Annotated in this window: 57 protein-coding genes and 2 pseudogenes (1 of these 59 running past the window's edge); 37 read left to right on the forward strand and 22 right to left on the reverse strand. The window is 65.2% G+C overall.

Annotated features, from left to right (window positions below; all coding sequences use genetic code 11):
* The 5 genes and pseudogenes from WP12_RS10025 to WP12_RS10045 form a co-directional block, all read right to left on the reverse strand.
* Positions 1-211, reverse strand: a pseudogene (locus tag WP12_RS10025) (biotin synthase BioB); the annotation flags it as partial.
* Positions 212-219: 8 nt separating this feature from the next.
* Positions 220-2,373, reverse strand: a complete 2,154-nt coding sequence (gene scpA, locus WP12_RS10030) for a methylmalonyl-CoA mutase (RefSeq protein WP_046193577.1) — start codon at positions 2,371-2,373, stop codon at positions 220-222.
* A gap of 28 nt (positions 2,374-2,401) precedes the next feature.
* Entirely contained in the window at positions 2,402-2,821 is a 420-nt protein-coding gene (mce, locus tag WP12_RS10035) for a methylmalonyl-CoA epimerase (protein WP_046193578.1), read from the reverse strand.
* A 2-nt stretch (positions 2,822-2,823) separates the two neighbouring features.
* Positions 2,824-4,014 (reverse strand): beta-ketothiolase BktB, encoded by a 1,191-nt coding sequence (gene bktB / locus WP12_RS10040; RefSeq protein WP_046193579.1) that lies wholly within the window; start codon positions 4,012-4,014, stop codon positions 2,824-2,826.
* A gap of 26 nt (positions 4,015-4,040) precedes the next feature.
* Entirely contained in the window at positions 4,041-5,573 is a 1,533-nt protein-coding gene (locus WP12_RS10045; RefSeq protein WP_046193580.1) for an acyl-CoA carboxylase subunit beta, read from the reverse strand.
* 219 nt (positions 5,574-5,792) lie between these two features.
* On the opposite strand from WP12_RS10045, the gene WP12_RS10055 reads away from it, so the two are divergent.
* Positions 5,793-7,211, forward strand: coding sequence for a helix-turn-helix domain-containing protein (locus tag WP12_RS10055; protein WP_046193582.1), 1,419 nt, complete (start codon positions 5,793-5,795; stop codon positions 7,209-7,211).
* A gap of 79 nt (positions 7,212-7,290) precedes the next feature.
* Here the strand turns inward: WP12_RS10055 and WP12_RS10060 are convergent, their stop codons facing one another.
* The gene (locus WP12_RS10060) at positions 7,291-8,160 is read right to left on the reverse strand and encodes a 3-hydroxyacyl-CoA dehydrogenase family protein (protein WP_046193583.1); all 870 of its coding nucleotides are present in this window, start codon (positions 8,158-8,160) and stop codon (positions 7,291-7,293) included.
* Between the two features lie 32 nt (positions 8,161-8,192).
* Positions 8,193-9,341 (reverse strand): tRNA epoxyqueuosine(34) reductase QueG, encoded by a 1,149-nt coding sequence (gene queG / locus WP12_RS10065; RefSeq protein WP_084691075.1) that lies wholly within the window; start codon positions 9,339-9,341, stop codon positions 8,193-8,195.
* Positions 9,342-9,484: 143 nt separating this feature from the next.
* Between queG and msrB the strand changes: the two genes are divergently transcribed.
* Entirely contained in the window at positions 9,485-9,973 is a 489-nt protein-coding gene (gene msrB / locus WP12_RS10070; RefSeq protein ID WP_046193629.1) for a peptide-methionine (R)-S-oxide reductase MsrB, read from the forward strand.
* 41 nt (positions 9,974-10,014) lie between these two features.
* On the opposite strand, the gene WP12_RS10075 is transcribed toward msrB, so the two are convergent.
* The 3 genes and pseudogenes from WP12_RS10075 to WP12_RS10085 all read right to left on the reverse strand — a co-directional run bounded on the left by WP12_RS10075 (position 10,015) and on the right by WP12_RS10085 (position 11,458).
* The gene (locus WP12_RS10075; protein ID WP_046193585.1) at positions 10,015-10,701 is read right to left on the reverse strand and encodes a Crp/Fnr family transcriptional regulator; all 687 of its coding nucleotides are present in this window, start codon (positions 10,699-10,701) and stop codon (positions 10,015-10,017) included.
* 102 nt (positions 10,702-10,803) lie between these two features.
* A pseudogene (locus tag WP12_RS10080) lies at positions 10,804-11,237 on the reverse strand (cupin domain-containing protein).
* A complete protein-coding gene (locus tag WP12_RS10085; RefSeq protein WP_046193586.1) occupies positions 11,237-11,458 on the reverse strand; it encodes a hypothetical protein in 222 nt (73 codons plus the stop codon). Before WP12_RS10085 ends, WP12_RS10080 begins: the two are co-directional and overlap by 1 nt.
* Before the next feature lie 88 nt (positions 11,459-11,546).
* Here WP12_RS10085 and WP12_RS10090 point away from each other — a divergent pair, with 88 nt between their 5' ends.
* The 5 genes from WP12_RS10090 to WP12_RS10110 all read left to right on the forward strand — a co-directional run bounded on the left by WP12_RS10090 (position 11,547) and on the right by WP12_RS10110 (position 15,158).
* Positions 11,547-12,083: a hypothetical protein gene (locus WP12_RS10090; RefSeq protein WP_046193587.1), complete on the forward strand. Its 537-nt coding sequence runs from the start codon at positions 11,547-11,549 to the stop codon at positions 12,081-12,083.
* Positions 12,084-12,174: 91 nt separating this feature from the next.
* Positions 12,175-12,552: a fluoride efflux transporter CrcB gene (gene crcB / locus WP12_RS10095; protein WP_046193588.1), complete on the forward strand. Its 378-nt coding sequence runs from the start codon at positions 12,175-12,177 to the stop codon at positions 12,550-12,552.
* Positions 12,549-13,685: an RluA family pseudouridine synthase gene (locus WP12_RS10100; RefSeq protein WP_046193589.1), complete on the forward strand. Its 1,137-nt coding sequence runs from the start codon at positions 12,549-12,551 to the stop codon at positions 13,683-13,685. Before crcB ends, WP12_RS10100 begins: the two co-directional genes overlap by 4 nt.
* A complete protein-coding gene (locus WP12_RS10105) occupies positions 13,682-14,374 on the forward strand; it encodes an HAD hydrolase-like protein (protein ID WP_046193590.1) in 693 nt (230 codons plus the stop codon). The genes WP12_RS10100 and WP12_RS10105 overlap by 4 nt, the downstream gene beginning before the upstream one ends.
* 91 nt (positions 14,375-14,465) lie before the next feature.
* Positions 14,466-15,158: an ATP12 family chaperone protein gene (locus WP12_RS10110; RefSeq protein ID WP_046193591.1), complete on the forward strand. Its 693-nt coding sequence runs from the start codon at positions 14,466-14,468 to the stop codon at positions 15,156-15,158.
* A 43-nt stretch (positions 15,159-15,201) separates the two neighbouring features.
* On the opposite strand, the gene WP12_RS10115 is transcribed toward WP12_RS10110, so the two are convergent.
* Positions 15,202-15,765, reverse strand: a complete 564-nt coding sequence (locus WP12_RS10115) for a hypothetical protein (protein WP_046193592.1) — start codon at positions 15,763-15,765, stop codon at positions 15,202-15,204.
* Between the two features lie 306 nt (positions 15,766-16,071).
* A complete protein-coding gene (gene gmk, locus WP12_RS10120) occupies positions 16,072-16,713 on the reverse strand; it encodes a guanylate kinase (protein ID WP_046193593.1) in 642 nt (213 codons plus the stop codon).
* 47 nt (positions 16,714-16,760) lie between these two features.
* Between gmk and WP12_RS10125 the strand changes: the two genes are divergently transcribed.
* Positions 16,761-17,294, forward strand: a complete 534-nt coding sequence (locus WP12_RS10125; RefSeq protein ID WP_046193594.1) for a DUF1697 domain-containing protein — start codon at positions 16,761-16,763, stop codon at positions 17,292-17,294.
* On the opposite strand, the gene WP12_RS10130 is transcribed toward WP12_RS10125, so the two are convergent.
* The 3 genes from WP12_RS10130 to WP12_RS10140 all read right to left on the reverse strand — a co-directional run bounded on the left by WP12_RS10130 (position 17,291) and on the right by WP12_RS10140 (position 19,645).
* Complete coding sequence (locus WP12_RS10130; RefSeq protein ID WP_046193595.1) at positions 17,291-17,524, reverse strand: hypothetical protein; 234 nt, start codon at positions 17,522-17,524, stop codon at positions 17,291-17,293. The genes WP12_RS10125 and WP12_RS10130 overlap by 4 nt on opposite strands.
* Before the next feature lie 105 nt (positions 17,525-17,629).
* Entirely contained in the window at positions 17,630-19,024 is a 1,395-nt protein-coding gene (fumC, locus tag WP12_RS10135; RefSeq protein WP_046193596.1) for a class II fumarate hydratase, read from the reverse strand.
* Positions 19,025-19,153: 129 nt separating this feature from the next.
* On the reverse strand, positions 19,154-19,645 hold the full coding sequence (locus WP12_RS10140; RefSeq protein WP_046193630.1) for an SspB family protein: 492 nt from the start codon (positions 19,643-19,645) through the stop codon (positions 19,154-19,156).
* Positions 19,646-19,765: 120 nt separating this feature from the next.
* Between WP12_RS10140 and hisB the strand changes: the two genes are divergently transcribed.
* The 4 genes from hisB (at position 19,766) to hisF (ending at position 22,583) form a co-directional block, all read left to right on the forward strand.
* A complete protein-coding gene (hisB, locus tag WP12_RS10145) occupies positions 19,766-20,362 on the forward strand; it encodes an imidazoleglycerol-phosphate dehydratase HisB (protein ID WP_046193631.1) in 597 nt (198 codons plus the stop codon).
* Positions 20,355-20,969, forward strand: coding sequence for an imidazole glycerol phosphate synthase subunit HisH (gene hisH / locus WP12_RS10150; RefSeq protein WP_046193597.1), 615 nt, complete (start codon positions 20,355-20,357; stop codon positions 20,967-20,969). The genes hisB and hisH overlap by 8 nt, the downstream gene beginning before the upstream one ends.
* 124 nt (positions 20,970-21,093) lie before the next feature.
* Positions 21,094-21,825: a 1-(5-phosphoribosyl)-5-[(5-phosphoribosylamino)methylideneamino]imidazole-4-carboxamide isomerase gene (hisA, locus tag WP12_RS10155; RefSeq protein WP_046193598.1), complete on the forward strand. Its 732-nt coding sequence runs from the start codon at positions 21,094-21,096 to the stop codon at positions 21,823-21,825.
* Entirely contained in the window at positions 21,822-22,583 is a 762-nt protein-coding gene (hisF, locus tag WP12_RS10160; protein WP_046193599.1) for an imidazole glycerol phosphate synthase subunit HisF, read from the forward strand. The genes hisA and hisF overlap by 4 nt, the downstream gene beginning before the upstream one ends.
* 133 nt (positions 22,584-22,716) lie before the next feature.
* On the opposite strand, the gene gorA is transcribed toward hisF, so the two are convergent.
* Positions 22,717-24,063, reverse strand: coding sequence for a glutathione-disulfide reductase (gene gorA / locus WP12_RS10165; protein WP_046193632.1), 1,347 nt, complete (start codon positions 24,061-24,063; stop codon positions 22,717-22,719).
* A 156-nt stretch (positions 24,064-24,219) separates the two neighbouring features.
* Here gorA and WP12_RS10170 point away from each other — a divergent pair, with 156 nt between their 5' ends.
* The 7 genes from WP12_RS10170 to acnA all read left to right on the forward strand — a co-directional run bounded on the left by WP12_RS10170 (position 24,220) and on the right by acnA (position 32,776).
* Positions 24,220-24,864 carry a phosphoribosylanthranilate isomerase gene (locus WP12_RS10170; protein ID WP_046193600.1) on the forward strand — a complete coding sequence of 215 codons (645 nt, stop codon included), beginning with the start codon at positions 24,220-24,222 and terminating at the stop codon, positions 24,862-24,864.
* Positions 24,861-26,078, forward strand: a complete 1,218-nt coding sequence (gene trpB, locus WP12_RS10175) for a tryptophan synthase subunit beta (RefSeq protein WP_046193601.1) — start codon at positions 24,861-24,863, stop codon at positions 26,076-26,078. The genes WP12_RS10170 and trpB overlap by 4 nt, the downstream gene beginning before the upstream one ends.
* Positions 26,075-26,890 carry a tryptophan synthase subunit alpha gene (gene trpA, locus WP12_RS10180; protein WP_046193602.1) on the forward strand — a complete coding sequence of 272 codons (816 nt, stop codon included), beginning with the start codon at positions 26,075-26,077 and terminating at the stop codon, positions 26,888-26,890. Before trpB ends, trpA begins: the two co-directional genes overlap by 4 nt.
* Entirely contained in the window at positions 26,887-27,741 is an 855-nt protein-coding gene (gene accD, locus WP12_RS10185) for an acetyl-CoA carboxylase, carboxyltransferase subunit beta (protein ID WP_046193603.1), read from the forward strand. Before trpA ends, accD begins: the two co-directional genes overlap by 4 nt.
* 139 nt (positions 27,742-27,880) lie before the next feature.
* On the forward strand, positions 27,881-29,203 hold the full coding sequence (locus WP12_RS10190) for a bifunctional folylpolyglutamate synthase/dihydrofolate synthase (protein ID WP_046193604.1): 1,323 nt from the start codon (positions 27,881-27,883) through the stop codon (positions 29,201-29,203).
* Between the two features lie 289 nt (positions 29,204-29,492).
* On the forward strand, positions 29,493-29,927 hold the full coding sequence (locus WP12_RS10195) for a DUF6628 family protein (protein WP_046193605.1): 435 nt from the start codon (positions 29,493-29,495) through the stop codon (positions 29,925-29,927).
* A gap of 164 nt (positions 29,928-30,091) precedes the next feature.
* The gene (gene acnA, locus WP12_RS10200; RefSeq protein ID WP_046193606.1) at positions 30,092-32,776 is read left to right on the forward strand and encodes an aconitate hydratase AcnA; all 2,685 of its coding nucleotides are present in this window, start codon (positions 30,092-30,094) and stop codon (positions 32,774-32,776) included.
* A gap of 157 nt (positions 32,777-32,933) precedes the next feature.
* Here acnA and WP12_RS10205 read toward each other — a convergent pair whose 3' ends face one another.
* Complete coding sequence (locus WP12_RS10205; protein ID WP_046193607.1) at positions 32,934-35,699, reverse strand: bifunctional aconitate hydratase 2/2-methylisocitrate dehydratase; 2,766 nt, start codon at positions 35,697-35,699, stop codon at positions 32,934-32,936.
* A gap of 482 nt (positions 35,700-36,181) precedes the next feature.
* On the opposite strand from WP12_RS10205, the gene ffh reads away from it, so the two are divergent.
* The 13 genes from ffh (at position 36,182) to WP12_RS10270 (ending at position 46,876) form a co-directional block, all read left to right on the forward strand.
* Positions 36,182-37,660 (forward strand): signal recognition particle protein, encoded by a 1,479-nt coding sequence (ffh, locus tag WP12_RS10210; RefSeq protein WP_046193608.1) that lies wholly within the window; start codon positions 36,182-36,184, stop codon positions 37,658-37,660.
* A 49-nt stretch (positions 37,661-37,709) separates the two neighbouring features.
* Positions 37,710-38,297, forward strand: a complete 588-nt coding sequence (gene rpsP / locus WP12_RS10215) for a 30S ribosomal protein S16 (RefSeq protein WP_046193609.1) — start codon at positions 37,710-37,712, stop codon at positions 38,295-38,297.
* Positions 38,298-38,384: 87 nt separating this feature from the next.
* Positions 38,385-38,855, forward strand: coding sequence for a ribosome maturation factor RimM (gene rimM, locus WP12_RS10220; RefSeq protein ID WP_046193610.1), 471 nt, complete (start codon positions 38,385-38,387; stop codon positions 38,853-38,855).
* A complete protein-coding gene (locus tag WP12_RS10225) occupies positions 38,852-39,127 on the forward strand; it encodes a hypothetical protein (protein ID WP_046193611.1) in 276 nt (91 codons plus the stop codon). Before rimM ends, WP12_RS10225 begins: the two co-directional genes overlap by 4 nt.
* A 47-nt stretch (positions 39,128-39,174) precedes the next feature.
* Entirely contained in the window at positions 39,175-39,450 is a 276-nt protein-coding gene (locus WP12_RS10230; protein ID WP_046193612.1) for an AbrB/MazE/SpoVT family DNA-binding domain-containing protein, read from the forward strand.
* Positions 39,447-39,824 carry a type II toxin-antitoxin system VapC family toxin gene (locus WP12_RS10235; RefSeq protein ID WP_052730305.1) on the forward strand — a complete coding sequence of 126 codons (378 nt, stop codon included), beginning with the start codon at positions 39,447-39,449 and terminating at the stop codon, positions 39,822-39,824. The genes WP12_RS10230 and WP12_RS10235 overlap by 4 nt, the downstream gene beginning before the upstream one ends.
* A complete protein-coding gene (gene trmD, locus WP12_RS10240) occupies positions 39,821-40,561 on the forward strand; it encodes a tRNA (guanosine(37)-N1)-methyltransferase TrmD (RefSeq protein ID WP_046193613.1) in 741 nt (246 codons plus the stop codon). Before WP12_RS10235 ends, trmD begins: the two co-directional genes overlap by 4 nt.
* 3 nt (positions 40,562-40,564) lie before the next feature.
* Entirely contained in the window at positions 40,565-40,954 is a 390-nt protein-coding gene (gene rplS / locus WP12_RS10245; protein WP_046193614.1) for a 50S ribosomal protein L19, read from the forward strand.
* A gap of 167 nt (positions 40,955-41,121) precedes the next feature.
* Positions 41,122-42,147, forward strand: coding sequence for an aspartate-semialdehyde dehydrogenase (locus WP12_RS10250; protein ID WP_046193615.1), 1,026 nt, complete (start codon positions 41,122-41,124; stop codon positions 42,145-42,147).
* Positions 42,148-42,279: 132 nt separating this feature from the next.
* Positions 42,280-42,726: a GFA family protein gene (locus WP12_RS10255; protein WP_046193616.1), complete on the forward strand. Its 447-nt coding sequence runs from the start codon at positions 42,280-42,282 to the stop codon at positions 42,724-42,726.
* Positions 42,707-43,480: an alpha/beta hydrolase gene (locus WP12_RS10260; RefSeq protein ID WP_046193617.1), complete on the forward strand. Its 774-nt coding sequence runs from the start codon at positions 42,707-42,709 to the stop codon at positions 43,478-43,480. The genes WP12_RS10255 and WP12_RS10260 overlap by 20 nt, the downstream gene beginning before the upstream one ends.
* Positions 43,481-43,571: 91 nt before the next feature.
* Entirely contained in the window at positions 43,572-45,407 is a 1,836-nt protein-coding gene (locus WP12_RS10265) for a M2 family metallopeptidase (RefSeq protein WP_084691076.1), read from the forward strand.
* A 299-nt stretch (positions 45,408-45,706) separates the two neighbouring features.
* Positions 45,707-46,876: a GGDEF domain-containing protein gene (locus WP12_RS10270; protein WP_046193618.1), complete on the forward strand. Its 1,170-nt coding sequence runs from the start codon at positions 45,707-45,709 to the stop codon at positions 46,874-46,876.
* 3 nt (positions 46,877-46,879) lie between these two features.
* Here WP12_RS10270 and WP12_RS10275 read toward each other — a convergent pair whose 3' ends face one another.
* From WP12_RS10275 to WP12_RS10285, 3 genes are read right to left on the reverse strand one after another with little or no spacing between them, the layout of a single operon-like run.
* Complete coding sequence (locus WP12_RS10275) at positions 46,880-48,082, reverse strand: glycosyltransferase family 4 protein (protein ID WP_046193619.1); 1,203 nt, start codon at positions 48,080-48,082, stop codon at positions 46,880-46,882.
* Positions 48,079-48,990, reverse strand: coding sequence for a Gfo/Idh/MocA family protein (locus WP12_RS10280; protein ID WP_046193620.1), 912 nt, complete (start codon positions 48,988-48,990; stop codon positions 48,079-48,081). The genes WP12_RS10275 and WP12_RS10280 overlap by 4 nt, the downstream gene beginning before the upstream one ends.
* Positions 48,990-50,120 (reverse strand): Gfo/Idh/MocA family protein, encoded by a 1,131-nt coding sequence (locus WP12_RS10285; protein WP_046193621.1) that lies wholly within the window; start codon positions 50,118-50,120, stop codon positions 48,990-48,992. Before WP12_RS10285 ends, WP12_RS10280 begins: the two co-directional genes overlap by 1 nt.
* Positions 50,121-50,324: 204 nt before the next feature.
* Between WP12_RS10285 and WP12_RS10290 the strand changes: the two genes are divergently transcribed.
* The 5 genes from WP12_RS10290 (at position 50,325) to WP12_RS10310 (ending at position 52,625) form a co-directional block, all read left to right on the forward strand.
* Positions 50,325-50,867, forward strand: coding sequence for a helix-turn-helix domain-containing protein (locus WP12_RS10290; RefSeq protein ID WP_235399088.1), 543 nt, complete (start codon positions 50,325-50,327; stop codon positions 50,865-50,867).
* Positions 50,868-50,946: 79 nt separating this feature from the next.
* Positions 50,947-51,291, forward strand: coding sequence for a hypothetical protein (locus WP12_RS10295; protein ID WP_046193623.1), 345 nt, complete (start codon positions 50,947-50,949; stop codon positions 51,289-51,291).
* A 67-nt stretch (positions 51,292-51,358) separates the two neighbouring features.
* The gene (locus WP12_RS10300; RefSeq protein ID WP_046193624.1) at positions 51,359-51,805 is read left to right on the forward strand and encodes a hypothetical protein; all 447 of its coding nucleotides are present in this window, start codon (positions 51,359-51,361) and stop codon (positions 51,803-51,805) included.
* A 5-nt stretch (positions 51,806-51,810) separates the two neighbouring features.
* Positions 51,811-52,386, forward strand: coding sequence for a JAB domain-containing protein (locus WP12_RS10305; RefSeq protein WP_052730306.1), 576 nt, complete (start codon positions 51,811-51,813; stop codon positions 52,384-52,386).
* 50 nt (positions 52,387-52,436) lie between these two features.
* Complete coding sequence (locus WP12_RS10310) at positions 52,437-52,625, forward strand: DUF6961 family protein (protein ID WP_235399089.1); 189 nt, start codon at positions 52,437-52,439, stop codon at positions 52,623-52,625.
* A gap of 178 nt (positions 52,626-52,803) precedes the next feature.
* Here the strand turns inward: WP12_RS10310 and WP12_RS10315 are convergent, their stop codons facing one another.
* Positions 52,804-53,784 (reverse strand): glycosyl transferase family 90, encoded by a 981-nt coding sequence (locus tag WP12_RS10315; protein ID WP_046193627.1) that lies wholly within the window; start codon positions 53,782-53,784, stop codon positions 52,804-52,806.
* A gap of 16 nt (positions 53,785-53,800) precedes the next feature.
* A protein-coding gene (gene lepA, locus WP12_RS10320; protein ID WP_046193635.1) for a translation elongation factor 4 crosses the window boundary here: on the reverse strand, positions 53,801-55,433 show its 3' portion. It continues 191 nt past the right edge of the window; 1,633 of the gene's 1,824 nt are visible here — the last part of the coding sequence; the start codon falls outside the window, past its right edge — the gene reads right to left on this strand; it ends in the stop codon at positions 53,801-53,803.

The raw sequence follows: 55,433 nt of genomic DNA on the forward strand, positions 1-55,433 counted from the left end.
CCTTCAGGTCGGTCTCATTGCCCGCCGCCTGCGAACAATAGCCGCAATTCTCCGCGCAGCCGCCGGTCTTGATCGACAGCAGCGTCGACAGCTGCACCGCGTTCGGATCGTGCCACGCCCGGTGAACGCCCTGCGCCTGAAACAGCAGGTCGTTGAACGGCAGCTCGAACAGCGCCCCGATCTCGCCACGGGTCCAGTCGGTGCGTATCATCGCCCCACTCATTCCGCCGCTTCCTCCACGCCTTCCGGCGGCTGGTTATGGCCGAGCAGCCGCAGCACTTCGGTTGCCGCGCTGACGAGGTTGGTGCCGGGGCCGAAAATGCCCTGCACGCCTGCATCGCGAAGGAACTGATAGTCCTGCGCGGGGATGACACCGCCGGCGATCACCTTGATATCGCTGCGGCCCGCATCGCGCAGCAGCCCGATCAGTTCGGGGATCAGCGTCTTGTGGCCCGCCGCGAGGCTGGAGGCGCCGACGATATCGACATCGGCCTTGATCGCCAGCTCGGCGGCTTCCTTCGGCGTCTGGAACAGCGGCCCGGCGACCACCTCGAAGCCGAGATCGCCGAACGCCGAGGAGACGAGGTTCGCGCCGCGGTCATGCCCGTCCTGACCCATCTTCGCGACGAGCATCTTCGGCTTGCGGCCCTTGCGCCGCTCGATCGCCGAGACGCCCTCGATCAGGCCGGCCCACGCCCGGTCGTCGCCATAGGCGCCGCCATAAATGCCCTTCACCGGGGTCGGGTTCGTCCCATAGCGGCCGAACACCTCCTCCATCGCCGACGAGATTTCGCCGAGCGTAGCGCGGGCGCGGGCACATTCGACCGCGAGACCCAGCAGGTTCTCCTTGCCGCGCGCACCTTCGGTCAATGCGGCCAGCGCCGCCTGGCACTTCGCCTCGTCACGACCCGCCTTCACCTTCTGGATACGGGCGATCTGCGATTCACGCACCGCGACATTATCGACATCGAGGATGTCGATCGGGTCTTCCTGCGCGAGCTTATACTTGTTGACGCCGACGATGACCTCTTCGACGCGGTCGATCCGCGCCGCCTTGGCCGCCGAAGCCTCCTCGATCATCGCCTTGGGCCAGCCCGCCGCCACGGCCTTCGCCATGCCGCCGTCGGCCTCGACCTTCTCGATGATCGCCCAGGCCTTGTCGACCAGCTCCTGGGTCAGGCTTTCGACATAATAGGAGCCGCCGAGCGGATCGACGACCTTGGTCATCCCGGTCTCTTCCTGGATGACGATCTGGGTGTTGCGGGCGATGCGCGCCGAGAAGTCGGTCGGCAGCGCGATCGCCTCGTCGAGCGCGTTGGTGTGGAGCGACTGGGTGCCGCCCAGCATCGCCGCCATCGCCTCGATCGTGGTGCGCATGACGTTGTTGTACGGGTCCTGCTCGGTCAGCGAGACGCCCGACGTCTGGCAATGGGTGCGCAGCATCTTCGAGCGCTCGTCCTGTGCGCCGAGCCGGGTCATCACCCGGTGCCACAGCACGCGCGCGGCGCGCAGCTTCGCGATCTCCATGAAGAAGTTCATGCCGATCGCGAAAAAGAAACTCAGTCGCCCGGCGAACTTGTCGATATCGAGGCCGGAGGCGACGCCATATTTCACATATTCCATGCCGTCGGCGATGGTGAAGGCGAGCTCCTGAACCTGCGTCGCCCCGGCCTCCTGCATGTGATAGCCCGAAATCGAGATCGAATTGAACTTGGGCATGTTGGTCGAGGTGAAGGCGAAGATGTCCGAGATGATCCGCATGCTCGGCTCGGGCGGGTAGATATAGGTGTTGCGGACCATGAACTCCTTGAGGATGTCGTTCTGGATGGTCCCGTCGAGCTGGGCCTGGGGCACGCCCTGCTCCTCGCCCGCGACGATGAAGAAGGCGAGGATCGGGATCACCGCGCCGTTCATCGTCATGCTGACCGACATCTGATCGAGCGGGATGCCGTCGAACAGGATCTTCATGTCGTCGATCGTGTCGATCGCGACGCCCGCCTTGCCGACGTCGCCGGTGACGCGGGGATGATCGCTGTCATAGCCGCGATGCGTGGCGAGATCGAAGGCGACCGACAGGCCCTTCTGCCCGGCCTTCAGGTTGCGATGGTAGAAGGCGTTCGATGCCTCCGCGGTCGAGAAGCCGGCATATTGGCGGATCGTCCACGGACGCCCGGCATACATCGACGCGCGCACGCCCCGCGTGAACGGCGCATAGCCCGGCAGGCCCGGATCGATGTCGGCGACGTCCTCGGCGGTGTAGAGCGGCTTGACCGCGATCCCCTCGGGCGTGTTCCAGGTCAGGTCCTTGCCCTTGACCTCCTTGGCCGCCGCAGCTTCCCATTTGGCCAGATCGGGCTTGTTCTCGTCACTCATCGCACGTTCCTCGCAGAGTCCTTTGGCTTCAGTGACCCGCCTTGGGGGTTTCCATGATCTCGGTCAGCACCCCGCCCATATCCTTGGGGTGGACGAAGAAGATCGGGGTGCCGTGCGCGCCGATCCGCGGTTCACCGAGGACCTTCGCGCCCGTGCCTTCAAACCAGGCCTTCGCGGCGTGGATATCGGGCACCTCATAGCAAAGATGATGTTGCCCGCCCGCCGGATTCTTCGCGAGGAAGCCGTGGATCGGCGAGGCCTCGCCGAGCGGTTCGATCAGCTCGATCTGGCTGTTCGGCGTGTCGACGAAGCAGACCTTCACCCCCTGCGCGGGCAGATCGAAGGGTTCGCGGATCACCTCCGCACCCATCACGTCGCGATAAAAGGCGATGCTCTTTTCGATCGACGGAGTCGCGACGCCGACATGGTTCAAACGGCCAAGCTTCACGATCAGACCCTTTCGATGATCATGGCGATGCCCTGCCCGCCGCCGATGCACATCGTGATCAGCGCGTAACGGCCGCCGGTGCGCTGCAGCTCATAGGCGGCCTTGACGGTCAGGATCGTGCCGGTCGCGCCGACCGGGTGGCCGAGTGCGATGCCCGACCCGTTCGGGTTGAGCTTCGCGCGGTCGAAGCCGAGCGACTTGGCGACCGACAACGCCTGCGCCGCGAACGCTTCGTTCGCCTCGATAACGTCCATCTGGTCGAGGGTCAGGCCCGCCCGCTTGAGCGCGGCCGGCACCGCCTTGATCGGGCCTTCGCCCATATATTCGGGTTCGACGCCGGCATGGCCCCAGGCAACGATCTTCGCCAGCGGCTTCAGGCCGCGTTTCTCCACCTCGGCACCCGTGGCCAGGACCACCGCGGCCGCGCCATCGTTGATGCCCGACGAATTGGCGGCGGTTACGGTGCCGCCCTCCTTCTTGAAGGCGGGCTTCATCCCCGCCAGCGTCTCGACGCTGGTGTCCGCGCGCGGATGTTCGTCGGTGTCGAACACGGTCACACCCTTGCGGGTCTTGATCTCGATCGGAAGGATCTGCTCCTTGAAGCGTCCCTCGGCGATCGCGCGGGTCGCGCGCTGATGGCCCTCGGCGGCCAGCGCATCCTGCTCATCGCGGCTGATGCCGTGCCGCTCGGCGCAATTTTCGGCAGTGATACCCATATGATAGCCGCCCGAGGCGTCCTGAAGACCCTCGATCAGCGCATCGGTCAGGACATTATTGCCCATCTTCACGCCCCATCGCGTGCCATGATCGTGGAAGGGCACGTTTGACATCGTTTCCGCGCCGCCGGCGACGGTGATCGACGCCTCGCCGAGCTGCATCATCTGCGCCGCCGAGACGATCGACTGGATTCCCGAACCGCACAGCCGGTTTAGCGTCAGCGCGGGCACCTGATAGGGGATGCCGGCGTTGAGCGCGATCGTGCGCGACAGCATGCCATCCTTGGCGCTGGTCGGCATGACCTGCCCAATCACGACATGCTCGACGTCGGTGGGCGAAACGCCGGCGCGGCTGATCGCCTCCGCCACCACCTTGCCGCCCAGATCCGATGGGTAGAAGCCCTTGAGCGAGCCGCCAAAGTCGCCGATCGCGGTGCGCACGCCGCTGACGATATAGATGTCTTCAAACTGAGCCATGAAGGATTCCTGCTGTCGGCCGCCGGTCAGAGCGGGATGTTGTCGTGCTTCTTCCAGGGATTTTCGAGGCTCTTGTTCTTGAGCTTGCGCAATCCCAGCGCGATGCGGCGCCGCGTCGAATGCGGCATGATCACCTCGTCGATGAAGCCCTTCGACGCCGCCACGAACGGGTTGGCGAAGCGGTCCTCATATTCCTTGGTCCGCGCCGCAATCTTCTCCTTGTCGCCGATATCCTTGCGGAAGATGATCTCGACCGCGCCCTTCGCGCCCATCACCGCGATCTCCGCGGTCGGCCAGGCATAGTTGAGGTCGCCGCGCAGATGCTTCGACGCCATCACGTCATAGGCCCCGCCATAGGCCTTGCGGGTGATCACGGTGATCTTCGGCACGGTCGCCTCGCCATAGGCGAAGAGCAGCTTGGCGCCATGCTTGATGATACCATTATGCTCCTGCGCGGTGCCGGGCAAGAAGCCGGGCACATCGACGAAGGTGACGATCGGAATATCGAAGGCGTCGCAGAAGCGGACGAAGCGCGCCGCCTTCTTCGATGAATTGATGTCGAGGCAGCCCGCCAGCACCAGCGGCTGATTGGCGACGATGCCGACCGGTCGGCCCTCAATCCGGCCGAAGCCGATGATGATGTTGCCGGCATGGTTCGGCTGCACCTCGAAGAAATCGCCCTCATCGACGACCTTCGCGATCAGCTCCTTCATGTCATAGGGCCGGGTCGCGCTGTCGGGGATCAGGGTGTCGAGGCTCGGCTCGATCCGGTCCCACGCATCGTCGGTCGGCCGGGTCGGCAGCTCGTGCCGGTTCGACAGCGGCAGGAAGTCGACGAATTCGCGCACCGACAGCAGCGCTTCGATGTCGTTTTCGAAGGCATTGTCGGCGACCGAGGTCTTGGTGGTGTGGGTGACCGCGCCGCCCAGCTCCTCCTGCGTCACCACTTCGTTGGTGACGGTCTTCACCACGTCGGGGCCGGTGACGAACATGAAGGACGAATCCTTCACCATGAAGATGAAGTCGGTCATCGCCGGCGAATAGACCGCACCGCCCGCGCAGGGGCCCATGATCACGCTGATCTGCGGCACCACGCCCGATGCCAGGATGTTGCGCTGGAACACCTCGGCATAGCCGCCGAGCGAGGCGACGCCTTCCTGGATGCGCGCTCCGCCCGAATCGTTGAGGCCGATCACGGGCGCGCCGACCTTCATCGCCATGTCCATGACCTTGCAGATCTTCTGCGCGTGCCGCTCGCTCAGCGCGCCGCCGTAAACGGTGAAGTCCTGGCTGAAGAGGAAGACCAGCCGGCCGTTGATCGTGCCCGATCCGGTGACGACGCCGTCGCCCGGAATATGCTCCTGATCCATGCCGAAGTCGGTGCAATTATGCTCGACATACATGTCGAGCTCCTCGAACGAGCCTTCGTCGAGCAGCACCTCGACCCGCTCGCGCGCGGTGAGCTTGCCCTTCTTGTGCTGCGCCTCGATGCGCTTTTCGCCGCCGCCCAGCCGGGCCGCGGCGCGTTTTTCTTCGAGCTTCTGCAGGATCGCCAGCATCGGGACACTCTGCTCCTTTAGGTGGATTCGTAGGCGACCCCTTTCCAATCTTTGGCGGATAAGGCAAATGTGAATTTGCGGAATTGCGAAGTAGGGGTTTGCGGATTGCTTCCCGTCAGCCGGGCGAACGTCGGCATCTCCCCTGTTCTTCCGGCCGCAGCGCGGAGAAGGCAGAGAGACTCCAGCTTTCGCTGGATGACGTGAAGGGAGCTGGAGATCATGGCGCGTCGCACCGGCACCCGATTGTTCGCAGGCCACGAGCTTCGTGCCCTGCGCAATCGCGTCGGCCTCGGCCAGGCGGCGATGGCGGCGCGGGTCGGCCTGTCGGTTTCCTATTTGTCGCAGCTCGAGAATGACGACCGGCCCGTGACCCCGGCGGTCACGGAGGCATTCGCGCGCGCCTTTCCGATCGACTGGAACGCGGCGCAGGCCGACGATGCCGAGCGGCGGCTGGCGGCGCTGCGCGAGGCTTTCGCCAATCCGCTCTTCACATCGGAGGAGTTCGGTCCCCAGCAGCTCCACCGCGCGGTCGAGCAGCAGCCGCTGTTCGCCGATCAGTTCGTCCGCCTTCACGATGCCTATCGCCGCGCCGAGGAACGCCTGCAGATGGTCGACGACCGGATCGCAAGCGGTGTGCCGGGTGACGACCGGCTGCCGTGGGAGGAGGTCCGCGACTGGTTTCACGAGGCGGGCAATTATGTCGACAGCATCGATCGCGCCGCCGAGGCGCTGGCGCACGAACTCGATGCCGAGCCGCTGTCCGAAACGCTGGTCGCGCATGTGCTGAAAAGCCGCCATGGCGTCGACGTTGTCACCACCAGCGACGATGGCGGGATGCTGCGCCGGTTCGATCGGGCACGCGGGCTGCTCTCGATCGGCGCCGCCCAGCCGGCCGAGACCCGCCGCTTCATGCTGGCGCACCAGCTGGCCCAGCTCGAATTCCGCGACCAGATCGCCGCCGTCGCGGGGCAGGCGCGGCTGCGCGCGCCGGAAGGGCTTCCGCTGCTGTCGGTCGGCCTCGCCAACTATGCGGCGGGCGCGCTGCTCATGCCCTATGGCCGCTTCCGCGAGACCGCGCGGGCGATGCGGCACGACATCGACCGGCTGTGCCAGCGCTTCGGGGTGAGCTTCGAGCAGGCGTGCCACCGGCTGTCGACGCTGCAGCGCCCTGCCGAGCGCGGCGTGCCGCTATTCTTCTGTCGGGTCGACATGGCGGGCAATATCACCAAGCGCCATTCGGCGACCCGGCTGCAATTCGCCCGGTTCGGCGGCGCCTGCCCGCTATGGATCGTCCATGAGGCGGTGGCGATCGCCGACCGCATCCACGTCCAGCTCGCCGAAATGCCCGACGGTGTGCGCTATGTCTCGATGGCGAAGGGGCTGGTGAAACCATCAGGCAGCTTCACCCGCGCGCCGCGCCGCTTCGCGGTCGCGCTCGGCTGCGAAGTCGAACATGCCCGCGACTTCATCTATGCCGATGCCCTCGATATCGGCAATCTGGAGGCCGCGACCCCGATCGGCATCTCCTGCCGCCTTTGCCCGCGGCAGGCATGCGACCAGCGCGCCTTTCCCCCAGCCGGACGCGCGATCGCGGTGGATGCCGACCGGCGCGATGTGGTCCCCTATCGAGTGGCTTGAGCCGGATCGAGCAGGCGGGGCGGCCGGCACGCGGCGCGTCTTCGCCGGCCAATGAGTCGGCTGTTGCCGAGATTCTGCCCTAGAAGGACGGAACCGGCGTTTCGCCCGAATAATCGTAGAAACCCTTGCCGCTCTTGCGGCCGAGCCAGCCGGCTTCGACCATCTTGGAGAGGATCGGAGCGGGGCGATATTTGGGATCACCAAAGTCGGCTTGGAATATCTTCAAAATCTCCAGAATCGTGTCGAGCCCGATCATGTCCGACAGCGCCAGCGGCCCCATCGGGTGGCCGAGGCCGAGCTTCACCCCAGCGTCGATATCGGGGATCGATGCAAGGCGCTCGCCCGCCGCGAACGCCGCTTCGTTGAGCAGCGGCAGCAGGATGCGGTTGACCACGAAGCCCGGGCTGTCGGTGGCAAGGATCGTCGTCTTGCCAGTGCGCCGGCCGAATTCCTCGGCGACCGTCACCGCCGCATCGCCCGTCGCCAGGCCCTTGATCAGTTCGAGCAGCGGCATCAACGGCACGGGATTGAAAAAATGCATGCCGATGAAGCGGGCCGGATCGGGCGCCGCCTGCGCCAGCCGGGTGATCGAGATCGACGAGGTGTTGGTGGCGAGGATAGCATTCGGGGCGAGCACCTTGCCGATATTTTCAAAGATCACCCGCTTGACCGACTCACGCTCGGTCGCGGCTTCGATGATCAGGTCGGCGTCACGCATTGGCTCCAGGTCGGCGACGGGGACGAGCAAGTCGGCCGCCCGGTCGCGCTTCCCGGCTTCGAGCTTGCCGCGCTCGACCGCCTTGTCGAGCATCTTCAGGATCCCGGCCTTGCCCTTGGTGGCGACGTCGATCGACACGTCGGAAAGCAGCACCTTGATGCCCGCCTGCGCCGCGATCTGCGCGATACCCGCGCCCATCTGCCCCGCGCCGACGACTCCGATGATATCCATGATCGAGCTCCCAAACGAGTGTTTGGGGCCTGTTATCGGGCGACGGCGGCCTTCGCAACCGCGACATTCCACTCATTGACGACGGTGACGTCACCCTCGCCCGTCGCCCGACAGGCATGCTCCGCGGCGAAAGCGGACGGATCGAGCCGCGCCAACGCCCAGACAGCCGCGCCGCGCACCACCGCCGCCGGATCGTCGAGCAACGCGCGGACGGGCGGCAGCAGGCCGGCAAGCCCGCTATTGCCCGCCGCGATCAGAGCGTTGCGGATCATCCGGTCGCGGCCGATCCGCTTGATCGGCGACCCCGCGAACACCGCGCGAAAGGCCGCATCATCGAGGGCCAGCAGGTCGCCCAGCTCGGGCGCGGCCAGTTCCGCGCGCGCGGCGAAGGCGCGATTGGCGGCGGCATCCTCGGCGAACTTGTTCCAGGGGCAGACCGCGAGACAATCGTCGCAACCATAGATGCGGTTGCCGATCGGCTCGCGGAATTCCTCCGGAATCGGCCCCTGATGCTCAATCGTTAGATAGGAAATGCAGCGCCGCGCATCGACGACATAGGGACGCGGAAAGGCGTCGGTCGGACAGGCCGCCTGGCAGGCGTTGCAACTGCCGCAGCGGTCGTCATGCGCATCGTCGGGCGGCAGATCGAGCGAGGTCATGATCGCCCCGAGGAACAGCCAACTCCCATGGTCGCGCGAGACGAGATTGCTGTGCTTGCCCTGCCAGCCGAGCCCCGCCGCCGCCGACAGCGGCTTTTCCATCACCGGCGCGGTATCGACGAAGACCTTCAGCTCGCCCCCGGCGCGGTCGATCATCCAGCGCGCCAGCGCCTTGAGCGCCTTCTTGACGATATCGTGATAGTCGGCGCCCTGCGCGTAGACCGAGATCCGCCCGATCCCCGCCTCGCCGGCCAGCCGCAGCGGATCTTCAGGCGGGGCATAGCTCATCCCCAGCATGATCAGGCTGCGCGATTCGGGCCACAGCCCCTGCGGCCGGCCGCGATGGGTTTTGCGCGCCTCCATCCATTCCATCGATCCATGCGCGCCCGATTCGAGCCATTCGTCGAGCCGCGCCGCGCTTTCGGGCGTGGCATCCGCGCGCGCAAAACCGCAGGCGGCAAAGCCCAGCGCCAGCGCCTCAGCCCGGATGGCCTCGCGTAATGCGATCGGATCGTCGGTCACGGACCTCATCTAATGGCTGTTCCACCGTCGTGGAACCCGCACTGGCCTGTTTGGGCAAAGGTCGAAGACGCCAGGGCGTAACCTTCGCCAAGGTTGATGCGTATCTTCTTCGTCCCCAGATAGAGGGAGAGGAGCGCATGGACATGATCGACCGGAGAACATTGCTGGGTGCGGGGATGACCACCGCAGTCGCCGCGATCATCGGCGGCCGGGCCATGTCAGCCGCGTCCCCCAGGGAAAGCTTCGCCATCACGCTCAGCGATGCCGAATGGCGCAGGAAGCTGAGCCCGCTGGCCTATGAGGTGCTGCGCAAAGAGGCGACCGAGCGCGCCTTCACCAGCCCGCTGAACAAGGAGCACCGCGTCGGCACCTTCACCTGCGCGGGCTGCGCGCTGCCGCTTTTCGCGTGGCGCACAAAATTCGAAAGCGGCACCGGCTGGCCGAGCTTCTATCAGCCGCTGCCCCGCGCAGTTCGCACCCGCACCGACCGTACCCTGGGCATGGCGCGCACCGAGGTGCATTGCAGCCGCTGCGGCGGCCATCTCGGCCATGTGTTCGAGGACGGGCCGCAGCCGACCGGGCTGCGCTATTGCATGAACGGGGTGTCGCTGGCGTTCGTGGCGAAGGCCTGATTCGCCTACAGGACGAGCCGACTGGCCCGCCCCGCGGAAACCTACTCCGCCGCTTCGGCTATCTGCGTCAGATAATCGGGATCGATGATCCGGATCTTGCCCTGGGTCAGCTCGATCACGCCGTCGGTCGCCCAGGCGGCGAGCTGGCGGTTGATATTCTCGCGGCTGATGCCAACGAAGCTGCCCAGCTCGGACTGGCTGAGATCGCGGGTCAGCCGGGTGCCGTGGACCTTCTGGTCGGTCAGGCGCTTGAGATAACGGGCAAGGCGCGGCGCGGTGGTGAAGGCGCGGTCGCTCTCGATCGTGCTGTCGGTCTCGCGCAGGCGACGCGCCATTTCGCGCAGCAGGCGGATCGCGACCTTGGGATGGCGTTCGATGAAGCCCTCGAAGCCGGCCCGCGACAGGCGCAGCAACCGGCCCGGCCACATCGCGATCGCCGAGGCGGTACGCGGCTGGCCGTCGAGCACTGCGATCTCGCCGAGTACCGCACCGGCCTCGGCATAGTCGAGGATGATCTCGCGACCGTTGGGCGTCACCATCGAGATTCGCACGACGCCGTCGAGGATGATGACCAGCGACGTGCCCTCGTCGCCCTGCCGCAGCAGCTCGTCATTGGTCCGCGTCGTCTGCAAGGTGCCGACGCCGAGCAGATCGGCGAGCTGAGCCGCGCCACAATCGGCAAAGACGCTGCCCTTGGGCAGCAGCGCGGCAAGCTCATCTGGCGTCATGGGAGCCCCTATATGGGCGATCCCCATCGCCCTGTCGGGAACGGTGCCGATTCGCCCGTGATTCTGCAAGCAATCCGTCGCTGTGAGACCGTATCAGGTCCGTTACGAAGCCGGACCCCAGCCGGGTGGCGCAAGCTCGAACCCGGCGAAATCGAAGCCCGGCGCGACGACGCAGCTGACCAGCGCCCAGCCATCGCGCGCCTCCGCCGCCTGCCACCAGCCTGCTGGCACGAGCGCCTGCGGCCGATCACCCGCCAGCACGTCCGCGCCCACCGTCACCCACTCGACCGGCCCTGCCGCGTCCGGGGCGATGCCGAGGCGCAGCGGCGCGCCCGCGTGGAACAGCCACATCTCGGCCGCGTCGACCGGTGCCAGTGCGATCGCTGGCCGGCTTCGAGCAGGAAATAGATTGCGGTGGCGTGGCCGCGCGGGCCGCTACCCTCGCCTTCACCCGGCGCCCGCCATGTCTCGCGATACCAGCCGCCTTCGGGGTGGGGCTGGAGGCCGAGCCGATCGATCAGCGCGGCGGGCGTCATCAGAACAGGCCGCCACCGATGATCAGCCGGAAGATGCCGACGACCAGCACGAAGATGTTGAGCCGCCGCCCGCTGTCGGCCTTCGACACTATGCCGAAACCCGCTCCCATCAGCGCGAGCGGCACGATCGCCCAGTTCATCCAGCCGAGGAAGGGAAAGAAGGCGAGGATCGCACCGCATAGCGCGAAGCCGCCGATGACGAGGGAAAGGAGGTTGAACATAAGGGCCAGCTTCCATCAAGCTGCACGGGATTGCAACTACTGTAGTGCCAATATAATACACCAATGGAGATTTGTAAGGAGGCAGGTGATGCGCGCGACCCTGATCGGACTGGCGATACCATTGGTGCTGCTTGCGGGCTGCGAGCTCGAGGTCGGGAAGGACAAGGAGGCGCAGGACGCCGCCTCGGTGAAGACCGGCGAGGACGGCAATGTCGCGATCACCGCCGAGGAAAACGGCGACGGCGTCTCGATCTCGGTCCCCGGCTTCGCGGCCAAGATCGACGTTCCCGGCATCGAGCTGGGCGGCGAGCATATGGATATCGACGGGATCAAGCTCTATCCCGGCAGCACTCTGCACGGCATCAACGTCGCCGACCGCAAGGGGCCTGGCAACGACGTGGTCGACATGCGCTTCACCAGCCCCGGCGCGCCCGACAAGGTCGCCGCTTATTATGCCGCAGCCGCGCGCGACAATGATTTCACCGCGATCAACGTCGCCAGTGCGGGCGGCACAGCGACGCTGACCGCGAAGAATCCGGATGGCAATCCGATGACGATCACGATGGCGCCCGACAAGGCCGGCACCAAGGGCCGCATCCTGATCCGAGCCAATAGCGGGGCGTAGCAATGCTTAGCGCTGGCGGAGGCCGGAGCGACGACTAAGGGGTTTCGGCCCGGCACTGGCCCTTTGGCCCTCATGCCGCTAAAGGGCCGCCATGCCCCCGCTTTTCCTCGTCATGCTCGGCGGCGCCATCGGCGCAGGCTTCCGCCACCATATCGGCATGGTCGCGCTGCGCAATCTCGGCCCCGGCTTCCCGTTCGGGACGTGGATCGTCAACCTGCTTGGCGGGTTGCTGATGGGCGTGCTTGCCGGGGTCGTCATCAAGGCGCCGGCCGACAGCGAGCCCCTGCGGCTGTTCCTCGGCGTCGGCGTGCTCGGCGGCTTCACCACCTTTTCGGCCTTCAGTCTCGAAAGTTTCAACATGCTGTCCCGCGGAGAATATATGATGACCGGCGCCTATGCGGTGTCTTCGGTCGCGGGATCGGTCCTGTTCCTGTTCCTCGGCCTCCTGCTCGCACGGGGGATCGCATGAGCGACGACATCCCCACCGGTGGCGCTACCCAGGCCGAGATGCGCCAGTTCGTCGTCGCCGACGATGACGACGGCATAAGACTCGACCGCTGGTTCAAGCGGCACATGCCCGACACGAGCTTCAACATCGTCTCGCGCTGGGCACGCACCGGCCAGCTGCGCGTCAATGGCAAGCGCGCCGCGCCGGGCGATCGGCTGGAAGCGGGGCAGATGATCCGCCTGCCTCCGCCCGAGGTGGCCGCCGCCGCGACCACCGCCGCCAAGCTGCCAAAGCCCCGCGCACCGCGCGATCCGCTTTCGGCCGAGGAGACCGAGCTGATCCGCAACCTGGTGATCCATCAGGACCGACAGGCGATCGTGATCAACAAGCCGCCCGGTCTGGCCACGCAGGGCGGCACCAAGACCGATCACCATGTCGACAGGCTGCTCGACGGTATCCAGTTCGAAGCCGACAACCGGCCCAAGCTGGTCCACCGGCTCGACAAGGACACGTCTGGCGTCCTGCTGCTCGCGCGCACCTCGCGCGCCGCCGCGCATTTCGCCAAGGCGTTTTCCAGCCGCACCGCGCGCAAGGTCTATTGGGCGATCGTCACCGGCGTGCCCGATATCCGCGACGGCCTGATCGAATTGCCGATCGGGAAGCAGCCCGGCAGTGGCGGCGAGAAGATGCATGTCGATGAAAAGGAAGGCAGCCCCGCGCGCACCCGTTATCGGGTGATCGAACGCGCCGGCAACAGCGCCGCCTGGGTCGAGCTGCAACCCTATACCGGCCGCACCCATCAGTTGCGCGTCCATATGGCGGCGATTGGCCATCCGATCGTCGGCGACGGCAAATATGGCGGTATCGCCGCGTTTCTGTCGGGCACGATCAGCCGCAAGATGCACCTCCACGCCCGCCGGTTGAAGGTCGATCACCCCGATGCCGGCGTGGTCGATGTGACCGCCGATCTGCCCGATCATTTCGCCGAGACGATGCGCATCCTGGGCTTCGAGCAGGCGAAGGGTGACGCGCTGCCGGTCGACGAGGTCAAGTTCAGCGAGACCCCGGAGGGCAAGCGCCGCGCCATCGCCCATCAGGCGAAGGACGCGCGCAAGGCGCGTCGCGGCGAACGGCGGGGCCGGAGCAAGCCGTGACCGGCGTCAGTGCCGGGCCAAATCGTCTGGCGATCTTCGACTGCGACGGCACCCTGGTCGACAGCCAGGCGAACATCTGCCGCGCGATGGCCGAGGCCTTCATCGCCGAGAAGCTGCTCCCGCCCGCCGATCCGGCGATTCGCCGCGTCGTCGGCCTCAGCCTGACCGAGGCGATGGGGGCGCTGCTGCCCGACGCCGATCGCGATCTCCACGTCCGGCTCGGCGAAAGCTACAAGGACGCCTTCCGGACATTGCGGGCGCAGGGGCAGGTCGAGGAGCCGCTATTCCCCGGCATCGCCGAGACGCTCGCAATGCTCGAGGCTGAAGGGTGGATGCTCGCGGTGGCGACCGGAAAATCCGATCGCGGCCTCGCCCATTGCCTCGAATTTCATGGACTGGAGAAGATGTTCGTCTCGCTTCAGACCGCCGACCGTCACCCGTCCAAGCCGCATCCGTCGATGATCATCGAGGCGATGGCCGACGCCGGCGCTTTGCCCGAGACGAGCGCGATGATCGGCGACACCAGCTTCGACATCGGCATGGGGGTCAATGCCGGCTGCACCACCATCGGCGTCGCCTGGGGCTATCATCCGCCCGAGGAACTGTTCGACGAGGGGGCGCATTTCGTCGCCGACCGGCCCGATCAGTTGCCTGAGATACTCCGCCTCGCGATCGAGGTCCGGGCATAACGTCACGTCCGTCACGCCGAATTGTCGAGTGACTGGGTGGCCCGAAACAAGTTCGGGGTGACGATCTCTGAATTACTGAGCGAGCAGATCTATGAAGCGTTTCTACAAGACAGTCTCGGTCGAGCAACTGGACGGCGGCCATGCCATCCGGCTCGATGGCCGTGCGATCAGGACGCCCGCGCGCGCCGAACTGGTGCTGCCGACTTCCGCGCTCGGCCTGTCCGTCGCCGCCGAATGGGATGCGCAGGAGGAGAATATCGATCCCCGGTCGATGCCGCTGACCGGCCTCGCCAACGCCGCGATCGACCGGGTCGCGCCCGACCCGGCGGCCTTCGCCGCCACGCTCGCCGCCTATGGCGAGACCGACCTGGTCTGCTACCGCGCCGATCACCCCGCCGAACTGGTCGGCCACCAGGCCGAAGTCTGGGACCCCTTGATCGATTGGGCGCAGCAGCGCTACGATATCGAGTTCGAGATCATCCACGGCGTGATGCACCAGCCCCAGCCGCCCGAGACCATCGCCCGGCTCGCCGCCGCCGTGCACGGCTATGACAGCTTCCAGCTTGCCGCGCTTCAGCCGCTCGTCACCATTTCCGGCTCGCTGGTCATCACGCTCGCGCTGGCCGAGGGCGAGATAGACGGTCGCGCCGCCTTCGACGCCGCGCATCTCGATGAGCTGTGGCAGGTCGAACAATGGGGCGAGGACGAGCTCGCCACCCAGGCGCGGCTATATCGATCGGACGATTTCCGCTCGGCGGCACGGCTCCTGGCGTTGCTCGTCTAGAGTTTGCGCCCTTGCGTGGAAGCGGTACCGGCCCGCTTCCCTGTCAGCTCTGGATGCCGCCCCTGGGCAGGAACCAGCGTGCGACGATCAGTCCCGCCACGCTGAGTCCGATGAAGTCGCTCAGGAAAAGATAGACCCAATAGCCGAAGCCGAAGTGGTTGAAGATCGGCTGGCCGATCTCGATGTAAAAGGTGATCGCCAGCGCGAACAAAATCGCAAGTCGCGCCCGGCTGAAGAAATCCGTGACACGGCTGCCGATCGTGCCCAACGCGAAGGCGATCAGCAGGCCGGTGATCAGCGCGACGACAAAGCCGCTGCCGAGAGCGCCCGAATCCATCGCCGCGAAACCAGAACTGTTGAAGTGGACCGTGGCCACCGGTCCTTTTCCGTACAGCACCGAACCCTGGGCGCTATCCGGCGTGGGAATCAAATAGGTGCCCGTGCCGGTCGGCGTCAGCGTCTGGGCAAGCGCCTGATGCGCGACCGCGGTGGGTGCATCGCCCAGCTTGTTGAAGGCAAGCTGACTGAGCGGTGTTCCCCAGAAGAAGAAGCCCACCAGATATAGCGCGACGCCAGCGATGACGCCGCCGAGCAAGGTCTTGGCCATTCAGGGCCCCTCCGGGTAACAAATGTTACGGACAGGCTAGACCGAAATGGATTGCACGCAAGCAATAGTGCGGTGGGGCGTTGTTGGTTTGGCCTCAAGCGCCAGCGGTCGCATCCGCTCCCTTGGCTATCCTCACAATAAGCTCGGGCGCGCGTTCGCGCTTGCGGAACTCTGGCGCGTTCCGATGCTGAAAGTCAGCGTTGGGGCCGATTAAGGCTCCGCAAGGCCGAACGGCCGCCGCGCCTTATTGGCGCGAAGCCAAGCCGGGCGGATGCCCGGCGCCCGACGTTTGAGGGCTAAAACAAATCAGTGCCCGGGAGTCGTCAGCTTGCGGATGAAGCCGATCAGCCCCGTCTGGCGGCTGCGCTTGAGGCGTTCGGCCTCCAATATGTGGCGGACGTCGATGAAGCAGCGTTCGATATCGTCATTGATCAGGACATAGTCATAACCGTCCCAATGGCTGACCTCGGCGGCAGCGCGCTGCATCCGGCCGGTGATGACCTCCTCGGTGTCGGTGGCGCGCTTGCGCAGCCGATCCTCCAGCTCCTCCATTGAGGGTGGCAGGATGAAGACGCGGACGACGTCGCCGCCGCAGGTCTGGTAGAGCTGCTGCGCGCCCTGCCAGTCGATGTCGAACAATACGTCGAGCCCGCCGTCGAGCATCTGGTCGATCGGCTGCTTGGGGCTGCCATAGCGATGGTTGAAGACATGCGCCCATTCGAGGAAGTCGTGGTTCGAGACCATGACGCGGAAATGCTCGAGATCGACGAAATGATAGTCGACGCCTTCGACTTCGCCCGGTCGGGGGGGGCGGGTGGTGGCGGACACCGACATGCGCAGATTGTCGTCGGAGGCGAGCAGCCGGCGGGCGATGGTGGATTTACCCGCGCCCGAGGGCGAGGACAGCACGAACAGAACGCCGCGGCGCTTGAGCGAAATATGGGCCATGGCGGCACTTGCATCGGACAGGCCTCTCGCGTCAATCTTCGATCGGCATGGAAAAGATCATCGTCCTGTTGCGCGGGATAAATGTCGGCGGCCACCGCAGGCTGCCAATGGCCGAATTGCGCGCCGCCGCCCAGGAGGCGAGGATCGGGGATTTCGAGACCTACATCCAAAGCGGCAACCTGATTTTCTCCGCGGAGAACGCCGCCGCCGCCGAGGATATCGTCGAAGCCCTCGTCGAGAAGCGATTCGGCCTCAAGGTCGAGGCGATCGCGCGAACGGCCAGCCAATGGGCGGTCTATGCCAAGGGCTCGCCTTTTCCCGACGCCGACGAGCGCGGCAACCTGGTCCATCTCGGATTGTCGAAGCAGAAGCCCAACCATGCCATCGCGGACATACTGATGGCGCGCGCCGCGCATGGCGAAACGGTGGTGGTCGCGGGCGACGCGCTCTGGATCGATTTTAAGGATGGCGTCGCCAACACGAGGCTGAGCCCGGCCTTCCTCGACAAGGCGTTGGGATCGACCGTGACGATGCGCAACTGGCGCACCGTGCTGAAGCTGGCGGAGCTGGCGGAAGCCTAGACCACCGGCGGATAATCGGCGGCGCGGGCATCAGTGCGGAGACGGTCGGCCTTGCGCTTGTCGAACGCCTTCTTGGCGATCCATGCGCCGCCAGCGAGCAGGCCTAACGGCCCCGCGCGGCGAATGATGCTCGCGGCCGCAGCGCCCATCACCGCGCCCTTCACGCCACCTTCACCATCCCGGCGATCGATCTGACGGCCCACCAGGGCTCCGATAAGCTTGCCGATCATGTCACTCTCCTGTCCGGATATGTCAGCGAAGCGCGCAAAAGCGGCGGAAGTTCCGCACAGTAGTGCACCCTTCCGCCAGTTGGCATGACCGAAAAGGATGACGGATCAGGACCGCCCCACCATCGCCTCGGGCCGCACCACCCGGTCGAAGGTCGCCTCGTCGATCAGGCCGAGCGCAAGGCCGGCCTCCTTGAGCGTCAGCCCTTCATGATGCGCGTGCTTCGCGATCTTCGCGGCATTGTCATAGCCGATCTCAGGTGCGAGCGCGGTGACGAGCATCAGCGAACGGCCGACCAGATCGGCGATTCGCTGCCGGTCAGGCTCCATCCCTTTCAGCGCGCGTGCGGTAAAGCTCTCCATCCCGACGCTCAGCAGCGCGATCGAGCGGAGCACCGCCGCGCCGATCAGCGGCTTGAACACGTTGAGCTCGAGATGGCCCTGCAGCCCGCCGATCGTCACCGCCTGATGATTGCCGATCACCTGCGCCGCGACCATCGTCAGCATCTCGGCCTGGGTCGGGTTGACCTTGCCCGGCATGATCGAGCTTCCGGGCTCGTTTTCAGGCAGGATCAGCTCGCCCAACCCCGAGCGCGGGCCCGATCCCAGCAGGCGGATATCGTTGGCGATCTTGGTCAGCGCCACCGCTACGGTCGACAGCGTGCCCGACAGGTGGACGAGCGGATCGTTGCTCGCCAGTGCCTCGAACTTGTTCGGCGCGGTGATGAAGGGCAGGCCGGTGAGCTTCGCGATCCGCGCCGCGACATCCTCATCGAAGCCGGGCGCGGCGTTGAGCCCGGTGCCCACGGCGGTGCCGCCCTGGGCCAATTTCATCATCCCGCCGTTGACCGCACCTTCGAGCCGCTTGCGGCAGGCGATAAGCTGCGCCGCATAGCCCGAAAATTCCTGCCCGAGGGTGAGTGGCGTCGCATCCTGAAGATGGGTGCGGCCGATCTTGACGATATCGTCCCAGCCCTGCGCCTTGGCGAGCAGCTCCTCGAGCATGGCGTCGAGCGCCGGATAGAGGCGCTGGTGGACGGCAAGCGCGGCGGCGACATGGAGCGCGGTCGGGAAGCTGTCGTTCGACGACTGGCCCATATTGACGTGATCGTTCGGGTGGACCGGGCTCTTGCCGCCGCGTGTGCCGGCCAGCATCTCGTTGGCGCGGCCGGCGATCACCTCGTTGACGTTCATGTTCGATTGAGTGCCCGACCCGGTCTGCCAGATAACGAGCGGGAAATGATCGTCGAGCCTGCCCGCAACGACCTCCCCCGCTGCCGCCTCGATAGCATCGGCGAGTTTCGCGTCGAGGCCATGCGCCCGGTTCACTTGCGCCGCCGCCCGCTTCACGATCGCCAGCGCACGGACGATGCCGATCGGCATCCGCTCCTCGGGCCCGAAGGGAAAATTCTCGATCGACCGTTGGGTCTGCGCCCCCCAATAGCTGCTGGCGGGGACCTCGATGGGGCCGAAACTGTCGGTTTCGGTGCGCGTGTCGGGCATGGTGCGGTACCTCCTGTCCGTCATGCCGGCGAAGGCTGGCATCTCGGGAGATGGGAGACGAGGTTACCGCAAGAGCCGCCTGAGATTCCAGCTTTCGCGGGAATGAGGAAACGGGGGAAGGCCGAAGCCTTACTTCTTCCGCGTGAAATCGACCGAGACGACGTTCGATCCGTCCTCGGCCGATGCAATCACCGCCGGCGGCGCGTCGTTGCCGGCCGAGCTGTGGCCGGTATCCTCGCCGTCGTCGTCGATCTGAGCCTGGAACTGGAGCGCGAAATTGACCGCCGGATCAACGAAGCCGGTCACCGCCGCGAAGGGGATGATCAGCTTGGCCGGAACCTGATTAAACGACAGGCCGACCTCGAAACCATCGGGCTTCACCTTCAGATCCCAGAAGCGATTCTGGATGACGATCGTCATCTCGTCGGGGAATCGCTCAACCAGCTGGCGTGGGATGTCGACTCCCTGGGCCTGCGTCTTGAACGTGATGTAAAAATGATGCTCACCGGGCAAGCCGCCCGCTTTTTCTACCTCGCCCAGCACGCGGCCGACCACGGCGCGAAGCGCCTCCTGGACGATCTCGTCATAGGGAATCAGGCTGTCGGGCGTCTGCTCGCTCATTCGGTGGGGATGAACGCAGTCCCCCTTCGGGTCAAGTCGTCCGTTGCAGCGCGGCGCAACCTCGCTATAGCGACGCCGTCCCGGTGTGGGGAATCTGTCACACGGCATGAAGGGTGGACCATGCGGACCGCAGCGATCACGCGCAAGACGAGCGAGACCGACATTTCGGTCGAGATGAATCTGGACGGCAGCGGCGCTTATGCGGTGTCGACCGGAATCGGCTTCCTCGACCATATGCTCGAGCAGCTGTCGCGCCATTCGCTGATCGACCTCAGGGTGAAGATCGCCGGCGACCTGCATATCGACCAGCACCACACCACCGAGGATTCGGGGATCGCGATCGGCGAGGCGCTGGCCAAGGCGCTGGCCGACAAGCGCGGCATCACCCGCTACGGCCATGCCTATGCGCCGATGGACGAGACGCTGACCCGCGTCGCGCTCGACATCTCCGGGCGGCCCTATCTGGTGTGGAAGGTCGCGCTGTCCGGCCCCAAGCTCGGCGAATGGGATACCGAGCTGATCGAACACTGGTTCCACAGCTTCGCTCAGGCGGCGGGGATCACCCTGCATGTCGAGAACCTCTATGGCGCGAACATGCACCATATCGTCGAAAGCTGCTTCAAGGGCCTCGCCCGCGCACTGCGCGTCGCGACCGAGATAGATCCGCGCAAGGCGGACGCGATTCCCTCGACCAAGGGAACGCTCGGCGGTGCCTGAGACCATCGCGCTCATCGATTATGGCGCGGGGAATCTGAGGTCGGTCGAAAACGCGCTGAAGGCAGCGGGCGGCAATCCCACCGTCACCGCCGACCCTGATCTCGTCGCCCGCGCCGACCGCATCGTCCTGCCCGGCGTCGGCGCCTTTGCCGCCTGCATGGCCGGGCTGTCGGCGATCGAGGGCATGGTGGAGGCGATGAACGGCGCGGTGCATGGGCGCGGCGCGCCTTTCCTCGGCGTCTGCGTCGGCATGCAACTGCTCGCCGATGCCGGGCTCGAACATGGCCGCACGGCGGGGCTCGGCTGGATCGGCGGCGACGTCCGGCTGATGACCCCCGGTCCAGATTTCAAGGTACCGCACATGGGCTGGAACGATGTCGTTCCGACCCGCGATCATGCGCTGATTGTGCCGGGCGAGGCCTATTATCTGCACAGCTATATCTTCGATGTCGCCGACCCAGCCGACCGGCTCGCCACCACGGACCATGGCGGCGCGATCACCGCCGCCGTCGGGCGCGGCAACATCGTCGGCGCGCAATTCCATCCTGAGAAAAGCCAGGCCTATGGGCTGGCGTTTCTGGCGCGGTTCCTGACATGGAAGCCGTGATGATCCCGTTACACGGCATCCCAGCGAAGGCTGGGATCTCACGCGGCTCCTGCCGTGACCTGAACTCCGTCCCCGTCTCCCGAGACCCCAGCCTCCACTGGGATGACGAACAAGGTTTGATAAAGTGACCATCACCGTCTTCCCCGCGATCGACCTCAAGGGCGGCCAGGTCGTCCGCCTCGCCGAGGGCGATATGGACCGCGCCACCGTCTATGGCGACGATCCGGCCGATCAGGCGCGCAAGTTTGCCGATGCCGGGGCCGACTGGCTCCATGTCGTCGATCTCGACGGGGCTTTCGCCGGCAAGGCGGTCAATGCCGACGCGGTCGAATCGATCCTCAAGGCCTTTCCCGGCCGGGTCCAGCTCGGCGGCGGCATCCGCGACCGCGCCGGGATCGACCGCTGGCTGTCGCTCGGCGTCGAGCGGGTGATCATCGGCACCGCCGCGCTCAAGGACCCCGAACTGGTCAAGGCTGCGGCCAAGGATCTGCCCGGCCGTATCGTCGTCGGCGTCGATGCGCGTGACGGCTTCGTCGCGACGGACGGCTGGGCCGACGTCTCGACGGTCAGCATCACCGACCTCGCCGATCGCTTCGCCGATGCAGGCGTCGCCGCGCTGCTGTTCACCGATGTCGGGCGGGACGGCCTGCTCAAGGGCTGCAATGTCGAAGCGACCGTCGCGCTGGCCCGCCACGCGAGCATTCCGGTGATCGCCAGCGGCGGAGTCGCCGATATCGGCGATATCCACGCGCTGGTGAAACATGCCGGTGACGGCATCGAAGGCGTGATCACCGGGCGCGCGCTCTATGACGGGCGGCTCGATCTGGCCGAGGCGTTGCGGGTGGCGCGCGCGTGACGGTCCGCGTCCGCGTCATCCCCTGTCTCGACGTCGCGGGCGGACGCGTGGTGAAGGGCGTCAACTTCGTCGACCTCGCCGATGCGGGCGACCCGGTCGAGCAGGCGAAAATCTATGACGCGGCGGGCGCGGACGAACTTTGCTTTCTGGATATCACCGCGAGCCATGAGGGGCGTGGTACGATCCTCGACGTCGTCGCGCGGACCGCATCGGTCTGCTTCATGCCGCTGACCGTGGGCGGCGGCGTGCGCACCGCCGACGATGCGCGCGCGCTGCTGCTCGCTGGGGCGGACAAGGTCGCGGTCAATTCGGCGGCGGTCGCGCGGCCCGAGCTATGCGCCGACATGGCGAACCGTTTCGGCGCGCAATGCGTGGTCGGGGCGGTCGACGCGCGCAATGTTGGCCCCGGCAAATGGGAAATCTACACCCATGGCGGCCGCAAGCCGACCGGGATCGACGCGATCGAGCATGCAAAACGCCTCGCTTCGCTGGGCGCGGGCGAAATCCTGCTGACCTCGATGGACCGCGACGGCACCCGCGACGGCTATGACCTCGCGCTGACCCGCGCGGTGGCGGATGCGGTGCCGGTGCCGGTGATCGCGAGCGGCGGAGTCGGCAATCTCGGCCATCTCGTCGACGGTGTGACGAAGGGCGGGGCCAGCGCCGTGCTGGCGGCGTCGATCTTCCACTTCGGACAGCATAGCGTGGCCGAGGCGCACGCGGCGCTGCGCGCGGCGGGGCTGCCGGTACGCAGCTAGTTCCTCCCCGGAACGGGGAGGGGGACCGCGCAGCGGTGGAGGGGGGTCGCCACAGGTGGTGCACCCAGCGTCCAGCCCCCTCCACCATCCTGCGGATGGTCCCCCTCCCCGTTCCGGGGAGGATCATCAGCGCCTATTTCATCAGCACCAGTTCTTCGGCCATCGACGGATGCAGCGCCACCGTATCGTCGAATTGCGCCTTGGTGAGCCCCGCCTTTACCGCGATCGCCGCGGCCTGGAGGATTTCGGGGGCGTCGGGGCTGATCATGTGGATGCCGAGGACGACGTCGGTGTCGGGGTGGACGACCAGCTTGTAGAGCGACCGTTCGGCCTTGCCCGCCAGCACGTTGCGCATCGGGCGGAAGTCCGAGGTGAAGATCTTCGGCGCACCGAACTGCTCGCGCGCCTGCTTTTCGGTCAGGCCGACGCCCGCCATCGGCGGGTTGCTGAAAACGGCGCTCGGGATATTGGCATAGTCGACGCGGTGCGGTTTGTTGCCGAACACGCTGTCGGCAAAGGCCTGCCCCTCGCGGATTGCCACCGGGGTCAGCTGGACCCGATTGGTGACGTCGCCGACCGCATAGATCGACGGCACGTTGGTGCGATTGTCTTCGTCGACGATGATCGCGCCCTTCTCGTCGATATCAACGGCGGCATGATCGAGGCCAAGCCCCTCGATCTTCGGAGAGCGGCCGATTGCATAGAGCAGCAGATCGGCTCCGATCGGATCATGCCCCTCGAGATGGATCGAGAGCGAATCGTCAGCCTGCTTCTCGACCTTCTCGAAGGCGGCGTTAAAGACGAACTCGATGCCCTTCTGGGTCGATATCTGGAACAGCCGGTCGCGGATCTGCTCGTCATAGCCACGCAATATCTGGTCCGACCGGTTGACCACGGTCACCTTGCTACCGAGCGCATGAAAGATGCCCGCGAACTCGTTGGCGATATAGCCCGCGCCCGCGATCACCACCCGCTTGGGCAGGTCGTCGATGTAGAAAACCTCATTAGAGGTGATCCCGAACTCCGCGCCGGGCACCTTGGGCACCACCGGCCAGGCCCCGGTCGCGATCAGGATGAACTTGGCCGTGACCTTGCGGCCGCTCGCCAGGGTGACTTCGTTCGCGCCCGTGATCGTCGCGCGCTCCTTGAAGATCTCGACCTTATTGTTGTCGAGCGTGTTCGTATAAAGTCCCTCGATCCGGTCGACATCGGCGTTCACATTGTCGCGCAGAACCTTCCAGTCGAAGCTCGTCTCGCCCAGCGTCCAGCCGTAGCGCGCGGCATCGTGCAGGTCCTCGGCGAAGTGCGAGCCATAAACGAGCATCTTCTTGGGCACGCAGCCGCGGATCACGCAGGTGCCGCCGATACGATGCTCCTCGGCCACCGCTACCTTCGCACCATAGGCCGCCGCCACCCGCGAGGCGCGCACCCCGCCCGATCCCGCACCGATTACGAACAGGTCAAAATCATAGTCGGCCATCGGTGATCGTTCCTTGTACATCCGTTGGCGCTGATATGGCGAGCCGCGGGCGATCACGCAAACCGATCATGCTGATCAGAGTGATCGATTGCTTATATGTTCATAAGAAGCGCTGCCGCTTGACCTTCGCGCCTCGCGAGCCGACATGCGGCCCCCATGAACCGGGTCAATGCCAAGATATGCGGGCTGTCCACGCCGGAGGCGGTGGGCGCTGCCGTTCGCCATGGCGCGAGTCATGTCGGCTTCGTCTTCTTCCCGAAGAGCCCCCGCAATGTCGATGCCGCGCAGGCCGCTGCTCTCACCGCCATGACGCCGCCGCATGTCGGCAAGGTCGGGGTGTTCGTCGATCCCGACGATGCGCTGATCGACGCGGCGGTCCGGGTCGGCGGCGTCGATACGCTCCAGCTTCACGGCAAGGAAGCGCCGGAGCGCCTCGCCGCGATCCGTGCACGCCATCCCGGCGTCGCGCTGTGGAAGGCGATCCCCGTCCGCACCCGCGCCGATCTCACCGCCGCAAAGGCGCATGGCGGCATCGCCGACCTGATCCTCTACGACGCCAAGACCCCCGAAGGCACGCTGCCCGGCGGCATGGGGCTGCGCTTTGACTGGACGCTGCTTGACGGCTTCCGGCATCCGCAGCGCTGGGCGCTGTCGGGGGGCATTGACATCGGCAATGTCGCCGACGCGGCGGGACGTACGGGGGCGCGACTGATCGACATATCGTCGGGGGTCGAGACGAGCCCGGGCATCAAGGCGGTGGACAAGATCGCCGCCTTCCTTCAACGGATCGCCTCATTATGACCGGATCCATCCCCAACACGCTGCGCAGCGGCCCCGACGAGAACGGCCATTTCGGCGAATATGGCGGCCGCTATGTCAGCGAGACGCTGATGCCGCTGATCCTCGACCTCGAGCGCGAATATCGCGCGGCGAAGACCGATCCTGCCTTCAAGGCCGAATTCGACGGCCTGATGACGCATTATGTCGGCCGGCCCAGCCCGCTTTATTATGCCGAGCGGCTGACCGAGCATCTCGGCGGCGCGAAGATCTATCTGAAGCGCGAGGAGCTGAATCACACCGGCGCGCACAAGATCAACAATTGCATCGGCCAGATCCTTCTGGCCAGGCGGATGGGCAAGACCCGCATCATCGCCGAAACCGGCGCGGGATCGCACGGCGTCGCCACCGCCACCGTCGCGGCGCGCTTCGGCCTGCCCTGCACGATCTTCATGGGCGCGGTCGATGTCGAGCGGCAGCAGCCGAACGTCTTCCGGATGAAGCTGCTGGGAGCCGAGGTCGTTCCCGTCACCTCGGGCGCGCAGACGCTGAAGGACGCGCTCAACGAGGCGCTGCGCGACTGGGTCGCAAACGTCCACGACACCTTCTACATCATCGGCACCGTCGCCGGTCCGCACCCCTATCCCGAGCTTGTCCGCGACTTCCAGTCGATCATAGGCCATGAGGCGCGCGAGCAGATCCTCGCCGCCGAGGGCCGCCTGCCCGATCTTCTGGTCGCAGCGGTCGGTGGCGGATCGAACGCGATCGGGCTGTTCCATCCCTTCCTCGACGATGCATCGGTCAAGATGATCGGCGCCGAGGCTGCGGGCCACGGCATCGACAGCGGCAAGCATGCGTCGAGCCTCGCCGGCGGCACCCCCGGGGTGCTCCACGGCAACCGCACCTATCTGCTCCAGGACGAGGACGGCCAGATCACCGAGGCGCATTCGATCTCGGCCGGGCTCGACTATCCGGGGATTGGACCCGAGCATAGCTGGCTCCACGATATCGGCCGGGTCGAGTATACGCCGGTCACCGACGACGAGGCGGTCGCCAGCTTCCAGCTGCTCGCCAAGCTCGAAGGCATCATCCCCGCGCTAGAGACCGCGCACGCGCTGGCGGCGGTCGAGAAGATCGCGCCCGGCATGGCGCGCGACCAGATCATCATCGTCAACCTGTCGGGTCGGGGCGACAAGGACATCCCGACCATCGCCCAGGCGCAAGGGGTGACGATATGAGCCGCCTGGCCGCCACCTTCGCGCGCACCCGCGCCGAGGGCCGCGCCGCGCTGATTGCCTTCGTCACCGGCGGCGACCCCACACCCGCGGATGCCGGCGCGATCCTCGATGCGCTGGTCGAGGGCGGCGCCGACGTGATCGAGCTGGGCATGCCGTTCACCGATCCGATGGCCGACGGCCCCGCGATCCAGCGCGCCAATCTGCGCGCACTGGCGGCGGGCACCACCACCCCCGACCTGCTTACCATCGCCACAGCCTTCCGCGAGCGCCATCCCGAAACCCCGCTGGTGCTGATGGGCTATGCCAATCCGATGGTCCGGCGCGGGCCCGACTGGTTCGCCGCCGCCGCGCGCAAGGCGGGCGTCGACGGCGTGATCTGCGTCGATATCCCGCCCGAGGCCGATGCCGCGCTCGGCCCTGCGCTGCGCGCCGCAGGGGTCGACCTGATCCGTCTCGCCACCCCGACCACCGACGCGGCGCGGCTGCCAGCCGTCTTGTCCGGAGCGTCGGGCTTTCTCTATTATGTCTCGGTGGCAGGCATCACCGGCATGCAGCAGGCCGGACAGGCAAGCATCGAGGCGGCGGTCGCGCGGTTCAAGGCGGCGACCGACCTTCCGGTCGCGGTCGGCTTCGGCGTGCGCGGCCCCGAGCAGGCCGAGGCGATCGGCCGGGTCGCCGATGGCGTCGTCGTCGGTTCGGCGATCGTCGACCTGATCGGCGAGCATGGCGCGCAAGCGCCGCCACTGGTCCGCGATTTCATTTCCACCCTGAGCGCCGCCCTCCACAAGGCGGCCAAGGAGAAGGCCGCATGAGCTGGCTCGATAGCGTCCGCAAGAAGATCTCCTTCATCGCGAAGCGGGAGTCGCCCGACAATCTCTGGCACAAATGTCCTTCCTGCCAGCAGATGATCTTCGCCAAGGAATATGAGGAAAATCTGTCGGTCTGCCCGAAGTGCAACCATCATGGCCGCATCGGCCCGGATGCGCGTTTCGACCAGCTGTTCGACAGTGGCGTTTTCACCCCGCTGCCCAGCCCGCAGGTGCGCGAGGATCCGCTGAAGTTCCGCGATTCGAAGCGCTATACCGACCGGATGAAGGAGGCCCGCTCCAAGACCGGCGAGCAGGACGCGCTGATCAATGCGCGCGGCACGATCGAGGGCTTCAAGGCGGTGGTCGGCGTCCAGGACTTCGCCTTCATGGGCGGATCGATGGGCCTCGCAGTCGGCGCGGCCTTCGTCGCCGGCGTCGAAGCGGCGATCACCGACAAATGCCCTTATATCATCTTCACCGCGGCCGGCGGCGCGCGCATGCAGGAGGGCATCCTCTCGCTCATGCAGATGCCCAAGACTACCGTCGCGATCGCGCAGCTGCGCGAGGCCGGGCTGCCTTATATCGTCGTAATGACCGACCCGACCACCGGCGGCGTCACCGCGTCCTATGCGATGCTGGGTGACATCCAGATCGCAGAGCCCGGCGCCCTGATCGGCTTTGCGGGCCAGCGGGTGATCGAGCAGACCATCCGCGAGAAACTGCCCGAAGGCTTCCAGCGCGCCGAATATCTGCTCGAGCATGGAATGCTCGACATGGTGATCGAGCGTCAGAACCTGCGCGCCGAACTGGCGCGGCTGATCGATTACCTTTGTCCGGGAAAGAAGGCGGCGTAGGCGGACGAACCTACCGAAATGATCCTTTGCCGTCATTCCAGCGAAAGCTGGAATCTCAGGAGGCAAGGGCGCTACATCACCTCCTGAGATCCCAGCTTTCGCTGGGATGACGCCCTTGCGCTAGAGATTCCGTCGCTTCATGCCCGACCACGCCACCTCAACCGATCCCGCCGTCCAGGCCCAGCTCGACCGGCTGTCGCTGCTGTCGCCGGGCGCGGACATTCTGGGACTGGACCGCATCGGGCAACTTATGGAGCGGCTCGGTCATCCCGAGCGCGCGCTGCCGCCGGTTTTCCATGTCGCCGGGACCAACGGCAAGGGATCGACCTGCGCCTATCTGCGCGCCGCGATCGAGGCGTCGGGGATGTCCGCGCATGTCTTCACCAGCCCTCACCTCGTCCGCTTCAACGAGCGCATCCGCATCGCGGGCGAGTTGATCGCGGATGACGAACTCGCGCCGTTGCTGGCCGAAGTGCTGGAGGCGGGCGGCGATATCGGCGCGAGCTTTTTCGAGGTGACGACCGCCGCCGCCTTGCTCGCCTTCTCGCGCGCGCCCGCCGATGCCTGCATCATCGAGGTAGGGCTGGGCGGCCGGCTCGACGCGACCAACATCATCCCCACGCCATTGATCTGCGGCGTCGCCCAGCTCGGGCTCGATCATCAGAGTTTCCTCGGCGACACGATCGAGGAGATTGCGGGCGAGAAGGCAGGCATCGCCAAGCCCGGCGTTCCGATCGTCACCCTCCATTATCCCGCGACCGTCGCCAACCGGATCGGCCAGGCGATCGATGCGGCCGGGGCGACCTGGCACGTCAAAGGCGGATCATGGGATGCCGCCGCCTATCAGAACCGGCTCCATTATCGCGATGCGCAGGGGAAGCTCGATCTGCCGCTGCCCGGGCTCGCCGGACACCATCAGGCGATGAATGCGGGGCTCGCGGTCGCGATGATCCGCCATCAGGACGCCCTCGCCATCCCCGGCTCGGCGCTGCGCGCGGCGATGGGCTGGGCCGACTGGCCCGCGCGGCTCCAGCACCTGCGTGGCGGAGCGCTTGTCGAGCAGTTGCCGCCCGGCTCCGAATTATGGATCGATGGCGGGCATAATCCATCCGCCGGCCGGGTGATCGGCGATTTCCTGCGCGGCCATGTCGCGCCTGATCGGCCGCTTCACATCATCCTCGGCCTGCTTGAGAATAAGGACGCCGCCGGCTTCCTCGCCGCGATGGGGCAGGTCCACGCCCGTTTCCACATGGTGCCGGTGCCCGGGCATCCGTTTCACGCGCCCGGCAAGCTGGCGGAAATCGCCGGCCTCGCTGGCCTGCGCGCCGCGCCGGCAGACGATATCGGCAATGCGATCAATGCGATTTCAGCGATTGGCGGGACGCCGCCCGTCGTGTTGATCGGCGGCTCGCTTTATCTGGCGGGACGTGCGCTGGAAGCGAATGGGACGGTGATCGACTGAGGCTAGCCGTCCTGGCCTCCACCAATCGTCATGCTCAACTTGTTTCAGCATCCACCCAGCAGCACGCCGATCGTCGACGGCCGCCGATGTCGCGGCAGCAGCCTGCAATACTCGCTAATTTCCATGGGGAATCCTTAAACAAGTCCAGGATGACGATCGGCATTCCCTTGCGCGCTGACGCTCGATCGGCTGGCGAACCACGACCTTCGTGAAATCCCCTAGAATCTTCTGTTGCGATTGACTCGCAATATCAGATATGGTCTCCATCAGCCCACCGAGAGGAGAGATCATGTCCGAGCATGCCGAGTCGACCGCCCGCCTGCTGCCGCACAGCGCCCCTGGCGACAGTGGCGCACGCCTGTTCCTTCATGGCGTAAGGCGGATCGGGGTCGGCGGTCTCGGCGATGCGCAGGCGGCGAGCATGATGATCGGCGCTTTCGGCCTCTCCTTCCGCCGTCCGCTCGTCCTGCTGCGCGCGCTGATGGCCGAGCTCGCCCGCGCCTCGCACCAGTCGATCATGATTGCCCCCTCCTGTTGCTGCCGGATGACGATCGCCGAATCGATGCTGCTCCGCGCGGTGTCGCTATCGTGCGACAAGCCACGCCTCGCCCATGAAATCCTCTGCAACCTCTGCGGCATCGACAGCGGCATCGGCGTGCTGTCGAGCGCGCAGGCGGTGTCGCAGGCCTTTGCCGACCTTGGGAGACCGATCGAGCGAACCTAGCCGGAACCTGGGTTCTGTTCGATCGTCGCCGCGGCGGGGGCCTCGCGTTCCCGCCGTGGCGATCATGCGCATATGCCCGAAAACGACCGCCGCGCCCTTTCCCTCGCTGCGTCGCATGCCTATATCTCGGTCGACTCTCGCATCTGCAGCATAAGGCGATAGCTATGACGGCCGTTGGTCAGGACACTCTCAAAACCCGTTCCACCCTCAACGTCGACGGCAAGCATTATGCCTATTACTCGCTAGCCAAAGCGGCCGAGCAGCTCGGCGATATCTCGCGCCTGCCCTTCTCGATGAAGGTGCTGCTTGAAAATCTGCTGCGTTTCGAGGACGGCGTCACCGTCACCGTCGAGGACATCCAGGCGATCGTCGACTGGTTGAAGGAGCGCAAGTCCGAGCGCGAGATACAGTATCGGCCGGCCCGCGTGCTGATGCAGGATTTCACCGGCGTCCCCTGCGTCGTCGATCTGGCCGCGATGCGCGATGCGATGACCGCGCTGGGCGGCGACGCGCACAAGATCAATCCGCTGGTCCCCGTCCACCTCGTCATCGACCACTCGGTGATGGTCGACAGCTTCGGCACCCCCAAGGCGTTCGACGAGAATGTCGCGCTCGAATATGCCCGCAACGGCGAGCGCTACGAATTCCTGCGCTGGGGCTCGAAGGCGCTCAACAATTTCAAGGTCGTGCCCCCCGGCACCGGCATCTGCCACCAGGTCAATCTCGAGAATATCGCCCAGGCGGTGTGGAGTTCGCCTGACGGTTCGGGCACCCCGGTCGCCTATCCCGACACCTGCGTCGGCACCGACAGCCACACCACGATGGTCAATGGCCTTGGCGTGCTCGGCTGGGGCGTCGGCGGCATCGAGGCCGAGGCGGCGATGCTCGGCCAGCCGGTGTCGATGCTGATCCCGGAGGTCGTCGGCTTCAAGCTGTCTGGTACGCTGGTCGAGGGCATCACCGCCACCGATCTGGTGCTGACCGTCACCCAGATGCTGCGCGCCAAGGGGGTCGTCGGCCGCTTCGTCGAGTTCTACGGCCCCGGCCTCGACTCGCTGTCGCTCGCCGATCGCGCGACGATCGCGAACATGGCGCCCGAATATGGCGCGACCTGCGGCTTCTTCCCGATCGATGACGCGACGCTGGTCTATATGCGCCTGACCGGTCGTCCACAGAAAGTTATCGAGCTGACCGCAGCCTATGCCAAGGAACAGGGCCTCTGGCGCGACGCGACCGCCAAGGACCCGGTCTTTACCGACAGCCTCGAACTCGACATGTCGACGGTCCAGCCATCGATGGCAGGCCCGAAGCGTCCGCAGGACCGCGTGCTGCTCAGCTCGGTCGACGAAGGTTTCAACAACGAACTCGCCTCGGGCTACAAGAAGGGCGACGAGGGCGACAAGCGCGTCGAGGTCGAAGGCGAGGACTTCACGATCGGCCATGGCGACGTCGTGATCGCCGCGATCACCAGCTGCACCAACACCTCGAATCCATCGGTGATGGTCGCCGCCGGCCTGGTCGCGCGCAAGGCCAATGCTTATGGCCTCAAGGCCAAGCCGTGGGTCAAGACCAGCCTCGCCCCCGGATCGCAGGTCGTCAGCGACTATCTCGACAAGGCGGGACTGACCAAGGATCTCGACGCGATCGGCTTCAACCTGGTCGGCTATGGCTGCACCACCTGCATCGGCAATTCGGGTCCGCTGCCCGATCCGATCTCGAAGGCAGTCAATGCGAACGACCTCGTCGCCTCCGCCGTCCTCTCGGGCAATCGTAATTTCGAGGGCCGCGTCTCGCCCGATGTGCGCGCCAACTATCTGGCGTCGCCGCCGCTGGTAGTCGCCTATTCGATCTTCGGCACCACCGCCAAGGACATCACCAAGGATCCGATCGGCACGACCGAGGAGGGCAAGCCGGTCTATCTGAAGGACATCTGGCCTACGACCGCCGAGGTAGCGAACACCGTCGCCGCCGCGATCGACTCGGAGATGTTCGCCAGCCGCTACGCCAACGTCTTTCAGGGCGACAAGAACTGGCAGGCGATCGAGGTCGAGGGATCGGACACCTACACCTGGCGCGCGGGTTCGACCTATGTCGCCAATCCGCCTTACTTCGAAGGCATGTCGATGACCCCCGCCCCGGTGCAGGACATCATCGACGCGCGGCCGCTCGCGATCTTCGCCGACTCGATCACCACCGACCACATCAGCCCGGCCGGCTCGATCAAGGTCGACAGCCCGGCGGGCCGCTTCCTGACCGAGCATCAGGTGTCGAAGGCGGACTTCAACAGCTATGGCGCGCGCCGCGGCAACCATGACGTGATGATGCGCGGCACCTTCGCGAATATCCGCATCAAGAACCAGATGATCCCCGGCGTCGAAGGCGGAATGACCAAACACATCCCGACCGGGGAAGTCATGGCGATCTACGACGCCGCGATGAAGTATAAGGCCGAGGGCACCCCGCTCGTCGTCGTCGCCGGCAAGGAATATGGCACCGGATCGTCGCGCGACTGGGCCGCCAAGGGCACCAACCTGCTGGGCGTCCGCGCGGTCATCACCGAAAGCTTCGAGCGCATCCACCGCTCGAACCTGGTCGGCATGGGCGTGTTGCCGCTGCAGTTCGCCGACGGCATCGACCGCAACACCCTCAAGCTCGACGGCACCGAGATGTTCACGATCGAAAATGTCGCCGGCCTGCGCCCGCGCCAGGACGTCACCGTCAAGCTGACCCGCGCCGACGGCTCGACAGAGACCTTCCAGACCCGCTGCCGGATCGATACCGTCAACGAACTCGAATATTTCCTCAACGGCGGCATCCTCCACTACGTTCTGCGCAAGCTCGCGGCGTAAGGAGTTCTCCCCGAAAGGAGGGAGCTATCGCATGTGAATAACCGTCATCCGGGCTCAAGTCAGGATTGACGATCTGTTTGCGAGAGGTGCTAGAAATAGAAAAGGGCCGGTCCGCGAAGTGCGGGCCGGCCCTTTTCATGTGCGCTGGCGTGTCTTCCTACGCCGCGATCGTCGGCGCGAATTTGGTCAGGTCGATTCCCTCGACGGCGGCCTTATATTCATCGGCGCTGGGCGTGCGGCCGAGAATCGTCGACAGCACCACCACCGGGGTCGAAGCCAGAAGCGATTCACCCTTCTTGTCGGCGCTGTCCTCGACGACGCGGCCCTGGAACAGGCGGGTGGAGGTGGCGATGACGGTGTCGCCCTTGGCGGCCTTCTCCTGATTGCCCATGCACAGGTTGCAGCCCGGACGCTCGAGATAGAGGATATTCTCATATTCGGTCCGGGTGGACGTCTTCGGATTCTCGTCGTCGAATTCGAAGCCCGAATATTTCTGCAGGATCTCCCAATCGCCCTCGGCCTTGAGCTCGTCGACGATATTGTAGGTCGGCGGGGCGACGACGAGCGGCGCCTTGAATTCGACCTTGCCCTCGGTCGCCTCGATATTCTTGAGCATCTGCGCAAGGATCTTCATGTCGCCCTTGTGCACCATGCACGAACCGATGAAACCCAGATCGACCTTCTTGGCGCCGCCATAATAGGACACCGGGCGGATCGTATCGTGCGTGTAGCGCTTCGACACATCGGCGTTGTTCACATCCGGGTCGGCGATCATCGGCTCGTCGATCAGATCCAGATCCACGACGACTTCGGCGAAATATTGCGCATTGGCATCGGGCGTGAGCGCGGACTTCTCGCCCAGGCGGATGTCGGAGATGCGGGTATCGGCCTTGGCGATCAGGTTCGCCAGCGTGCCGGCGGCATTGTCCATGCCCTTGTCGATCATGATCTGGATGCGCGCCTTGGCGATCTCCAGCGAACCGATAAGCGTCTCGTCGTCCGAGATGCAGATCGATGCCTTGGCCTTCATTTCGGCCGTCCAGTCGGTGAAGGTGAAGGCCTGATCGGCGAGCAGCGTGCCGATGTGGACTTCGATGACCCGGCCCTGGAAGACGTTGTCGCCGCCACACTGGGCAAGCATCTGCGCCTGGGTGGCATGGACCACGTCGCGGAAGTCCATATGCGGCTGCATCTTGCCCTTGAAGGTCACCTTGACCGACTGCGGGATCGGCATCGTCGCCTCGCCGGTCGCCAGCGCCAGCGCCACGGTGCCGGAGTCGGCGCCGAAGGCCACGCCCTTGGACATGCGGGTGTGGCTGTCCCCGCCAATGATGATCGCCCAGTCATCCACGGTGATATCGTTCAGCACCTTGTGGATCACGTCGGTCATCGCATGATAGACGCCCTTGGGGTCACGCGCGGTGATCAGGCCGAAATTGTTCATGAAGGACATGAGCTTCGGGATGTTGGCCTGCGCCTTCTTGTCCCACACCGATGCCGTGTGGCAGCCCGACTGATAGGCGCCGTCGACGAGCGGAGAGATGACGGTCGCCGCCATCGCCTCGAGTTCCTGCGCGGTCATCAGGCCGGTGGTGTCCTGCGACCCGACGATGTTCACCTTGACCCGCACGTCCGAGCCCGCGTGCAGCACCTTGCCTGGCGTGACGCCGACGGCGTTGCGGTTGAAGATCTTCTCGACCGCGGTCAGGCCCACGCCCTCGGCGGTGATTTCCTTGTTCGCGGCATAGACCGGGGTGGGCTCGATCCCGAGGGTGCGGGCGGCGAAGGTCTGGAGCTTCTTGCCGAAGACGATGGCATAAGAGCTGCCGGCCTTCATGAACTCCATCTTCTGCGGCGTGAAGGCGGCGGCCACGTCGACCAGCTCCGCGCCATTCTCGTCGCACAGCTTCTTGTTCTTCACGTCGATCTTCAGCACCGTGCCGGTCTCGACGGAGAATTTCTCCTCGAGCACCGGGTTGCCGTCATTGTTGATGATCGGATTGCCGTCCGGGCCGGTCTGCTTGACCCAGTTCTTCAGGTTGATGCCGATGCCGCCGGTCACATCGACGGTGGTCCCGAAGATCGGCGAGATGCCGTTGGTGCCCGCGACGACCGGCGCATAATTGACGAACGGTACATAGGGGCTCTGCGGCTTGCCGGTCCACAGCGCCACATTGTTCACGCCGGACATACGCGACGATCCCACGCCCATCGTGCCCTTCTCGGCGATCAGCATCACGCGCTTGCCGGGGTGCTGCGCCTTGAGCGCGACGATCGCCTGCTGCGCTTCGGGGGACATCATGCACTGACCGTGCAGTTCACGGTCGGAACGCGAATGGGCCTGATTGCCGGGCGACAGAAGGTCGGTCGAGATATCGCCTTCGCCGGCGACGAAGGTCACGACCTCGATCTCGTCCTCGACGTCCGGAAGCTTGGTGAAGAACTCCGCCTTCGCATAGCTTTCGAGGACATCCTTCGCGATGGCGTTGCCCGCGTTGAAGGCTTCGCTCAGCCGGTGCATGTCGGCGTCGTAGAGGAAGACCTGGGTCTTCAGCACGTCGCCCGCCAATTCGGCGATCGCGGGGGCATCGCCGAAGGCGATGTCGAGCAGCACTTCGATCGAAGGGCCGCCCTTCATGTGCGACAGCAGTTCGAGCGCGAAGCCGGGCGTGATTTCGGGCACGACCGCTTCGCCCAGGATGATCTGCTTCAGGAAGCCCGCCTTGACCGCCGCGGCGCTCGTGGTGCCGGGCAGCGTGTTGTAGATGAAGAATTTGAGAGCATCGGCCCGGTGCTCGTTACCGGCATCCCGGATCAGGGCGATAATCTCGAAGATGAGGCCGCCGTCGTCGATCGGCTTGGGAGCAAGTCCCTGAATTCTCCTGCTTTCGATTTCGGCGAGATAATCCAGGTAAACGGCCATAATGTTCCCATCCCCATGAAGTGTACGGAGCCCAGCGCGACGTTGCCAACCGGCGTTGAATCCGGCCCCGGGCTAACGGGCGTTCCGGTACGCCAACCACGCTGGACTGACAAGGCACCAGTCCGACAAACACAGCATTTCCGGCGATGCAGGCAGACGCGCAGGCCGGCCCAGTTGTTTTGCGTTATGGCCAGGATCGTCACCCCAGCGAAGGCCGGCGCCATGTCTCTCGTGGATCGGGACAGCGGCCGACAAGACGACAGACATCGATGCCGGCCCCGGTTGGCATGGCGGTGGGGAATTCCCACTATCCTTGCCTTCCGGGCCTATCCGGACTAAAGCCCGCCTCGTCTTACAGACAGCAAAGCATTGGACGCGTCCACGGACGCACGCTGGCCGGCGAGGTTTCGCCCGCCGGCGTCGTTTGCGTTTTGCACCTGGAAGCCAGCAATTTCGGCGCTTAGGCGCAGAGGAGTGAACATATGTTCGAAAGTCTGAGCGAAAGGCTGGGTGGGGTCTTCGATCGCCTGCGCGGTCGTGGCGCGCTCAACGAATCGGACGTGCGCGAGGCGATGCGCGAAGTCCGCATCGCGCTGCTCGAGGCCGATGTCGCGCTGCCAGTCGTCCGTACCTTCGTCGACAAGATCACGGAGCAGGCGGTAGGCCAGCAGGTGCTCCGCTCGGTCACGCCGGGTCAGCAGGTCGTCAAGATCGTCCATGACGCGCTGGTTGAGATGCTCGGCTCGGAAGCGTCGGATCTGAACCTCGACATCACCCCGCCCGCGATCATCATGATGGTCGGCCTCCAGGGTTCGGGCAAGACGACGACGACCGCGAAGATCGCCAAACGGCTGACCGAGAAGGGTCGCAAGAAGGTCATGATGGCGTCGCTCGACGTCAATCGCCCGGCGGCGCAGGAACAGCTCGCGATTCTAGGCACGCAGACGTCGGTGACGACCTTGCCGATCGTCCAGGGCCAGCAGCCGGTCGACATCGCCCGCCGCGCGCTCCAGTCGGCGAAGCTTCAGGGCTATGACGCCCTGATCCTCGACACCGCCGGCCGGCTTCACGTCGATCAGGCGCTGATGGAGGAGATGAAGGCGGTCGCCGCGATCGCCAATCCAGCGGAAATCCTGCTCGTCGTCGACGCGCTGACCGGCCAGGACGCGGTCAACGTCGCGACGAACTTCGCCGAGCAGGTGGCGCTGACCGGCGTGGTGCTGACCCGGATGGACGGCGACGCACGCGGCGGCGCCGCGCTGTCGATGCGCGCCGTCACCGGCAAGCCGATCAAGTTCGTCGGCACCGGCGAGAAGCTCGACGGCATCGAACTGTTCCAGCCGAGCCGCGTCGCCGGCCGCATCCTGGGCATGGGCGACGTCGTCAGCCTGGTCGAACGCGCCGCCGAGACGATCAAGGTCGAGGAAGCCGAGGCGCTCGCGGCACGGATGGCCAAGGGTCTGTTCGACATGAACGACCTGCGCAACCAGCTGCGCCAGATGTCGCGGATGGGCGGCCTGTCGGGTCTCGCCGCGATGCTGCCCGGCATCAAGCAGGTCAAGCAGGCGATGGCGAGCGGAGCGGCCGACGACAAGGTGCTCGTCCGCATGGACGCGATCATCGGATCGATGACGCCCAAGGAACGCACCCGCCCCGAACTGCTCAACGCCAAGCGCAAGATCCGCGTCGCCAAGGGCTCCGGCACCACGGTGCAGGACGTCAACAAGCTCCTGAAGATGCATCAGGAGATGGGGACGGTGATGAAGAAGATGAAGAAGATGGGTGGCCTCAAGGGCCTCGGCGCGCTGCTCGGCGGTGGCGGCGGCGGCCTTGGCGGCCTGCTCGGCGGCGGCGGCGCGGGGGGCATGCCCCCGATGCCGGGCGGCGGCGGGCTTCCGGGCCTGCCCGGTCAACCCCCGGGCCTGCCCCCCGGTTTCCAGAATTTCATGAAGAAGAAATAAGCACTTAGCCAATTTTACCCAGATAGAATTACCAGAAAGGAAGTTCCCAATGTCCGTTTCCATCCGTCTCGCCCGTGGCGGCGCCAAGAAGCGTCCTTATTACCGCATCGTCGTCGCCAATTCGCGCAGCCCGCGCGATGGCGCGTTCATCGAGAAGATCGGTTCGTACAACCCGCTCCTCGCCAAGGATGACGCGAACCGCGTTCAGATCGACGCCGACCGCGCCAAGCATTGGCTGTCGGTCGGCGCTCAGCCGACCGATCGCGTCGCCCGCTTCCTCGATGCCGCCGGCGTCAAGGAGCGCGCCGCTCGCAGCAACCCCAACAAGGGCAAGCCGGGCGAGAAGGCCGTGGAGCGCGCCGAGGAGCGTCAGGCCAAGGTCGACGCCGCCAACGAAGCTGCCGCTGAAGCCGCCAAGGCGCCGGTCGTAGAAGAGGCTCCCGTTGAGGAAGCCGCCGTCGAAGCACCCGTCGAAGCTGCTGCTGAAGAGGCTCCCGCCGCTGAAGCCGTCGCCGAGGAAGCGCCTGCCGCTGAGCCGGCCGCCGAAGAGGCACCTGCTGCTGAAGCAGCTCCTGAAGCCGCTGCCGAGGAGGCTCCGGCCGCCGAAGCCGCCGCTGAGGAAAAGAGCGAAGCTTGACGTTGAAGGGGTGGGTCACGCCGATATGATGTACTGGTCCAGCGGCGCAACCCACCCCCAAGCCCTCTCCTCGCAGAGGGCTGGAGCATGACGGACAAACCGATCGTCGTCGCCGCCATTGCCGGCGCGCACGGCATTACCGGCGAAGTCCGCCTCAAGCTGTTCAGCGACGACCTGAAAGCCTATCCTACGCTGTCGGGCGCGGGGCGCAGCTTCACGCTCGTCTCGCTCCGTCCCGTAACCAACGGCGCGGTCGCGCGCTTCGCGGAGATCGCCGACCGCAACGCCGCCGAGGCGTTGCGCGGCACGGAGCTGAGCGTGCCGCGCTCGGCGCTGCCGCCGCTCGGCGAGGGCGAATATTATCATATCGACCTGATCGGCCTGCCCTGCCTCGCCGATGGCGTCGTGGTTGGCACCGCCGTGCTGATCGATGATTTCGGCGCTGGCGACGTGCTCGAGATCGAGAAGCCCGACGGCAAGCGCTTCATGGTTCCCGTTGCAAAAGCGGTGACGATCGAGGCCGATCGCCTGCTGATCGATCCGGAGTTCGTCGAATGAATCCCGCCACCATCTATCTGCTGATCGCCAGCGTCTACCTGCTGATCATCGCCTATGGTGTGGTGCGCACCCGTAAGAAGGGCCTGCCGCCGCATCTTCGCTTCGCCTCCGCCTCCGCGCAGGTCGTGCTACCGCCGGTCGCGCTCGCCCTCGTCCTGCTCACCACCGCCGACGCCGCGGTCGCGGGGTGGAGCCTGATGCTGGGTCTGCTCGTCGTGGCGGGGGCGCTGCTCGCGGTCTGCACCGATCTGGTGGCGCGGCGGGTGTTGTAATTCTATGCCGACCAAAGTATATACATTCCGTATATACGGAGATTAGCATGGCCGCTGCCCCTCTCAAATCGCGCATCTTCAAATCGGGGAACTCGGTTGCGCTACGGCTCCCGAAGGCGCTGGGTATCGATGCTGGCACTGAGATGACGGTACGGGAGGAAGCCGGCCGTTACATCGTCGAGCCGTTAGACGCGCCCAAGCGAAAGATCGCGATCGACAAGATATGGGGGTCGGCCACCGACCTGCAGCTGATCGATGCCTCAGAAAGGGGCTTCGAGGAACGCCCGCTATGGAACGCCGAGGCGGATAGCCGGAGCCGGTGAGGTATCTCCTCGATTCGAACATCATCATTCGCTTGACGATGGCGAACGGAGAGATACTCCGCGCTCGCGTTGCGGAGTGCGACGACGGCGATCTGGCCACGTCGGCGATTGCGCTGGCCGAGGTCGCCTATGGATCGGCGCAAGGAAAACCGCCTGCTCTGGATCAGCTTCGCGCTTTCCTGGAGGAGGTGCCTGTGCTCGACTTCGACCTCAATGCCGCGTTCGCTTATGCGTCGTTACCTTTCCGGCGAGCCAGCTACGGCCGGTTGATCGCCGCGCATGCGCTGTCGCTGGGACTCACCGTAGTGACGGACAATGTCACTCATTTTGAAGACGTGCCGAACCTCAACGTCGAGAACTGGACGCAGGCATGACCTTCACCGCCACCACCCTTTCCCTCTACCCGGAGATGTTCCCCGGTCCGCTCGGCGTCTCACTGGCGGGCCGCGCGCTCGCCGAGGGTAAATGGGCGTGCAATCCGGTGCAGATTCGCGACTTCGCGACCGACAAACATCGTTCGGTGGATGACACGCCGGCGGGTGGCGGCGCGGGGATGGTGATGCGCGCCGACGTCCTGGCGCGGGCCGTGGACCACGCGCTTGCGGCCAATCCAGACGTGCCGGTCCTCGCGATGACGCCGCGCGGAACCCCGCTGACCCAGGCGCGCGTCCGTCAGCTTGCGGCCGGTCCAGGGGTCACGATTCTCTGCGGACGCTTCGAGGGAATCGACGAGCGGCTGTTCGAGGGGCGGCCGATCGAGCCGGTGTCGATCGGCGACTATATATTGTCGGGCGGCGAGATGGGCGCGCTGGTGCTGCTCGATGCTTGCATAAGGCTGCTTCCCGGGGTAATGGGCGCCCCCGATAGCGGGGATGACGAGAGCTTCGAAACGGGGCTTCTCGAATATCCGCATTATACCCGACCTGCTGAGTGGGAAGGGCGCACGATCCCCGAGGTGCTGCGATCTGGGGATCATGCGAGGATCCTGGCATGGCGTAAAGCCAGCGCCGAGACCGATACAAGGCTAAGGAGGCCGGACCTTTGGGAGCGCCATGAGGGCGCTCGGGTCAAGTCTCCCTCTGGCGCGCAGCGACAGAAGAAGGAGCGATGAGCCATGAATCTCATCCAGACGCTCGAAGCCGAGCAGATTGCCAAGTTCAACGAATCGAAAAAGATTCCCGAATTCCGTCCCGGTGACACGCTGCGCGTCGGCGTGAAGGTCGTCGAAGGCGAGCGCACCCGCGTGCAGGCCTATGAAGGCGTCTGCATCGCCCGCTCGAACAGGGGCATGGGTTCGTCCTTCACCGTCCGCAAGATTTCGTTCGGCGAAGGCGTCGAGCGCGTCTTCCCGCTTTATTCGCCGAACGTCGAGTCGATCGACGTCGTCCGCAAGGGCGTCGTCCGGCGCGCGAAGCTCTATTATCTGCGTGGCCGCACCGGAAAATCGGCGCGTATTGCAGAGCGTCGCGACCATAAACCGGCCGCCGGGGCCCAGGAAGCCTAAAACAGGCTCTCCCTACCAAACCTCGCAGGCGGCCGGCTCCCTCGGGAGACCGGCCGTTTGCATATCTGGACCAACTCACGTCGCCCCGGCGGAGGCCGGGGCCGCAAGAGCCTCTAGCGACCCGGCCTCCGCCGCGGTGACGTCCTCACAAAAACAGGAAGAAGACTATGGGCTATCGTGTCGTCGTCGCGGGTGCCACCGGCAATGTGGGCCGCGAAATGCTGAACATCCTGGCCGAGCGCGAATTTCCGCTCGATGAGCTGGCGGTCGTCGCTTCGGCGCGCAGCCAGGGCGACATGATCGAATATGGCGAGAGCGGGAAGACCTACAAAGTCCAGAATATCGAGCATTTCGACTGGACCGGCTGGGATATCGCGCTGTTCGCGATCGGCTCGGAAGCGACCAAGGTCTATGCGCCCAAGGCGGCGGCGGCGGGCTGTACCGTGATCGACAATTCGTCGCTCTACCGGATGGACCCCGATATCCCGCTGATCGTGCCCGAGGTGAATCCCGAGGCGATCTACGGCTATAAGAAGCGCAACATCATCGCCAACCCGAACTGTTCGACCGCGCAGATGGTCGTTGCGCTCAAGCCGCTGCACGACGCCGCGAAGATCAAGCGCGTCGTCGTGTCGACCTATCAGTCGGTATCGGGCGCGGGCAAGGCGGGCATGGACGAGCTGTTCGAGCAGAGCCGCAACATCTTCGTCGGCGATCCCGCCGAGCCGAAGAAGTTCACCAAGCAGATCGCCTTCAACGTGATCCCGCACATCGACAGCTTCCTCGACGACGGCTTCACCAAGGAAGAGTGGAAGATGGTCGTCGAGACCAAGAAGATCATGGATCCGAAGATCAAGGTCGTCGCGACCTGCGTCCGCGTCCCCGTCTTCGTCGGCCATTCGGAAGCGATCAACATCGAGTTCGAGAACGAGCTGTCGGCCAAGGACGCGCAGAAAATCCTGCGCGAAGCCCCCGGGGTGATGCTCATCGACAAGCGCGAGGACGGCGGATACGTCACCCCGGTCGAATGCGTCGGCGAGTTCGCGACCTTCGTCAGCCGCGTCCGCGAGGATCCGACCGTCGAGAACGGCCTCGTTCTGTGGTGCGTTTCCGATAATCTCCGCAAGGGCGCAGCGCTCAACGCCGTCCAGATCGCCGAGCTGCTCGGACGCCGACACCTGAAGAAGGCGTAGGCCTTCCCACTTGCTCTCGCCTTTTCTATCGTCATTCCAGCGAAGGCTGGAGTCCATGTCTGCCAACTTTTGCAACAACGCTCGTTGGTAGAGACATGGACCCCAGCCTTCGCTGGGGTGACGAGGAGGCTTATGGATTTGCAGACCATGACCGGCGGGTGCCAGTGCGACCGCATCCGTTACGTCGCCGAGATCACCTCCGACGAGGCCTATCTCTGCCATTGCCGCATGTGTCAGCGCGCGACAGGGGGCGTATCGATCGCCTTCGTCAATCTGAAGCGATCGGCGATGCGCTGGGAGCGCGAGCCCGATTGGTATCAAGGCTCGCCCATCGCCCGGCGTCCTTTCTGCTCGGCATGCGGGACACCGCTCGGCTTCGCCTATCTCCAGGGCGAGAATATCGACCTGACCGTCGGCAGCTTCGACGATCCGTCACGCTTCGTGCCTGCGCACGCCTTCGGCGCGGAGAGCCTGCATGAAGCGTGGATCGACACCAGCGGCCTGCCGCGTTACCGGACCGACGAGCACAAGCCGCTCGTCGATCGCTGGATGAAGACCGTTGGCAAACTCCCCGACTGAAACCACCCTTCACCATTTCCGGGGCGCGGACGGCGCACAGATGGCGTGGCACGAAATGGGCGACACCGATGGCCGCCCGGTCGTCCTGATCCACGGTCTTTTTTCCAACGCCCGCACCAATTGGGTCCGCTATGGCCATGCCGCCAAGCTCGCGGCCAAGGGACGGCGGGTGATCATGCCCGATCTGCGCGCCCATGGAGAAAGCGCCAAACCGCACGATCCATCCGGCTATAGCCACGACATCCTTGCGGATGACAATCTCGCGCTGATCGAACAGCTGGCCCTGAAACCCGGCGGCTACGATCTCGGCGGCTATTCGCTCGGCGGCCGTACCACCGCGCGGATGCTGGTGCGCGGTGCGCGGCCGGGCAAGGCGCTGCTCGCCGGCATGGGGCTCGAAGGGCTGCTCGATCTCGGTGGCCGGGTCGGCTTCTTCCGCCGCGTCCTGGAGGGCATCGGCACCCACCAGAAATTCTCGCCCGAATGGATGGCCGAAGGCTTCCTTAAAACGACCAAGGGCGATCCGCAGGCGCTGCTCCTGCTGCTCGATTATTTCCCGAACATTCCGCGCGCGGCGCTCACCGATCTCGGCCTGCCGATTCTCGTGCTGACCGGCAGCGAGGACCACGACAACGGCTCCGCCCGGGCACTCGCCGCGGCGCTGCCCAATGCCGCCTTCGCCGAAGTGCCGGGCAACCATATGAGCGCGGTCACACTATCCGACCTGGGTGACGCGATTGCCAATTGGTTCTGAAACCGTGTCATTACCGTAATACACGGGGTTGACCATATCCCGGCAGCATGATGACATTGGTGTCAGCATATAATTGCCAAGGACGATTCTCATGAAGACCATGATCAAGGCGGCGGCCTCCGGGCTCGCGCTGGCCGCGCTGCTGGCGACGGCCCCCGCCTCGGCGCAGGACGCCGCACCGGCAGCTGCTCCGACCGCCGCCGAGGCCGATGCCTTCGTCGCCGCGACAGAAAAGGAGTATCTCGAATTCCTGACCTTCGCTGCACAGGTCCAGTGGATCAACAGCACCTACCTGACCGACGATACCGACGCGGTCGCCGCAAAGGTCGGCGCCGAGGATACCGAGATGCAGGTCCGCTATGCCAAGGGCGCTGCCCGCTTCGACGGCGTCAAGGGACTGAGCTACGACACCGCGCGCAAGCTGGGCCGGCTCAAGCAGCGTATCGTCCTGCCCGCCCCCGACACGCCCGGCGCGGCGCGCGAGCTCAGCGATCTCTCAACCCGGCTTCAGTCGGCCTATGGCAAGGGCCGCGGCACCTTGCGCGGGCAGGAGATCAATGGCTCGGACATCGAGGCCGAGATGGGTACCAACCGCAATCCTGCCGAGCTTCAGGAAATGTGGGTGAGCTGGCACGACAATGTCGGCAAACCCATGCGCGGCGATTATGCCAAGCTGGTCGAGATCGCCAACAAGGGCGCGGTCGATCTCGGCTATCAGGATCTCGGCGCGATGTGGCGCGCGGGCTATGACATGCCCGCCGACGATTTCGCCAAGATGATGGACAAGCTGTGGGTTCAGGTGAAGCCGCTCTACGATGCGCTGCACTGCTACACCCGCGCGAGACTCAACCAGAAATATGGCGATGCCGTCCAGGCGAAGACCGGTCCGATCCGCGCTGATCTGCTCGGCAATATGTGGGCGCAGGAATGGGGCAACATCTATGACGTGGTGGCCCCGCCCGGCGCAGGCGATGTCGGCTACGATGTCGGCGAACTGCTCGTCGCCAAGGGCTATGATGCGGTCAAGATGGTGAAGGCCGGCGAGGGCTTCTACAGCTCGCTGGGCTTCGCTCCGTTACCGGACACCTTCTGGACCCGTTCGCAAATCACCAAGCCGCGCGACCGCGAGGTCGTGTGCCATGCCTCCGCCTGGGACGTCGACAACAAGGACGACCTGCGCATCAAGATGTGCACCAAGGTCAATGGCGACGACTTCGTCACTATCCACCACGAACTCGGCCATAATTATTACCAGCGCGCGTATAACCAGCAGCCGCAACTCTACATGGACGGCGCCAATGACGGCTTCCACGAGGCGATCGGCGATTTTGTCGCGCTGTCGATCACGCCCGACTATCTGGTGAAGATTGGCCTGCTCGATTCCGCCAAGGTGCCGAGCGCCGATAAGGATATCGGTCTGTTGCTCCGTCAGGCGATGGACAAGGTTGCCTTCCTGCCGTTCGGCCTGTTAATGGACAAGTGGCGCTGGGGCGTGTTCAGCGGCGCGACCAAGCCGGCCGAATATAACAAGGCATGGACCGATCTGCGCGTGCAATATCAGGGCATCGTCTCTCCGGTTCCGCGCGACGAGGGCGATTTCGATCCGGGTGCGAAGTTCCACATTCCGGGCAACACCCCCTATGCACGCTATTTCCTCGCCCGCATCCTGCAGTTCCAGTTCTACAAGGCGGCCTGCGACCAGGCCGGCTGGAAGGGGCCGCTCCATCGTTGCTCCTTCTACGGCGACAAGAAGGTCGGCGAGCGGCTGAACGCGATGCTCGCCATGGGACAGTCGAAACCTTGGCCCGATGCGCTCGAAGCCTTCACAGGCAGCCGCGAGATCGACGGCAAGGCGATGATCGCCTATTTCAAGCCCTTGATCGGCTGGCTCAACGCGCAGAACAAGGGCCAGCGCTGCGGCTGGTGACCGGTAGTAGAGTGGCGCCGATTTCAAGCGAATCGGCGCCCCTCGTATCAGATTACGCATGTCTTTGCGGGCGCCGAGATCGCCGCGCGGCAGTCGACCATATCGTGCATTTGTCAGCAGATAGGCGGGTTTCGGCTCCAAAATGGTCGTAACTGCCCGAAAACGGCACAAATTGCCCTCCTGCACTGTTGCATTTTGAAACGTTCGGCGGCACGGCACCGGCCCAATCGAAACATAGTTATAATGGCCGCCGGGTTGATCGTTTCTTCCTGGAATCATTTTATTGTTTCTGGGGGACAATGACCGCAGCGCTCGTGAATGTCTTCGCGCTGAGTTTCATCGCAGCCATGCTGGCGGCGGTGATGCTTATTGCGTGGCGCAGTTTCGGCAAGCCCCGCTATGCCATGATATGGGCGATCGCTTTCGGCGTCGCCACCGTCGAATGGGTAGGCAATCTGTTTGTCCGCTTCCACGCCAGCGACAATCTGCTGCTCTGCTCGCTGGTCGTCGGCCTGTGCTGCCTTTCCAACGCGCTCATCGCGATCGGCTTCGTCCAGAGGATCCGCCCCGGCGCGACGATGACGCCGTTGCTGCTCGCCGCGGTGGCCGCGGCAATCGCGATCACGACGATCGTCTTCCTGTTTCCGCAACGCGACATGCGCGACGCGATCTGGCTCTTCTTCGGCGGCACGATGCTGGCGATCAGCGCCGGCACGATCGTGCGGTCGCTTCGCACTGCTTCGCTCCCGGAACGCGCGACGATGGCGATGCTGATCCTGTTCATGCTGGTCGACTTCGGCCTGGGCGCGCTCGCGCTCGGCCAGGGCATCAGCGGCGAGGGCGAGCGTTACCAGTTGTTCCGCCTCGTGCTGGTGCTGCTTTATCCGCTGGCCTTTATCGGCGTGGGCATCTTCTCGGTCTTCCTGGTCGCCGCAGACCTTGCCGAGAATATGCGCATGCTTGCGACTTCGGATGAGCTGACCGGCATCTACAATCGCCGCGGTTTCGAGGAGTCGGCGGAACGCGCTATCCGTAACGCCCAGCGCCAGCGCCAGCCACTTGCGGTCGTGGTCGGCGACATCGACAATTTCAAGGCCGTTAACGATAAGCACGGCCATTCGGTGGGCGATCGCGCGCTCAAACATTTCGCGACCAGGCTCGAACGGATGGTCCGGCGCGGCGACCTGATCGGCAGGATCGGTGGCGAGGAGTTCGCGCTGCTGCTGGTTAACACGCGCGCACAAGACGCCCTGGAGGTGGTCGAGCGTATCCGCCGCGACATCGGCACCATGCCGGTCGAGGGCCGCAACAAGATCGTCATGACCGCCAGCTTCGGTGTCACCGGGCTGCGGCCGGGCGACATCTCCCTCGCCGCCCTTCTCTTGCGCGCCGACCGCGCGCTTTACCGCTCGAAGCTCGAAGGCCGCGATCGCGTGACCAGCGCCGAGGACCTCGAGGACCGGATCTGAAGGTCAGTCCTTCGCAGCTCTGAACATCTCGATCAGCTGCGGCGCGATCCGGTCGATATCATGGCGGACGAGGATGCGCTTGCGCCCGACGCGGCCCATCTTCGCCAGCGCCCCCTTTGTCGCCGACATCACCTCGCCAATCGCCGCGGCCAGCCCTTCGGCGTCACCAGGCTCGACCAGCCAGCCGCATGTCTCGTCGACGAGCTCGGGGATGCCCGCTATCCGGGTGGTGATCACCGGCCGGCCCATTGCAAATGCCTCCATGATCACGATCGGCAGGCCTTCGGCATGACTGGGGAGCAGCAGAGCGCGGGTTTCCCTGATGCGGCGGCGGACTTCGGCATTGGTCCGCCAGCCGAGCAGCTTGACCCGGCCGCCGGTGCCGGTCCCCGTGACCTCGCGCTCGATCGCGGCGCGACACTCACCATCCCCGATCAGCACCACCGACAGGCCCGGATGATCGCGCCCCGCCGCCGCGATCGCGGCGGGGATCTCGGCCTGGCCCTTTTGCGGACAGAGGCGACCGACTGATAGCAATCGCCCGCTCATCGGCGGCGGGCTCGGTTCGGCGGGATAGTCGGACAGATCGACGCCGCACGGCACGACCCGGACCCGGCCCGCGAGATGTTCGGGCAGACAGGCAAGCAGGCGGTCACGGCAATAGCCGCTGATCGCGACGACGAAGGCCGCATTCAAGGCCTTGTCGGCGACGCTATTCGCGTCCAGCTGCTCAAGCTCGTCGGGACCATGGACGGTGAAGCTATAGCGCGGGCCGCCAAGCAGCCGGCACAACATCGCCACCGTCGCGGCATTGGTCGAAAAATGCGCATGGACATGGTCGATACCAAGCTGGGCGCAACGCACTCTGAGCCGGATCGCCTGGGCGAGATAGGCGCCGTGGCGGATGAAACCCCCGCCCGCCGCGCGGTGCAGACCGCCTACCGCCTCGAAAGCCTCGCCAAAGCTGCGCGGATTGAGCAGCGCATAGCGCGCAAGCCCGCGGAGAAGCCGTCCGCCATGTCCGGTCAGCAGATATTCGGTGCGGCCGCGCTCGCTCATATCCTGGGGATCGACGAGCCGTTCGGACCAGTGGCGCACCGCGAAGCGCTTCACCGGCACCCCTGCCCGCTCGATCGCCGCGATCTCGCGCCGGATGAAGGTGGTGCTCGTCATCGGATAGCTGTTGAGCAGATAGGCGAGCCTCATGCCTGCCGCGCCTCTGCGATCAGCCGGGCGACAGCGAGCATGCGCTCGTGGCTGATCAGCGGGCTTTCGACCGCGCCGCTGCGGAACAGCGCGGTGAAATGCTCGACCTCATGGGCGTAAGGCGACCCGCCATGGCCATGCCAGCGGCCGGTGACGCGGCCGGCGAGATCAACGATTCGCCGCACGCCGCCGTTCTGGCGCAAGCCGCGCCACATGCGGGACGGTCGAACGTCGTGCGCGGTGAAGCGCAGGCGTTGCGCGCTTAGCAAGGGCGGCGCGACCTCGACCGCCCCGGCATCGCCCTCGATCCGCAGGCTATTGTCGAGCCGCTCGTCGAACGAGACCGCGAGATCGGACCGGCTGCCGTTCCTATGATCGAGCCGGAACCGCGCGGCGACGTCGACGCCGCGCCTGTCGCGCTCCACCTCGGCGCTGGCGCTCGCCACCGGACCTAGTGCGATCAGCGCGAGCATCAGCGGATAGACCGCGCGATCCGCGAGAACGCCACCATCGGGTTCGAACAGACGCGGCTGAGATTGGTCGTCGGTCGGATAGCCAAAGCTCGCTTCGAGATGCCGGACCGCACCGAGCCGGCCCGCATCGGCCGCCTGCAATGCCGTGGCCACCGCCGGCAGGAAGGGCGTCGCCACCGCCTCCATGTAGAGCAGACCGGATCGTTGCGATATCGATATGATATCTTCGGCCTCGGCCGGCGTCATCGCAAAGGGCTTTTCGCACAGCACCGCCTTGCCCGATGCCAGCGCCGACCGGGCATGCGCGGCATGATCGCGATTGCGGCTGGCAATATAGACCGCATCGGCGGCGTCGATCGGCACATCGCCGATCAGCGCGCGCATCGCCGCCGCCATCCGCCCACGGCCGATGACGGCGAAGCGGAGCGGCATCATCAGCCGGCCCAGTCCATCGGCGACATCGGGGCGAAGGCCGTAACGATGTGATGATCGCCGCCCGCCTGCATCGCCAGCGACACTTCGGTCAGATGAAGCGCGAAATCGCCCGCGAGGCGCGGGGCTCTCCCCATCGCGATTGCCCGCGCCATTTCGGCGATGCCCAGCGCGAAGTTCATCGAAGCGCTCCCCCGGCGGCCAACGATCGGATGCCCCTCCCCGGTTGGGCGGACCCGCGTCGCAAACGGGCTGTTGACCAGCCGGCGGCGGATGACGTGCCGCCGGCGTATCCGCACCGGCGCGGCATTGGCCCAGGCATCGTCGACCTCGAGCACGCCAGCGTCGCCGAAGATGCGCAAGCGGCGATCGTGACGTGCGACGATCGAGCAGGTGAGCCTCGCAACCATGGCGTCGAAGAACAGGCTGGCCGAGGCATAGTCGGGGACATCATGCTCCGCGCCGGTCTGGCTGTCGTCGAGCAGCCGCGCCGCGCCGCCGACCACGCGGCGCACCGGCCCGAACATCGCCATCAACCAGGAGAGATAATAGCCGGCATGTTCGAGGGTGCAGCCGGTACGGAACTCGTCGGCGGCCGGCCAGGGGGCGCCGCTTGCCGAACGCCAGCGTCCATGCGGCGCGGCGGGAAGGAAATCATCGTCGAGCTCGGCATAAGCGAGCCGGGGCTTGCCGATCCGGCCGTCGCGGATCGCGCTCCAGGCAGTTTGCGCCGCCCGCCCCAGCAGACTGCATGGCGCCGAGGCGAGATGGCGACCGCGGGAGGCGGCCAGCGCCATCAGCGCCTCGGCCTCGGCCATCGTCATCGCCAACGGCTTTTCGCACCAGACATGAACTCCACCCTCCAGCGCGGCGCGCGAAACCGCCGCATGGGCGTGGGGATTGGTGAGGTTGAGGAGGATGTCGGGGCGCAGCGCGAGCAGCGGGTCGAGCCCCGCCGCTGCGGGCACCCCCCAATGGCCGGTGAAGGCCGCGAGCCGATCGGAATCAATGTCCCAAACGCCGACGATATCGAGTCCCGGGAAGGTGCGAATCGACGGCAGATAGAGGTCGGCGACATAGCCGGCCCCTACGATCGCGATTCGGGCGGCCGCCCGATGGTCCCCCGCTGCCATGTTGCCAAGCCTAGAGTCGGCGGGGAGCCTCCGCAATGGCCGGCGGTGCGATATCAATCGAGATATCAAGGCATATCAATGCTCACCGGCGCAGCCGGCCGAGGTGAACCAAATATGGCACGGCCATATCGCCTTAGGACGCGTTGATATGACCATTGTGTGTCGGGTTTTACACGGTCGCGGTTTAACGATATGATCACTGTCATGGAATCGGATCGCATCCATAAGCTAACCGAGGCGCAGCGTGTCTGCCTGCGCATGGTGCTGATGCATCTTTCGTCCAAGGATATCGCCCGCGAGCTGGGTATTTCGCCGCACACGGTGGACCAGCGGCTGCGCATGGCGATCCAGGCGCTGGGCGTCGCAAATCGCTTTGAGGCGGCGCGAATCCTCGCGAAATACGAGAACCCGAACCCATATCAATCAGCCGTATATCAAACGCCGCATGTTGCTCCTGCCACCGTCCATGCCACTGTTGGGTCGTCCGACATTCATGGGGTTCGGCAGAGCGAGACGGGTTTCCACGGCTCGGCGGTACGGGAGGAACAGATTGCGTTCCGAACACCCGCCTTCGCCACGAGTGGCAACTTCATCAACCTGCCTTTCCCCACGCCGGGGAGGGAGCGTAATGACCTAAATCTGTTGCAGCGGCTGGGCTGGATCGTTTCGATCTCCATAGGCTCGGCCATTGCCTTCGGCGGGCTTCTTGCCGGACTCGACGCGCTGAAACGGCTCTTCCAGGCCTAAGCGCCTCACCTAGTTTCTTACAGCATCGTCCAACAGGGACGCGCTGGCCCCATGGGTGGCCGCGCGAAGGGAGAATCTCATGTTCAATCGCCTCACCATTCTCAAGCGTCGTGAAGTTGCCCAGGGTGTCGCCGATCGTCTGATGGCCGCCGAACATGCGATCGATCTGGCTATTGCCCGCACTGCCGAGCTGACCGGCTTCATCCCCGCCGCCCGCGCCGACGCCGATCTGGCTTGCGAAGTGGGTCAGGAAGCCCTCGAATATGCAGCGGAGAGCTTCTCGGCGCTGGTCAAGGCGCGTGCCCAGATGATCGCGAGCCATCGCGAACTGGCCGCAACCAAGGATCAGGTCGGGCTCAAGACCTATGCTCTGGGCGGCCTGGTCGGCAAGGCGGAAGTACGTCACCTCCAAGAGGTCGCGTAGCCGTCGCCTGAGCTGGTTCCGCCCCGCCATGCTTGACCGGAGCATATCCTTGTGATCCGGTCGCCGCATGGCCCAATGGAACCAGTTCGTCTACCTGCTCGCGCTCATCCTCGTCAGTTCCTATGCGGGACGGCTCGGAGGATGGCCGGAGCGGGCCGGCGCGGCGATCATGGTCGTGGGCTCGATCCTGACCGTGATAGCCGCGATGTCATTCTTCCCGGGATGGCGAACCCCCGAGGCAGGCATCTTCATCGTAGACCTGCTCGTCCTCGCGGCGTTCGGCAATCTGGCACTGTATAGCGATCGATTTTGGCCAATATGGGTAACATCCTTCCATTTGATCGCAGTGACCATCCACGTGGCCACGCTCGTCGATCCTTCGGTGGCGGCGCGGGCCTATTCATGGGCAGCGGAAGTCTGGGCCTATCCGATGCTGCTGGGCATAGCGGCCGGCACGCGGAATCATATTCACCGGCAGGCCATGATCCCCAAGGGGAATGCCGTCAGATATTAGAAGGGTTGCTGGCCCCGCTCGGCAACCCGCATACCGGCGCGATCATTGACGAGCTGCTCGACGAATATGGCAGCGTCCCCGCGATCCTGGCGGCCGAGCCCGCCGCGCTGCACGCCTGCCTGCCCGAGGATAGCGGCGTGGCCGATTTTCTCGTCGCGGTGCGGATGACGATGCTCCACTCGCTGCGCACCGAGCTGGGCCAGAGCCCCATCCTGTCGACCTCCGAGGCGCTGACCGACTATCTCTTCGCGAGCATGGCCTACAACACGGTCGAACATCTGCGGGTGCTGTTCCTCAACTCGACCAACCGGCTGCTGCGCGACGAGGTGATGGCGCGCGGTACCGTCAACCAGGCGCCGCTCTATCCGCGCGAAATCCTCAAGCGCGCGCTGGAGATCGGCGCGACCGCGCTGATCATCGTGCATAATCATCCGTCGGGCGATCCGACGCCGTGCCAGGCGGACGTCAAGGCGACCGCGCATCTGGTCGCCGCCGCCCGCCCGCTAGAGATCGCCGTTCATGACCACCTGATCGTCGCCCGCACCGGTTGGCGCAGCCTCCGCGCGGAAGGATTGATTTAGGGCATGTCCCAGTCGTCGGGAAAAAGAGTTACGCAGTGATGGAGAACAGCATGATCCGGGACTTTGCAAGGAGGGTGATCGATGATTTTGGCGATCAGACCGACAGCTATGTCGCCAGCCGCATCGGTGTGCTGATCCGCGACGGCGACAGCTATGGCGTCGGCCTGTGGAAGGCAGTCGCGAGCGAGATCGAGCGCATCCGTCTGCCCGAGACGCATATGCCGCGCAGCCGCCACTGAAACGGCGCTCAGGCGAACAGCACTAGCGAGAGCTGACACAGGGTACCCAGCCGGCCGTCCTCCCCCCGATCCGGCCGGCTGGGGACACAGGGAGGACTTCCAGCCCCCAACAGGGCGGCGGACCGACAAGGGGCTTGTGGTCCGCCGCCCGACTTTTGCGGGCCATTCCTACCGTTGCTCAGGTTCGATCAATCCACCCGAAATAATGGCCAAGCAGTGCCGCCGTGTAGGTGGCGCAGCTTTCCCGTGACAGATAATGACGCGCGAATGTCTCCGATCGCCTGGCGATGGCACGATCGCGCTCGCGTGTCGCATCAGCCTGGGCCAGGATTGCCAGGACATCATCGTCACGCCGCACCGGAAGATAGTGACGCCACGCCTCCAGCCCGCGAAAATAGAATAGCTCGAAGGCCGAGGCATATTTGACCAGCACCGAGCAGCTGGCGAGCGCGCGGGCAACCCGTGAGCAAGTGGCGCCGTTGCCGTCCATCGACAGCAGATAGCGATAGTCGAGTTGTTCGCTCCAAGTGCGCCGCCGACTACCGAAACCCAGCATCGCAATGCTGTTCGCCGTCTCGGGAGTGTCGCACTGCACGATCAATGGCAGTTCGAAGGTGACGCCCGGCTTGTCGGCAAAGAAGGCGGCAGCGCGCAACCGGGGGTGCGCGAGAGTCGCCACCATGTCCGCGGTGATGATGCCGCCGGTGGTGGCGCCGACGAAGATGGCCTGCGCCAGCTTGTCGTCGAAGGCGATCGGATCGATGCAGGCCGAATCCTCCATGAACCCCATCGTCAGCAGATCGACGTCGGGCAGCAGCATCGTGCCGCTGCCTCGCTGCTTCTGATATTCGAACAATGGTACGTCGCTACGCGGGGCACCGCGATCATGAACGCCTATCAGGAGCGGGGAACGCGGCTCGATCGCGAAATCGCGCACCACGCCGGAGAGGAAGTCTCCGTACAGATCGGCGCGTTCTGCCATCAGCGGATCTGCGCCGGGCTTGGCAACGGGACGAAGCCCGCCGCCCGTCGGCTCGAGCAGATAGATGGAGGGCGATGCCGCAGCGATCGCCCGCAGCCGCAGGGCCAGATCACGGGGCTTTTCGACATCGCGCCACGGCGCGAATTCATGCTCGGCCCAGTGCGCCGACTTAGTCATGCCACATCAGTCCCGATCAGTTCTCGTCGCCCATGCGAAGCGCGGCGATGAAGGCTTCCTGCGGGATGTTCACATTGCCATATTCGCGCATGCGCTTCTTGCCCTCCTTCTGCTTGTCGAGGAGCTTGCGCTTGCGGCTGGCGTCGCCGCCGTAGCATTTGGCGGTGACGTCCTTGCGCATCGCCGCGATCGTCTCCCGCGCGATCACCTTGCCGCCGATCGCGGCCTGGACCGGGATCTTGAACAGGTGGCGGGGTATCAGGTCCTTCAGCCGCTCGCACATCCCACGGCCGCGCACCTCCGCGGTGCCGCGGTGGACGATCATGCTCAGCGCATCGACCGGCTCGGCATTGACCATGATGCTCATCTTGACGAGGTCCCCCTCGCGATAGCCGATCTGGTGATAGTCGAAGCTGGCATAGCCGCGGCTGATCGACTTCAGGCGGTCGTAGAAGTCGAACACCACCTCGTTGAGCGGCAGTTCATAGGTGATCTGCGCGCGGCCGCCGACATAGGTCAGGTTCTTCTGGATACCGCGCCGGTCCTGGCACAGTTTGAGCAGCGAGCCGAGATATTCGTCGGGGACATAGATGGTCGCCTCGATCCAAGGCTCCTCGATCATGTCGATCCGATTGGGATCGGGCATATCGGCCGGGTTGTGCAGTTCGATGACCTTGGCGTCCTCGGTCTTCGAATGACTCAGGTTGAGGCGGTAGACCACCGACGGTGCGGTGGTGATCAGGTCGAGATCATATTCCCGGGTCAGCCGCTCCTGGATGATCTCCAGGTGGAGCAGCCCAAGAAAGCCGCACCGGAAGCCGAAGCCGAGCGCCGCCGAGCTCTCCGCTTCGAAGCTGAACGACGCATCGTTGAGGCGCAGCTTGTAAAGGCTGTCGCGCAGCTTCTCGAAATCGGCGGCGTCGACCGGAAAGAGACCGCAGAACACCACCGGCTGGACTTCCTTGAAGCCCGGCAGCGGCTCGGCGGTCGGCTTCTTTGCGTCAGTGATCGTGTCGCCGACCGCGGTCTGGCTGACTTCCTTGATCTGGGCGGTAATGATCCCGATCTCGCCCGCCGCCAGTTCGGTCAGCTGTTCGAGCTTGGGCCGCATGCACGCCACCCGATCGACCAGATGCTGGGTGCCATGCTGCATGAACATGATCTGCTGGCCCTTCTTCAGGATCCCCTCGACCACGCGCACCAGAATGACGACGCCGAGATAGGGGTCGTACCAGCTGTCGACGAGCATCGCCTTCAACGGTGCGCTGCGGTCCCCCTTGGGCGGCGGAATGCGGGTGACGACCGCTTCGAGCACCTCCTCGATGCCGATGCCCGATTTCGCCGAGGCGAGCACGGCATCGTCGGCGGGAAGGCCGATGATGTCCTCGATCTCCTTCTTCACCTTTTCGGGTTCGGCGGCGGGCAGATCGATCTTGTTGATGACCGGAACGATCTCATGATCATGCTCGATCGACTGATAGACATTGGCCAGGGTCTGCGCCTCGACGCCCTGCGCCGCGTCGACGACCAGCAACGCGCCCTCGCACGCGGCCAGGCTGCGCGAAACTTCATAGGCGAAGTCGACATGGCCCGGCGTGTCCATCAGGTTCAGGACATACTCCTTGCCGTCCTTGGCCTTGTAATTGAGG

It is taken from the genome of Sphingomonas sp. SRS2, assembly GCF_000971055.1.
Lineage (GTDB): Bacteria > Pseudomonadota > Alphaproteobacteria > Sphingomonadales > Sphingomonadaceae > Rhizorhabdus.

Bases quoted from the DNA above. Each gene is read 5' to 3' on its own strand.
- scpA (WP_046193577.1), bottom strand. From the start codon at position 2,373: ATGAGTGACGAGAACAAGCCCGATCTGGCCAAATGGGAAGCTGCGGCG.
- bktB (WP_046193579.1), bottom strand. From the start codon at position 4,014: ATGGCTCAGTTTGAAGACATCTATATCGTCAGCGGCGTGCGCACCGCG.
- WP12_RS10045 (WP_046193580.1), bottom strand. From the start codon at position 5,573: ATGCTGGCGATCCTGCAGAAGCTCGAAGAAAAACGCGCCGCGGCCCGG.
- WP12_RS10055 (WP_046193582.1), top strand. From the start codon at position 5,793: ATGGCGCGTCGCACCGGCACCCGATTGTTCGCAGGCCACGAGCTTCGT.
- WP12_RS10060 (WP_046193583.1), bottom strand. From the start codon at position 8,160: ATGGATATCATCGGAGTCGTCGGCGCGGGGCAGATGGGCGCGGGTATC.
- msrB (WP_046193629.1), top strand. From the start codon at position 9,485: ATGATCGACCGGAGAACATTGCTGGGTGCGGGGATGACCACCGCAGTC.
- WP12_RS10075 (WP_046193585.1), bottom strand. From the start codon at position 10,701: ATGACGCCAGATGAGCTTGCCGCGCTGCTGCCCAAGGGCAGCGTCTTT.
- WP12_RS10085 (WP_046193586.1), bottom strand. From the start codon at position 11,458: ATGTTCAACCTCCTTTCCCTCGTCATCGGCGGCTTCGCGCTATGCGGT.
- WP12_RS10090 (WP_046193587.1), top strand. From the start codon at position 11,547: ATGCGCGCGACCCTGATCGGACTGGCGATACCATTGGTGCTGCTTGCG.
- crcB (WP_046193588.1), top strand. From the start codon at position 12,175: ATGCCCCCGCTTTTCCTCGTCATGCTCGGCGGCGCCATCGGCGCAGGC.
- WP12_RS10100 (WP_046193589.1), top strand. From the start codon at position 12,549: ATGAGCGACGACATCCCCACCGGTGGCGCTACCCAGGCCGAGATGCGC.
- WP12_RS10110 (WP_046193591.1), top strand. From the start codon at position 14,466: ATGAAGCGTTTCTACAAGACAGTCTCGGTCGAGCAACTGGACGGCGGC.
- WP12_RS10115 (WP_046193592.1), bottom strand. From the start codon at position 15,765: ATGGCCAAGACCTTGCTCGGCGGCGTCATCGCTGGCGTCGCGCTATAT.
- gmk (WP_046193593.1), bottom strand. From the start codon at position 16,713: ATGGCCCATATTTCGCTCAAGCGCCGCGGCGTTCTGTTCGTGCTGTCC.
- WP12_RS10125 (WP_046193594.1), top strand. From the start codon at position 16,761: ATGGAAAAGATCATCGTCCTGTTGCGCGGGATAAATGTCGGCGGCCAC.
- WP12_RS10130 (WP_046193595.1), bottom strand. From the start codon at position 17,524: ATGATCGGCAAGCTTATCGGAGCCCTGGTGGGCCGTCAGATCGATCGC.
- fumC (WP_046193596.1), bottom strand. From the start codon at position 19,024: ATGCCCGACACGCGCACCGAAACCGACAGTTTCGGCCCCATCGAGGTC.
- WP12_RS10140 (WP_046193630.1), bottom strand. From the start codon at position 19,645: ATGAGCGAGCAGACGCCCGACAGCCTGATTCCCTATGACGAGATCGTC.
- hisB (WP_046193631.1), top strand. From the start codon at position 19,766: ATGCGGACCGCAGCGATCACGCGCAAGACGAGCGAGACCGACATTTCG.
- gorA (WP_046193632.1), bottom strand. From the start codon at position 24,063: ATGGCCGACTATGATTTTGACCTGTTCGTAATCGGTGCGGGATCGGGC.
- WP12_RS10170 (WP_046193600.1), top strand. From the start codon at position 24,220: ATGAACCGGGTCAATGCCAAGATATGCGGGCTGTCCACGCCGGAGGCG.
- trpB (WP_046193601.1), top strand. From the start codon at position 24,861: ATGACCGGATCCATCCCCAACACGCTGCGCAGCGGCCCCGACGAGAAC.
- trpA (WP_046193602.1), top strand. From the start codon at position 26,075: ATGAGCCGCCTGGCCGCCACCTTCGCGCGCACCCGCGCCGAGGGCCGC.
- accD (WP_046193603.1), top strand. From the start codon at position 26,887: ATGAGCTGGCTCGATAGCGTCCGCAAGAAGATCTCCTTCATCGCGAAG.
- WP12_RS10190 (WP_046193604.1), top strand. From the start codon at position 27,881: ATGCCCGACCACGCCACCTCAACCGATCCCGCCGTCCAGGCCCAGCTC.
- WP12_RS10195 (WP_046193605.1), top strand. From the start codon at position 29,493: ATGTCCGAGCATGCCGAGTCGACCGCCCGCCTGCTGCCGCACAGCGCC.
- acnA (WP_046193606.1), top strand. From the start codon at position 30,092: ATGACGGCCGTTGGTCAGGACACTCTCAAAACCCGTTCCACCCTCAAC.
- WP12_RS10205 (WP_046193607.1), bottom strand. From the start codon at position 35,699: ATGGCCGTTTACCTGGATTATCTCGCCGAAATCGAAAGCAGGAGAATT.
- ffh (WP_046193608.1), top strand. From the start codon at position 36,182: ATGTTCGAAAGTCTGAGCGAAAGGCTGGGTGGGGTCTTCGATCGCCTG.
- rpsP (WP_046193609.1), top strand. From the start codon at position 37,710: ATGTCCGTTTCCATCCGTCTCGCCCGTGGCGGCGCCAAGAAGCGTCCT.
- rimM (WP_046193610.1), top strand. From the start codon at position 38,385: ATGACGGACAAACCGATCGTCGTCGCCGCCATTGCCGGCGCGCACGGC.
- WP12_RS10225 (WP_046193611.1), top strand. From the start codon at position 38,852: ATGAATCCCGCCACCATCTATCTGCTGATCGCCAGCGTCTACCTGCTG.
- WP12_RS10230 (WP_046193612.1), top strand. From the start codon at position 39,175: ATGGCCGCTGCCCCTCTCAAATCGCGCATCTTCAAATCGGGGAACTCG.
- trmD (WP_046193613.1), top strand. From the start codon at position 39,821: ATGACCTTCACCGCCACCACCCTTTCCCTCTACCCGGAGATGTTCCCC.
- rplS (WP_046193614.1), top strand. From the start codon at position 40,565: ATGAATCTCATCCAGACGCTCGAAGCCGAGCAGATTGCCAAGTTCAAC.
- WP12_RS10250 (WP_046193615.1), top strand. From the start codon at position 41,122: ATGGGCTATCGTGTCGTCGTCGCGGGTGCCACCGGCAATGTGGGCCGC.
- WP12_RS10255 (WP_046193616.1), top strand. From the start codon at position 42,280: ATGGATTTGCAGACCATGACCGGCGGGTGCCAGTGCGACCGCATCCGT.
- WP12_RS10265 (WP_084691076.1), top strand. From the start codon at position 43,572: ATGAAGACCATGATCAAGGCGGCGGCCTCCGGGCTCGCGCTGGCCGCG.
- WP12_RS10270 (WP_046193618.1), top strand. From the start codon at position 45,707: ATGACCGCAGCGCTCGTGAATGTCTTCGCGCTGAGTTTCATCGCAGCC.
- WP12_RS10275 (WP_046193619.1), bottom strand. From the start codon at position 48,082: ATGAGGCTCGCCTATCTGCTCAACAGCTATCCGATGACGAGCACCACC.
- WP12_RS10280 (WP_046193620.1), bottom strand. From the start codon at position 48,990: ATGATGCCGCTCCGCTTCGCCGTCATCGGCCGTGGGCGGATGGCGGCG.
- WP12_RS10285 (WP_046193621.1), bottom strand. From the start codon at position 50,120: ATGGCAGCGGGGGACCATCGGGCGGCCGCCCGAATCGCGATCGTAGGG.
- WP12_RS10290 (WP_235399088.1), top strand. From the start codon at position 50,325: ATGGAATCGGATCGCATCCATAAGCTAACCGAGGCGCAGCGTGTCTGC.
- WP12_RS10295 (WP_046193623.1), top strand. From the start codon at position 50,947: ATGTTCAATCGCCTCACCATTCTCAAGCGTCGTGAAGTTGCCCAGGGT.
- WP12_RS10300 (WP_046193624.1), top strand. From the start codon at position 51,359: ATGGCCCAATGGAACCAGTTCGTCTACCTGCTCGCGCTCATCCTCGTC.
- WP12_RS10310 (WP_235399089.1), top strand. From the start codon at position 52,437: ATGATCCGGGACTTTGCAAGGAGGGTGATCGATGATTTTGGCGATCAG.
- WP12_RS10315 (WP_046193627.1), bottom strand. From the start codon at position 53,784: ATGACTAAGTCGGCGCACTGGGCCGAGCATGAATTCGCGCCGTGGCGC.